At 41.1% G+C, this 57,671-nt stretch carries 55 protein-coding genes and 1 pseudogene (1 of these 56 running past the window's edge); 6 read left to right on the forward strand and 50 right to left on the reverse strand.

What is annotated here, in order from left to right; translation table 11 throughout:
* The 13 genes and pseudogenes from AC4BHP_RS13580 to AC4BHP_RS13640 form a co-directional block, all read right to left on the reverse strand.
* Positions 1-421: pseudogene (locus tag AC4BHP_RS13580) on the reverse strand (NADH-quinone oxidoreductase subunit C); the annotation flags it as partial.
* Positions 422-934 carry a NuoB/complex I 20 kDa subunit family protein gene (locus AC4BHP_RS13585; RefSeq protein WP_066109280.1) on the reverse strand — a complete coding sequence of 171 codons (513 nt, stop codon included), beginning with the start codon at positions 932-934 and terminating at the stop codon, positions 422-424.
* Positions 925-1,299 (reverse strand): NADH-quinone oxidoreductase subunit A, encoded by a 375-nt coding sequence (locus tag AC4BHP_RS13590; protein WP_175354321.1) that lies wholly within the window; start codon positions 1,297-1,299, stop codon positions 925-927. Before AC4BHP_RS13590 ends, AC4BHP_RS13585 begins: the two co-directional genes overlap by 10 nt.
* 649 nt (positions 1,300-1,948) lie before the next feature.
* A complete protein-coding gene (locus AC4BHP_RS13595; RefSeq protein WP_066109289.1) occupies positions 1,949-2,356 on the reverse strand; it encodes a F0F1 ATP synthase subunit epsilon in 408 nt (135 codons plus the stop codon).
* Positions 2,357-2,384: 28 nt separating this feature from the next.
* The gene (atpD, locus tag AC4BHP_RS13600; RefSeq protein ID WP_066109291.1) at positions 2,385-3,806 is read right to left on the reverse strand and encodes a F0F1 ATP synthase subunit beta; all 1,422 of its coding nucleotides are present in this window, start codon (positions 3,804-3,806) and stop codon (positions 2,385-2,387) included.
* A gap of 60 nt (positions 3,807-3,866) precedes the next feature.
* Positions 3,867-4,724: an ATP synthase F1 subunit gamma gene (gene atpG, locus AC4BHP_RS13605; RefSeq protein ID WP_066109294.1), complete on the reverse strand. Its 858-nt coding sequence runs from the start codon at positions 4,722-4,724 to the stop codon at positions 3,867-3,869.
* Positions 4,725-4,759: 35 nt separating this feature from the next.
* Positions 4,760-6,268 carry a F0F1 ATP synthase subunit alpha gene (atpA, locus tag AC4BHP_RS13610; RefSeq protein WP_066109298.1) on the reverse strand — a complete coding sequence of 503 codons (1,509 nt, stop codon included), beginning with the start codon at positions 6,266-6,268 and terminating at the stop codon, positions 4,760-4,762.
* 24 nt (positions 6,269-6,292) lie between these two features.
* Entirely contained in the window at positions 6,293-6,829 is a 537-nt protein-coding gene (locus tag AC4BHP_RS13615) for a F0F1 ATP synthase subunit delta (protein WP_066109301.1), read from the reverse strand.
* Positions 6,826-7,350 carry a F0F1 ATP synthase subunit B gene (atpF, locus tag AC4BHP_RS13620; RefSeq protein WP_139892082.1) on the reverse strand — a complete coding sequence of 175 codons (525 nt, stop codon included), beginning with the start codon at positions 7,348-7,350 and terminating at the stop codon, positions 6,826-6,828. Before atpF ends, AC4BHP_RS13615 begins: the two co-directional genes overlap by 4 nt.
* Before the next feature lie 143 nt (positions 7,351-7,493).
* Complete coding sequence (gene atpE, locus AC4BHP_RS13625; protein ID WP_066109752.1) at positions 7,494-7,700, reverse strand: F0F1 ATP synthase subunit C; 207 nt, start codon at positions 7,698-7,700, stop codon at positions 7,494-7,496.
* A 57-nt stretch (positions 7,701-7,757) separates the two neighbouring features.
* A complete protein-coding gene (atpB, locus tag AC4BHP_RS13630; RefSeq protein WP_066109305.1) occupies positions 7,758-8,468 on the reverse strand; it encodes a F0F1 ATP synthase subunit A in 711 nt (236 codons plus the stop codon).
* Between the two features lie 7 nt (positions 8,469-8,475).
* Positions 8,476-8,856 (reverse strand): ATP synthase subunit I, encoded by a 381-nt coding sequence (locus AC4BHP_RS13635; protein WP_066109306.1) that lies wholly within the window; start codon positions 8,854-8,856, stop codon positions 8,476-8,478.
* A 426-nt stretch (positions 8,857-9,282) separates the two neighbouring features.
* On the reverse strand, positions 9,283-11,472 hold the full coding sequence (locus AC4BHP_RS13640) for a S8 family serine peptidase (protein ID WP_140461891.1): 2,190 nt from the start codon (positions 11,470-11,472) through the stop codon (positions 9,283-9,285).
* Positions 11,473-11,688: 216 nt separating this feature from the next.
* Here AC4BHP_RS13640 and AC4BHP_RS13645 point away from each other — a divergent pair, with 216 nt between their 5' ends.
* Positions 11,689-12,276, forward strand: coding sequence for a hypothetical protein (locus tag AC4BHP_RS13645; RefSeq protein WP_066109314.1), 588 nt, complete (start codon positions 11,689-11,691; stop codon positions 12,274-12,276).
* A 191-nt stretch (positions 12,277-12,467) separates the two neighbouring features.
* Here the strand turns inward: AC4BHP_RS13645 and upp are convergent, their stop codons facing one another.
* The 10 genes from upp to spoIIR form a co-directional block, all read right to left on the reverse strand.
* Positions 12,468-13,097 carry a uracil phosphoribosyltransferase gene (upp, locus tag AC4BHP_RS13650; protein ID WP_066109318.1) on the reverse strand — a complete coding sequence of 210 codons (630 nt, stop codon included), beginning with the start codon at positions 13,095-13,097 and terminating at the stop codon, positions 12,468-12,470.
* Between the two features lie 499 nt (positions 13,098-13,596).
* On the reverse strand, positions 13,597-13,746 hold the full coding sequence (locus AC4BHP_RS13655; protein ID WP_180349970.1) for a hypothetical protein: 150 nt from the start codon (positions 13,744-13,746) through the stop codon (positions 13,597-13,599).
* A gap of 141 nt (positions 13,747-13,887) precedes the next feature.
* Positions 13,888-15,129, reverse strand: coding sequence for a serine hydroxymethyltransferase (gene glyA, locus AC4BHP_RS13660; protein WP_066109321.1), 1,242 nt, complete (start codon positions 15,127-15,129; stop codon positions 13,888-13,890).
* Positions 15,130-15,236: 107 nt separating this feature from the next.
* Positions 15,237-15,806, reverse strand: a complete 570-nt coding sequence (locus AC4BHP_RS13665; protein WP_066109323.1) for a TIGR01440 family protein — start codon at positions 15,804-15,806, stop codon at positions 15,237-15,239.
* A 22-nt stretch (positions 15,807-15,828) separates the two neighbouring features.
* Positions 15,829-16,266, reverse strand: a complete 438-nt coding sequence (gene rpiB, locus AC4BHP_RS13670) for a ribose 5-phosphate isomerase B (RefSeq protein ID WP_066109324.1) — start codon at positions 16,264-16,266, stop codon at positions 15,829-15,831.
* A gap of 48 nt (positions 16,267-16,314) precedes the next feature.
* On the reverse strand, positions 16,315-16,758 hold the full coding sequence (locus AC4BHP_RS13675; protein WP_490552827.1) for a low molecular weight protein arginine phosphatase: 444 nt from the start codon (positions 16,756-16,758) through the stop codon (positions 16,315-16,317).
* A gap of 78 nt (positions 16,759-16,836) precedes the next feature.
* Positions 16,837-17,397 carry a manganese efflux pump MntP gene (locus AC4BHP_RS13680; RefSeq protein WP_066109327.1) on the reverse strand — a complete coding sequence of 187 codons (561 nt, stop codon included), beginning with the start codon at positions 17,395-17,397 and terminating at the stop codon, positions 16,837-16,839.
* Positions 17,398-17,450: 53 nt separating this feature from the next.
* Complete coding sequence (locus AC4BHP_RS13685) at positions 17,451-18,503, reverse strand: L-threonylcarbamoyladenylate synthase (protein WP_066109328.1); 1,053 nt, start codon at positions 18,501-18,503, stop codon at positions 17,451-17,453.
* Between the two features lie 171 nt (positions 18,504-18,674).
* A complete protein-coding gene (locus tag AC4BHP_RS13690; RefSeq protein WP_066109331.1) occupies positions 18,675-19,109 on the reverse strand; it encodes a GNAT family N-acetyltransferase in 435 nt (144 codons plus the stop codon).
* 262 nt (positions 19,110-19,371) lie between these two features.
* Positions 19,372-20,184: a stage II sporulation protein R gene (gene spoIIR, locus AC4BHP_RS13695; protein ID WP_306821554.1), complete on the reverse strand. Its 813-nt coding sequence runs from the start codon at positions 20,182-20,184 to the stop codon at positions 19,372-19,374.
* Between the two features lie 133 nt (positions 20,185-20,317).
* On the opposite strand from spoIIR, the gene AC4BHP_RS13700 reads away from it, so the two are divergent.
* Positions 20,318-20,689, forward strand: a complete 372-nt coding sequence (locus AC4BHP_RS13700) for a DUF2500 domain-containing protein (RefSeq protein WP_066109332.1) — start codon at positions 20,318-20,320, stop codon at positions 20,687-20,689.
* 477 nt (positions 20,690-21,166) lie between these two features.
* Here the strand turns inward: AC4BHP_RS13700 and prmC are convergent, their stop codons facing one another.
* The 9 genes from prmC to AC4BHP_RS13745 all read right to left on the reverse strand — a co-directional run bounded on the left by prmC (position 21,167) and on the right by AC4BHP_RS13745 (position 29,880).
* Positions 21,167-22,027: a peptide chain release factor N(5)-glutamine methyltransferase gene (gene prmC, locus AC4BHP_RS13705; protein ID WP_139892342.1), complete on the reverse strand. Its 861-nt coding sequence runs from the start codon at positions 22,025-22,027 to the stop codon at positions 21,167-21,169.
* 5 nt (positions 22,028-22,032) lie between these two features.
* The gene (prfA, locus tag AC4BHP_RS13710) at positions 22,033-23,103 is read right to left on the reverse strand and encodes a peptide chain release factor 1 (protein ID WP_066109335.1); all 1,071 of its coding nucleotides are present in this window, start codon (positions 23,101-23,103) and stop codon (positions 22,033-22,035) included.
* A gap of 200 nt (positions 23,104-23,303) precedes the next feature.
* Positions 23,304-23,942: a thymidine kinase gene (locus tag AC4BHP_RS13715; protein WP_066109338.1), complete on the reverse strand. Its 639-nt coding sequence runs from the start codon at positions 23,940-23,942 to the stop codon at positions 23,304-23,306.
* Between the two features lie 283 nt (positions 23,943-24,225).
* Positions 24,226-24,444, reverse strand: a complete 219-nt coding sequence (gene rpmE, locus AC4BHP_RS13720; protein ID WP_066109340.1) for a 50S ribosomal protein L31 — start codon at positions 24,442-24,444, stop codon at positions 24,226-24,228.
* Positions 24,445-24,567: 123 nt separating this feature from the next.
* Positions 24,568-25,851 (reverse strand): transcription termination factor Rho, encoded by a 1,284-nt coding sequence (gene rho, locus AC4BHP_RS13725; RefSeq protein ID WP_066109343.1) that lies wholly within the window; start codon positions 25,849-25,851, stop codon positions 24,568-24,570.
* 386 nt (positions 25,852-26,237) lie between these two features.
* Positions 26,238-27,524 carry a UDP-N-acetylglucosamine 1-carboxyvinyltransferase gene (gene murA / locus AC4BHP_RS13730; RefSeq protein WP_066109346.1) on the reverse strand — a complete coding sequence of 429 codons (1,287 nt, stop codon included), beginning with the start codon at positions 27,522-27,524 and terminating at the stop codon, positions 26,238-26,240.
* 142 nt (positions 27,525-27,666) lie between these two features.
* On the reverse strand, positions 27,667-28,317 hold the full coding sequence (gene fsa / locus AC4BHP_RS13735; protein ID WP_066109349.1) for a fructose-6-phosphate aldolase: 651 nt from the start codon (positions 28,315-28,317) through the stop codon (positions 27,667-27,669).
* Positions 28,318-28,479: 162 nt separating this feature from the next.
* Complete coding sequence (locus AC4BHP_RS13740; RefSeq protein WP_066109352.1) at positions 28,480-29,337, reverse strand: class II fructose-bisphosphate aldolase; 858 nt, start codon at positions 29,335-29,337, stop codon at positions 28,480-28,482.
* A 165-nt stretch (positions 29,338-29,502) separates the two neighbouring features.
* Positions 29,503-29,880, reverse strand: a complete 378-nt coding sequence (locus AC4BHP_RS13745) for a response regulator (RefSeq protein ID WP_066109355.1) — start codon at positions 29,878-29,880, stop codon at positions 29,503-29,505.
* Positions 29,881-30,095: 215 nt separating this feature from the next.
* Here AC4BHP_RS13745 and AC4BHP_RS13750 point away from each other — a divergent pair, with 215 nt between their 5' ends.
* The gene (locus tag AC4BHP_RS13750; RefSeq protein ID WP_066109358.1) at positions 30,096-30,641 is read left to right on the forward strand and encodes a DUF2529 family protein; all 546 of its coding nucleotides are present in this window, start codon (positions 30,096-30,098) and stop codon (positions 30,639-30,641) included.
* A gap of 341 nt (positions 30,642-30,982) precedes the next feature.
* Here AC4BHP_RS13750 and pyrG read toward each other — a convergent pair whose 3' ends face one another.
* From pyrG to AC4BHP_RS13795, 9 genes are all read right to left on the reverse strand, one after another.
* The gene (gene pyrG / locus AC4BHP_RS13755) at positions 30,983-32,581 is read right to left on the reverse strand and encodes a CTP synthase (RefSeq protein WP_066109361.1); all 1,599 of its coding nucleotides are present in this window, start codon (positions 32,579-32,581) and stop codon (positions 30,983-30,985) included.
* A 222-nt stretch (positions 32,582-32,803) separates the two neighbouring features.
* Positions 32,804-33,379, reverse strand: a complete 576-nt coding sequence (gene rpoE, locus AC4BHP_RS13760) for a DNA-directed RNA polymerase subunit delta (RefSeq protein WP_066109364.1) — start codon at positions 33,377-33,379, stop codon at positions 32,804-32,806.
* Positions 33,380-33,777: 398 nt separating this feature from the next.
* Positions 33,778-37,035 carry a fused isobutyryl-CoA mutase/GTPase IcmF gene (gene icmF, locus AC4BHP_RS13765; RefSeq protein ID WP_490552838.1) on the reverse strand — a complete coding sequence of 1,086 codons (3,258 nt, stop codon included), beginning with the start codon at positions 37,033-37,035 and terminating at the stop codon, positions 33,778-33,780.
* A gap of 20 nt (positions 37,036-37,055) precedes the next feature.
* A complete protein-coding gene (locus AC4BHP_RS13770; RefSeq protein WP_066109370.1) occupies positions 37,056-37,688 on the reverse strand; it encodes a TetR/AcrR family transcriptional regulator in 633 nt (210 codons plus the stop codon).
* A 90-nt stretch (positions 37,689-37,778) separates the two neighbouring features.
* Positions 37,779-38,921, reverse strand: coding sequence for an acyl-CoA dehydrogenase (locus AC4BHP_RS13775; RefSeq protein WP_139892074.1), 1,143 nt, complete (start codon positions 38,919-38,921; stop codon positions 37,779-37,781).
* A gap of 20 nt (positions 38,922-38,941) precedes the next feature.
* Positions 38,942-40,078, reverse strand: a complete 1,137-nt coding sequence (locus AC4BHP_RS13780) for an acyl-CoA dehydrogenase (protein ID WP_140461895.1) — start codon at positions 40,076-40,078, stop codon at positions 38,942-38,944.
* A 26-nt stretch (positions 40,079-40,104) separates the two neighbouring features.
* On the reverse strand, positions 40,105-40,956 hold the full coding sequence (locus tag AC4BHP_RS13785) for a 3-hydroxybutyryl-CoA dehydrogenase (protein ID WP_066109378.1): 852 nt from the start codon (positions 40,954-40,956) through the stop codon (positions 40,105-40,107).
* 18 nt (positions 40,957-40,974) lie between these two features.
* A complete protein-coding gene (locus AC4BHP_RS13790) occupies positions 40,975-42,168 on the reverse strand; it encodes an acetyl-CoA C-acetyltransferase (protein ID WP_066109381.1) in 1,194 nt (397 codons plus the stop codon).
* 224 nt (positions 42,169-42,392) lie between these two features.
* Positions 42,393-44,504: a (Fe-S)-binding protein gene (locus tag AC4BHP_RS13795; RefSeq protein ID WP_490553016.1), complete on the reverse strand. Its 2,112-nt coding sequence runs from the start codon at positions 44,502-44,504 to the stop codon at positions 42,393-42,395.
* Between the two features lie 387 nt (positions 44,505-44,891).
* Between AC4BHP_RS13795 and uvsE the strand changes: the two genes are divergently transcribed.
* Positions 44,892-45,851 (forward strand): UV DNA damage repair endonuclease UvsE, encoded by a 960-nt coding sequence (uvsE, locus tag AC4BHP_RS13800; RefSeq protein WP_139892073.1) that lies wholly within the window; start codon positions 44,892-44,894, stop codon positions 45,849-45,851.
* Between the two features lie 79 nt (positions 45,852-45,930).
* On the opposite strand, the gene argS is transcribed toward uvsE, so the two are convergent.
* The 4 genes from argS to speE all read right to left on the reverse strand — a co-directional run bounded on the left by argS (position 45,931) and on the right by speE (position 49,952).
* Entirely contained in the window at positions 45,931-47,601 is a 1,671-nt protein-coding gene (gene argS, locus AC4BHP_RS13805; RefSeq protein ID WP_490552841.1) for an arginine--tRNA ligase, read from the reverse strand.
* Entirely contained in the window at positions 47,598-48,050 is a 453-nt protein-coding gene (locus tag AC4BHP_RS13810; protein WP_066109390.1) for a YwiB family protein, read from the reverse strand. Before AC4BHP_RS13810 ends, argS begins: the two co-directional genes overlap by 4 nt.
* A gap of 150 nt (positions 48,051-48,200) precedes the next feature.
* On the reverse strand, positions 48,201-49,082 hold the full coding sequence (gene speB / locus AC4BHP_RS13815; RefSeq protein ID WP_490552844.1) for an agmatinase: 882 nt from the start codon (positions 49,080-49,082) through the stop codon (positions 48,201-48,203).
* 42 nt (positions 49,083-49,124) lie between these two features.
* A complete protein-coding gene (gene speE / locus AC4BHP_RS13820; RefSeq protein ID WP_490552846.1) occupies positions 49,125-49,952 on the reverse strand; it encodes a polyamine aminopropyltransferase in 828 nt (275 codons plus the stop codon).
* A 212-nt stretch (positions 49,953-50,164) separates the two neighbouring features.
* On the opposite strand from speE, the gene AC4BHP_RS13825 reads away from it, so the two are divergent.
* Positions 50,165-52,246: a transglycosylase domain-containing protein gene (locus AC4BHP_RS13825; RefSeq protein ID WP_490552848.1), complete on the forward strand. Its 2,082-nt coding sequence runs from the start codon at positions 50,165-50,167 to the stop codon at positions 52,244-52,246.
* Positions 52,247-52,428: 182 nt separating this feature from the next.
* Here AC4BHP_RS13825 and AC4BHP_RS13830 read toward each other — a convergent pair whose 3' ends face one another.
* Positions 52,429-52,938, reverse strand: coding sequence for a YwhD family protein (locus AC4BHP_RS13830; RefSeq protein WP_066109401.1), 510 nt, complete (start codon positions 52,936-52,938; stop codon positions 52,429-52,431).
* A gap of 20 nt (positions 52,939-52,958) precedes the next feature.
* Positions 52,959-53,594 (reverse strand): site-2 protease family protein, encoded by a 636-nt coding sequence (locus tag AC4BHP_RS13835; protein WP_066109403.1) that lies wholly within the window; start codon positions 53,592-53,594, stop codon positions 52,959-52,961.
* A gap of 141 nt (positions 53,595-53,735) precedes the next feature.
* Between AC4BHP_RS13835 and thmT the strand changes: the two genes are divergently transcribed.
* Positions 53,736-53,921 (forward strand): 2-hydroxymuconate tautomerase, encoded by a 186-nt coding sequence (gene thmT / locus AC4BHP_RS13840; protein WP_490552851.1) that lies wholly within the window; start codon positions 53,736-53,738, stop codon positions 53,919-53,921.
* Positions 53,922-54,065: 144 nt separating this feature from the next.
* Here the strand turns inward: thmT and AC4BHP_RS13845 are convergent, their stop codons facing one another.
* From AC4BHP_RS13845 to AC4BHP_RS13855, 3 genes are all read right to left on the reverse strand, one after another.
* The gene (locus AC4BHP_RS13845; RefSeq protein WP_066109764.1) at positions 54,066-54,590 is read right to left on the reverse strand and encodes a YwgA family protein; all 525 of its coding nucleotides are present in this window, start codon (positions 54,588-54,590) and stop codon (positions 54,066-54,068) included.
* 24 nt (positions 54,591-54,614) lie between these two features.
* Positions 54,615-55,925, reverse strand: coding sequence for an HD domain-containing protein (locus AC4BHP_RS13850; RefSeq protein ID WP_490552852.1), 1,311 nt, complete (start codon positions 55,923-55,925; stop codon positions 54,615-54,617).
* Between the two features lie 139 nt (positions 55,926-56,064).
* Positions 56,065-57,671: the end of a lamin tail domain-containing metallophosphoesterase family protein gene (locus AC4BHP_RS13855; RefSeq protein WP_490552854.1), read on the reverse strand. The gene runs 1,861 nt beyond the window's last position; only the last 1,607 of its 3,468 coding nucleotides appear in the window; the start codon falls outside the window, past its right edge — the gene reads right to left on this strand; its stop codon occupies positions 56,065-56,067.

Genomic DNA, 57,671 nt, shown 5'->3' on the forward strand with positions numbered 1-57,671 from the left:
CTTTCGCGAGGGCGATGGCTTTTTCTTTTTCTGTTTCCTCTGGCGGTGTGGCGTTCTCGGAGTTTGCTTCTCCCTCTATTCGTTTTTGCTTCGCTATTGCGGCTGCTTTTGCCTTGGCTGCGGCTGCTGCTTTTGCTTTCGCGAGGGCGATGGCTTTTTCTTTTTCTGTTTCCTCTGGCGGTGTGGTGGACTCAGAGTTTACTTCTCCCTCTGTCCGTTTTTGCTTCGCTATTGCAGCTGCCTTTGCCTTGGCCGCGGCTGCCGCTTTTGCTTTCGCGAGAGCGATATCATCTTTATCTTGATGAGGATCTGCTTTAGGTGATTGCTCGGAGGATTGCTTTTCAGCAAGCTTTTGTTTGGCTGCTTCCTTCGCCTTTTCTGCTGCCTCTTTCTTTTGCTGGGATAAGTCTTTTTCGCTCAACTACAACACCTTCTTCCCAGTTTTCGCCTCATATTTAATCTTTTCCTTCAATTTATTGATTCCATATATGAGAGCTGCAGGATTGGGAGGACATCCTGGTATATAGACATCAACCGGCACTATTTGGTCGACTCCCTTCACTACACTATAGGAGCGCACATATGGACCTCCTGCGGTAGCACAGGAACCCATCGCGATGACCCACTTCGGTTCAGGCATTTGGTCATACAGTCTTCTTAAAATAGGAGCCATTTTCTTTGTCACAGTCCCTGAAACAATCATGACGTCTGATTGACGTGGAGATGTACGAAAAAAGGAACCAAATCGATCAACATCATAATGCGAGGAACCAACAGCCATCATTTCAATAGCACAGCATGCCAGTCCAAATGTAAGTGGCCATAGGGAATTTCCTCTCGCCCATCCCTTTACCTGTTCCAGTGTTGCCAAAAATATCGTACGTTGCAGTTCATCCTTCTCCCTTGGAGAGAGCTCTTCCAATTTTAATTCCATTTCAGCACCTTCTTTTTCCAGGCATAAAGTAATCCAAGTACAAGCATCAACACAAAAATCAGCATTTCAATTAATGCAAATACGCCTAATTTTTCATAGGCTACCGCCCATGGATAAAGAAATACGGTCTCTACATCAAATAAAACAAACAGCAAGGCAAAGATATAATAACGTACATTAAATTGAACCCTTGAATCATGAAAGGGCTCCAAGCCACTTTCGTAGGTTGTACCTTTTGCGTCGGTAGGTTTGTGAGGTCTTAATAACTTCCCTAAAGACAATGCTACAATTGGAAGCAATATTCCAAGGCATAAAAAAACCAGAACGATTATATAATTGTTCTGATACCAATGTAGTGATGCCAATCTCATCCCCCCATTTTCCCCACTAAAATTTTCTAAATATTCAATATGTAACCGTATACATTATAACATTCTGATATATACGTGTCGATATGATATGGTGATTTTGGTCATACCACTTTTATCTCAATTTTATTGGATAGGTGGGGATGATAGGTGACTCATAGGTAGTTGATAGCAGAGCTTTCTACGACCTTTCACACACCTTTGACCGACCTTTACCCCGGTATAGGTGGGGTATAGGTGCCTGATAGGTACCCCAGAGCTCCTTTCCCCCACCTTTCACATACCTTTGACCGACCTTTACCCCGGTATAGGTGGGGCATAGGTGCCTGATAGGTACCCCAGAGCTCCTTTCCCCCACCTTTCACACACCTATGACCGGCCTTTACCCCAGTATAGGTAGGGCATAGGTGCCTGATAGGTACCCCAGAGCTCCTTTCCCCCACCTTCCGCATACCTATCACCGATCTTTCACCCATCTACCACCGACCTATGACCGACCTCCCACCGACCCAACAGCAAGAGACAAAGTCCTCTCATCCCACTTGTTCCATTCTTCCTTCCTCATATCCTATATATATTTCTCATTTGCCAAGTTATGTACAAAAAAACTCCAGGGGCCCCTCTCCCCTGGAGTTTATTCAACAGTTTAACGTTGTCTTTGTTCAGCAATATCTAGACGGTTTAAAGCACGCTTAAGTGCCAATTCAGCACGATGTGCATCAATTTCAACTTGTCTGTCTTGAAGTCGTCTTTCAGCACGTGCTTTAGCCTGTTTGGCGCGAGCAGTATCAATATCTTCAGCACGTTCAGCTGACTGTGCGAGTATGGTTACTTCTTCACCGTTGACTTCCATGAATCCACCGGATACAGCAACCCATTCTGTATTGTTACCCGTTTTTAAACGAACGGAACCGATATCAAGTGGAGCTACCATTGGAATATGTCCGGCAAGAATACCAAGTTCCCCCGTTTTTGCTTTCGTACTGACCATTTCTACTTCTTCATCCAACACAGGACCGCCAGGAGTAACTACAGAAACTTTAATCGTTCTCATATATGCGCCCTCCTATAAGATCCTTCGGTTAAGCCTCAACGCCCATTTGCTTAGCTTTTTCTACAACATCTTCAATGCGTCCAACTAGGCGGAATGCATCTTCAGGAAGGTTGTCGTATTTACCATCAAGGATTTCTTTGAAGCCTCTAACAGTTTCTTTAACTGGTACATAAGAACCTTTTTGACCAGTAAACTGTTCAGCTACGTGGAAGTTTTGAGATAAGAAGTTTTGAATACGTCGTGCACGGGCAACAACTAATTTATCTTCTTCTCCCAATTCATCCATACCTAGAATGGCAATAATATCTTGCAACTCTCTGTAACGTTGTAATGTAGATTGAACGCTACGGGCAACTTCATAGTGTTCTTCTCCAACGATTTCAGGAGAAAGCGCACGGGAAGTAGATGCCAACGGATCCACCGCTGGGTAAATACCCATTTCAGAAAGTTTACGCTCAAGGTTTGTTGTTGCATCTAAGTGGGCAAATGTTGTAGCCGGAGCCGGATCCGTGTAGTCATCGGCTGGTACGTAAATTGCTTGAATAGATGTAACAGAACCCACGTTAGTGGATGTAATACGTTCTTGTAATTGACCCATTTCTGTAGCCAATGTTGGTTGGTAACCAACGGCAGATGGCATACGTCCAAGCAGGGCAGAAACCTCTGAACCGGCTTGTGTGAAACGGAAGATGTTATCGATGAAGAAAAGTACGTCCTGACCTTGTGCATCACGGAAATACTCAGCCATTGTCAAACCTGTCAAGGCAACACGCATACGTGCACCAGGCGGTTCATTCATTTGTCCGAAGACCATGGCTGTTTTCTTGATAACACCGGAGTCAGTCATTTCGTGGTAAAGGTCATTTCCTTCACGAGTACGTTCTCCAACGCCTGCGAATACGGAGATACCACCGTGTTCTTGGGCGATATTGTTGATTAATTCTTGGATTAATACAGTTTTACCTACACCGGCACCACCGAACAATCCGATTTTTCCACCTTTGATGTAAGGTGCAAGTAAGTCTACTACTTTGATACCTGTTTCAAGGATCTCAACTTCAGTAGATAACTCTTCAAATTTTGGAGCTTCTCTGTGGATTGGATCTTTTTGATAGTTGCCTTCTAAAGGAGCATCTAAATCAATTTTTTCACCCAATACGTTGAATACACGACCAAGTGTTATGTCTCCAACCGGTACAGAAATTGGTGCTCCTGTATCGATTACTTCTGCATTACGGACTAATCCGTCTGTAGAAGCCATTGCAATCGTACGAACCGTATCATCGCCTAAGTGAAGAGCAACTTCCAAAGTAAGGTATTCTGCCTCATCAGCAGGCGCTCCTTTGGAAATGTTGATCTTCAGAGCGTTATAGATCTCAGGTAGTTTGCCGTTTTCAAATCTAACGTCGACAACCGGACCCATGACTTGAGTAACGCGTCCTATGTTCATTCCATTCCCTCCTATTTACTCTATGCCGTGTGAATGTTCGAATCTATATTTCCATTTTATCTATTCGAGTGCAGCGGCTCCGCCGACAATCTCGGTAATTTCTTGTGTAATTGCAGCTTGGCGTGCACGGTTGTATGTCAATGTTAGAGAGCCGATAAGCTCAGAAGCATTATCAGTTGCACTCTTCATTGCTGTCATCCGTGATGCGTGTTCGCTTGCCTTACCATCCAACAATGCGCCATATATTAAACTCTCAGCATATTGTGGCAGTAACACTTCAAGAATCTCTTCCTGGTTTGGTTCGAATTCGTAAAGTGTAGCTACAGCATCGCTTTCTACACTTCCAAGAGGTAAAAGTTTAGTTTCCGTTACTTCTTGGGAAATAGCACTAATAAAGTGGTTGTAGTACATATAGATTTCGTCAACAGTTTCGTCTGCGAATAACTTTACCGTACTGGCGGTTATTTCTTTAATGTCATCAAAGCTTGGCTGATCAGACAATCCGACCATTTCCTGGATAACGTTCATACCGCGGATACGGAAGAATTCACTTCCCACCCGCCCAAGAACGATAATACCGTATTCATCCGGGGATTTATGGCGTTCATTGATTGTCTGATAAACTTTTCTTAAGACACTACTATTATATGGTCCAGCTAATCCGCGATCGGAAGTGATAACCAGATATCCGGTTCTTTTCACAGGACGAGTGACCAGCATCGGATGAGATGCATCCGAGCTTCCATTCGCAATGCTCGCTACGACCTCTTGGATTTTCTCCATGTACGGTACAAAAGCTTTCGCGTTTGCTTCGGCACGATTCAATTTGGAGGCGGAAACCATTTGCATGGCTTTTGTGATTTGGCTCGTCTTTTTCGTTGATTTTATACGCGCATCTATATCACGTAATGATGCCATTTCTTCTCACCATCCTTTATTAAATGCCTATCCTGTTATTCCGATACAACAAATTGTTTTTTAAATTCAGCGATTGCTGCTTTCATATCCTCTTCTTTTGGCAGATCGCCAGTAGTGCGGATATGTTCAAATAATTCGTTGTGGTTACGTGCAGTCCATTCAATGATTTCAGCTTCAAAACGCCTGATATCAGCCAATGGAATATCATCTAAGAATCCACGAGTCAAGCAGTATAGAATTAATACTTGTTGTTCTACACGCAATGGCTTATGAAGATCTTGTTTTAATACTTCAACTGTACGTTGACCTCGATTTAATTTCGCTTGAGTTGCTTTATCCAAGTCAGATCCGAATTGGGAGAATGCTTCAAGCTCACGGAATGATGCCAAGTCCAAACGTAGAGTACCGGCAACTTTTTTCATTGCTTTAATTTGCGCTGATCCACCTACACGGGATACGGATAGACCCGCATTAATCGCAGGACGTACGCCGGAGAAGAATAAATCAGATTGCAAGAAGATTTGTCCATCTGTGATGGAGATAACGTTTGTTGGGATATAAGCGGAGATATCTCCAGCTTGTGTTTCAACGAACGGTAATGCTGTGATTGAACCCGCACCAAGTGTGTCGTTCAATTTAGCAGCACGCTCCAATAGACGGGAGTGCAAGTAGAATACATCCCCTGGGAATGCTTCACGGCCTGGAGGACGACGAAGCAACAAGGAAAGCTCACGATATGCTGCTGCTTGCTTAGATAAATCATCATATACAACAAGGACATGCTTGCCTTGGCGCATGAAATATTCACCCATTGTTACCCCACTGTAAGGAGCCAAGTATAGCAATGGAGCTGGTTGAGATGCAGATGCTGAAACAACGATTGTGTAATCCAATGCACCATGCTTACGGAAAGTTTCAACTGTTCCACGAACTGTTGATTCTTTTTGACCGATTGCTACATAGATACAAATCATGTTTTCATCTTTTTGATTCAAAATGGTGTCAATCGCTACAGATGTTTTACCTGTTTGACGGTCACCAATGATTAATTCACGTTGTCCACGTCCGATAGGAACAAGGGCATCGATCGCTTTAAGACCTGTTTGTAAAGGCTCGTGTACAGACTTACGATCCATTACACCCGGTGCATTGTTTTCGATCGGTAATGTTGCAGTTGTAGCGATTGGACCCATACCATCAAGTGGTTGTCCAAGAGGGTTAACGACACGTCCGATAATAGCCTCACCTACTGGTACTTCCATGATGCGGCCTGTACGGCGTACTTCGTCTCCTTCTTTAATGTCGCGGAAAGGACCGAGGATAATAACACCGACGTTATTTTCTTCCAAGTTTTGCGCCATACCAACTACACCGTTTGAGAACTCAAGCAGCTCTCCGGACATGACGTTGTCCAATCCATGAACACGCGCGATACCGTCACCAACAACGATTACGGTGCCGACTTCACTCATTTCTATATCAGATTGATAGCCTTCAATTTGTTTCTTAATCAGCGCGCTGATTTCTTCAGCTCTGATGCTCATGAATTTCACCCCTAACTTCTAATATTAACCCAGCAAACGACGTTCCAAGCGTTCTAGCTTACCTGAGACCGTACCATCAAAAATACGGTTACCGATTCGCAGCTTGATTCCACCCAGAAGACTGCTGTCTACGATATTTTCAATGCGCAGTGCCTGTTTTCCAATTTTTTGGGCAAAAACCTTTGAAATGCCTTCTTGTTCCTGCTTCGTTAAAGGACGGACAGAATAAACTTTAGCATCGACTACACCTGTGTATTCGTTTACTAATAAAATAAACTCATCTGCCAAAGTCGCCACAATATCCTCGCGATGACGGTCTACAAGAATCATTAACAGGTTTTGAATAGATGGAGACATAGTAGCAAAAGCCGTTCTTATGGCGTCTTTTTTGCTCTCCATAGATACCTTTGGATGCTCAAGGAATAAAGTAAGCTCCTTGTTTGATAGAAATACTTCCTTCAAAGTCCGCATTTCGCCTTCCAAACGGTCTATTTGATTATCTTCCTTGGCAATTTGGAAAAGAGCATCTGCATAGCGTTTTGCTACAACTGTATTACTCATCGCTCTTCTCCTGCCTCTTGAATGTAATCGTTAATCAATTTTTGTTGATCAGCTTCACTAAGTTCTTTTTCAATCACTTTAGACGCAATTAGAACAGACAAGGATGCAACTTGCTCACGAAGTTGAACCATAGCTTGTTCTTTTTGCTGTTCAATTTCACGTTTCGCTGACTCTTTCACACGTTCAGCTTCCTGACGGGCAACAACGATGATTTCTTCGCGTTGTTTTTCACCATGTTTCTTAGCCTCTTCAATAAGAGATAAAGATTCCTGGCGCGCTTCTTTCAGCATAGTACGTTGTTCTTCTAACAAAGCGGCTGCTTCTGCACGATTCTTTTCTGCTACTTCAATTTCACTCGCAACGTGTTGTTCACGTTCTTTCATAATGCCCATAAGAGGACCAAATGCGAATTTTTTCAGTAAAAGCATCAAGATGATGAAAGAGACTAATTGGAAGATGATATCTCCTGTATTAAGTCCGCTATGTGCTGCAGCTCCAAGTACCAAATTATTAAATAACACCCCTATTTCACTCCCTTCAGAAGTCTTTACGGCTTGCTTTTTTATTGCATATACGTTTAAACCGTGAACTCACGGCCGGATTTTAGTAAACATAAAGGAATGGCGAAGATAATCCCTAGATTCTCCGCCATCAGTATTGTCAATTACATTACCATGAACGCGATAACAACCGCGATGATAGGAATCGCCTCAACTAAAGCTACCCCGATGAACATTGTAGTTTGAAGCATACCACGTGCTTCTGGTTGACGTGCAATTCCCTCTACTGTACGAGATACGATCAAACCATTACCAATACCTGCTCCAAGAGCTGCTAAACCGATTGCGATTGCTGCTGCTATAACACCCAAATCCATTATGAAGTTCCTCCTTTAATTTGTATAACTATAGTTAAATTTTTTATATTATTAATGGTCTTCGCTGACTTTGTGGGCCATGTAAACCATTGTTAACATCGTAAAGATAAATGCCTGGATTGCTCCGATAAATATACTGAAACCTTGCCATACAATGGTTGGACCAATAGCAAGGGCACTGCTCCAGAAATCTGTTGCAAGAGATCCCGCCAGTAGGCTGAGTAAGATTTCACCCGCATAAATATTACCGAATAGACGCAAGCCCAGTGTGAGGGTATTCGCGAACTCCTCAATAATCTTAAGCGGAAATAAGAACGGCATAGGTGATACAAAGTTTTTACTGTACCCTTTAAAGCCTCGCATTTTGATACCATAGAAGTTTGTAAGGACTACGATCATTACTGCAAGGGTTAAAGCGACTACTGGATCGGCTGTTGGCGACTTCCACCATAGGTCTCCGTTATAAGTAACTGAGAATGGAAGACCAAGCATATTTGAAACAAATATGTACATGATAAGCGTCGTTCCAAGAACTAAAAAGCGCCCGCCAGTGTTCCAGTCCATATTGCTATTAATAATGTTTCTGACGAAGTCAATGACCCACTCCATAAAGTTCTGCATACCAGATGGCTTAACTGCCAATTTTCTTGTCGACAGTACGGCGATTAAAAATACAATCACACTTGCGACCGTAATCATCAGAACGTTACCAAGATTAAAAGTAAGGCCCATTAATTCGACTGTAGGTGCTCCATGATTCAATCTAAATTCACCTCTTTTCCCCCCGCCTTATGTTATGGATTGTTAAATCTATCATAATGACAAGGTAACCCGTCATTAATCCCAATACGACAAAAAATACATTAAATTGATCAGGATATCGCATAGCAATGGCGACAGCTAAAACTGCAGCTGCCATTCTTGAGATTGTCCCAAGTGATTTCATGCTGCTTCCCTCAAGCACTTTCTCACCTAATTGAGCAGTTTTTCTTGATAAAAGCCAAATATTATAAATACCAATTATACTGCCAAGTGTCATTCCCAAGGCTTCTGTTTTATAAGGGGTTACTCCCCATAGGATAACATAAATGGATAATAAGGTGAACGTGTACCTCAGATAGCGTCTGAAAACAATGTGGACTTCTAGCATTTGAATAGGTTTCTCCATTAAGAGTTATTTGAACGGATAGCATATACACCTTTCACTAACTAATCCGATCAGGAGACAATAAGGGGTTCCAATTGTTAGCGATTATGATTATAGCCACCTACCAATAAAATTCCGATAGTATTGGGCCGATCAATTATAATAAACCGGCAGACATTGTAAATCGTTGCAGAAAAACACTGCGATTATTATTTTGTATCGAATCAACTCAGATATGTATATTAGAGGTGTATAATCAACACAATTGACAATATAAATGGAAAATTGTCTGTCAATTTGAAAACCCTACCATTTATACCCTATGTAAGAATACAATAGGCAAAAATGATTGTCAATTCAGATAGGTGTGAAATCCATTACCTATACTAGAATAAATTATCAATTATGTTAAAAATAAGTGTATAAATTTCATTCTAACTGAAATTTCAAGTAATTTGTATTCTTAAGCACTACTTTTTGATGGTCTTTTTCAACTTCTGTCACAATTTCGTAATAATTTGAGAGGATATTTTCCGGTAAGTCGACTTTTTGTTTAAGTACCCCTCTTTTAACACCTTTCACTTCTACTAGATCTTTTATGTAAAGAAGTGAATCTGCATTATACAAGGTAAATCTTACAGAATCGGCACCAAACGGTAAATAAACACTTATTTCCATCTTGCGATCGCCTTTCTCTTGAACAACCTCTACCCCTTCAGCAATTGGGTAATCAGGTTTCGTCATTGCAAAAATGTAAGGGATCTTGCGCACCTTATTTCTTCCCGCTTCATTGAGGTATAGATAACCATCATCTAGTTCACTTTTCTCTTTCCAATTATCCAATTCAAGCTGAACTTCCAGTTTCTTCTTTTGGCCTCCTTCAAGTACAAAAGCTAACGGCAGTTTCCATGTCATAAATCTTTCCTTACGTGGAATAGAAAAATAATATCGCTTTTTTCTACTACTTCTATTTTCTACTACTATATTCGCTTTATACATTCGACCATTGGTTGCCATGCCAAAAGTTACAGATGACGGAGCTAAAAATGTATCCTCTTGCAGTGCATCCTTCACATTTACCCGACCAGCTCCCTGTTCAAATGTATGATATATTTCATCCTTATCATTTTTCAACGATATAGCACTGGTCATTAAAGCCGATTTGATTTTTTCTGGGCTCCAATCAGGATGAACCTCTTTAATCAATGCACACACACCCGCCACATAAGGAGCAGCCATACTCGTTCCTTGCAAAGAAAGATACGTTCCGCCCGGTATCGTACTTTCAATTCTCACACCCGGTGCTACTACATCCGGCTTTATCGCTATGCTATGAATAACCGGACCTCTTGAACTAAAGGAGGCTAATTTCTCTTTTTCTTCTATATCAATTGTCCTACAGGTGAGTTGTCCATTTTCCAGAGCCTTTTTCATTTTTCGCCCATCTTTTTGCGAAACGGTGATTACGGGAATTTTTGAATTCATTTCGAGAGAAGCGCTTAATTCACCAGGTTCATTATTAAAAATAATTACACCCAGAGCTTCGGCATTCACTGCATTTTTTACTTTATCTTTAAATGATATTACTCCCCGCTCCACTAACACAATTTTATTTTTCGCATTGATATTTTCGTAATTCTCCCTTTTACCAAGGCCTGCATAAGTCATGATCATAGAATGTGAAAAATCCCACTCGGGGGAGCCTGCTGTTAATTGAAAATCAATGTCCGCCCATGGTTTCGTAAAATTCAACCTCTTCGATTTACCTGCATCTGAACTTGCCCCTACACTGATCGCTCCCCCTGATGTCCCAGGCGTACCTACCGTCCAAATACCCGGTCCATCATTTCCATTTGCTACAACAGCCACTATTCCCTTTTTAACTACCTTATCGAGCGCTTTACTTGTAGGAAGATCCGGACCATTCATCGTATCTCCCAAGGACAGATTGATAATATCCATCTTGTCCTTTACCGCTCTTTCTATTGAAGCAATGACTTGATCAGTTGTTCCGTATCCTCCCGGCCCTAGTGCTCTGTATGCATAAATGCTTGCTTCAGGAGCTATCCCTTTCATTTTTCCATTAGCCGCAATAATTCCAGCCACATGCGTCCCATGAATGGTTGCTTTTTTAGAGCTCCCCATCGTCTCCATTGGGTCCTCATCTTGATCCACTAAATCATAGCCGCCTTTATAGTTTGCTTTAAGATCAGGGTGCCTATAATCAATTCCCGTATCAATCACTCCGACCTTTACACCTTTGCCCGTAGCCTGAATTGGCTGGTTGAATTGAAGTTGCGGCTGACCTTTTGGCAGAGAATTCTTTTTAATAGTAGCTTTAATTGGACCCGATAGAAAAATAGCTGAAACTGATTCTTCCTTTTTTAATCTCGGTATTAATATAGAAGGTACGCTAGCAGAAAAGCCGTTGCACACTAAATTGAAATAATAGCGCGGTTTGATTGCTGGATACTTTTCTATCAGCTCTTTCGCCACTCGATGAGCTGATGTGTCTTTTACTGTTTCAATCATCACCACCTCTATATCCTCAGCAGAACTATGTGGAGCATATACTATTAATTGAATAAATATGAAAGCTCCAATTAAAATTTGCTTCAATGATTATCACATCCTTGTTTTTAGAATGGATTAACGGCAGTCTCTTATGCATGTAAAAATAAATAGTGGTTGTTCTGTGTTCTCCATTTTCGGGTAATGGATTGATTCTCCTGATTACAAAAAAATGAATGTCCACATTCTTCCTGTTTGTATGTTAAATAGGTCTGGGTATGAGTGTCAGGTATATGAGTAATTTAAGTTAGGATGTGTAGAGTTATGTTTGGTCTGGCCGATCTTACGTCATTAGTGATTTCTGCCTTTATCATCTTGCCTGTCGTTGTTTTTCTTCGGGAGACAGGCTATCTGTTAGTCAGCTGGTTATTTGGCGTAATCAATCCGAGACTTACGATTGGTTCCGGCCCCCGTATCAAAAAAATTGGAATGATCGATATTCGCAAATACTACCACTTATATAGCTGGTTTTCGTATGATGAATTAAAGCGCAAGAGTAAGTTTGCTTACATCTGCATCTATCTAGGTCCGATTTTAATGAACCTATCCATCGCCCTCCTCATCAACTTTTTAATTGCCAACCATTTTATTGAGGAGTTCAAGACATTTTGGGATCGCTTTGCTTTCTATGCGATTTATTATGTTCTGTTTGACGTTATACCAATGCATACAATTAACGGAAAACCTAATAATGGTATGATCATTTATGAAATGATCCGTTACGGAAAAAGGGTTGATTATAATAATGAATCCTTCCTTCCGGCCACATCAGAAGTCGAGGAACAATATCAGGAAGAAATAAAGAGAATTCAAGAAATCAAAAAAGAGCGCGATGAACATTTAAAATCTTAGGCTTTTAATGAAATCAGTTCTGCTATCACAGCATATTTTTATGCCTGAATAGCATATGCTGGAATCCTTAAAGCGGTGTAGTTGAGGTATCGCCCAGAGAACTTACTTGATCTAAGACGAGTCAATTATCCGCAAAAAAAAGAGGTATTCATCAGTCAGAAACGGCTGATGAACACCTCTATAAATTATCTTTATTTTGTTCCGAACAATCTGTCGCCCGCGTCACCTAGACCTGGAACGATATAGCCGTGATCATTCAATTTTTCATCAAGTGCAGCGATGAAAATATCGACATCCGGATGGACTTCTTCCACTGCTTTAACGCCTTCAGGCGCAGCAACTAGACAAACGAATTTAATATTTTTTGCCCCGCGCTTTTTGATTGCGCTAATGGCATCGACAGCAGATCCACCTGTCGCAAGCATTGGATCAACTACAATAAATTCTCTTTCCTCTACGTCAGCAGGAAGTTTTACATAATACTCAACTGGTTTCAATGTTTCTGGATCTCTGTATAAACCTACATGTCCAACTTTTGCTGCCGGAATAATTTTAATCATGCCGTCAACCATACCAAGACCAGCACGTAAAATAGGGATAATGGCTACTTTTTTACCCGCAATTGTTTTAGATGTTGATTTGCTGACTGGCGTTTCAATTTCCACTTCTTCTAACGGGAGATCTCGGGTGATTTCAAAAGCCATTAAAGTAGATACTTCATCTACCAATTCTCTGAATTCTTTTGTACCCGTATTTTTATCACGGATAAATGTTAACTTATGCTGTATTAACGGATGGTCAAACACATAAACTTTTCCCATATGGATCTCTCCTCACTTTTATGTTCCTATTTTTGCACTCGTTTTATTGTACAGAAAATTCTCCATTAGTTCAATTAAGTTTCTGTATGCCAAAATCTACCGCATTCAAGGTTTATTTAATCTAGCTTCAACAGCTAGAAGCTCAGGACATAAGCATGACCTCTGCAGGAGGGAAGTACACCTCCTTCCGAGATCCTGTCTTATACTCCTCGCGGGCCTACAGGATGTAGGTCATGAAGACGTTGCCACAGGACGTGGCGATTTTAGTCTTCGTTCCCTAAATCAGTTTCAGCTTTTTATTCAATCTAGCTTCGGCTCCTAGCTCCTCGAGGTCATAAGTGTAGCCACTACGGGAGGAAAGAGCGCCTCCCTACGTGCCTCCTCTTATGCTTGTCGGAGCTGGGCAGTCGCCTCAGCTTTTTAGTCTTCATTAGTTTTTTAATAAAACATGATTCTATACCTTCTTCTCTATTATCCACTTTTTAAAGTGTTAAAATCGTTAAAGAAACGTAAATGGATGTGAAATTTCCGTGAATTGAGCGGAAATGAGAATTAATTGAGCCAATGCGGCAATTATTCCAGCCAATTTTAATATTAATTCAGCCGAACCACGGATTTTACCAGCCAAAACACTCCTCATTCCAGCCATTCCTAAATTTCCAGGCTCATTGATCCCCATTCAGCATCGTTTTGCCCAAACCATATAAAACGACATGTTATACTGCCAAACATCATAAAAAGAGGTGTCAATAAGTCCTATCAGACTCACCAACACCTCTTCTATTCACCCTTAATACTCAGGGTATAATTCATATTTTCCAGATAGCTTAGTCACTCGCTCTGCAGCTTCTTTCAGTTTCTCTTCGTCCTCATGGTTCTTGAGGGCGAGACTGATGATTGCCGCGATTTCATCCATATCCTCCAATTTGAATCCACGGCTTGTAACAGCCGCTGTTCCAATACGAACCCCACTCGTTACAAATGGGCTTTCTGGGTCAAATGGAATCGTATTTTTGTTCACTGTAATACCAATATCGTCCAGTACCTTTTCTGCTACTTTACCAGTTAAGTTGATGGAGCGGACATCGATTAATAATAAGTGATTATCTGTACCGCCTGAAACGAGCGTAAGTCCTTCCTTCTGCAGACTTTCACCAAGGCGTTTTGCATTCTCTATAATTTCCTTTGCATAATCTGTAAAGGAATCCTGAAGTGCCTCGCCAAATGCCACTGCTTTTGCAGCAATTACATGCATTAGAGGTCCTCCCTGAATACCAGGGAAAATGGACTTGTCTATTTTCTTGGCAAACTCTTCTCTGCAAAGGATCATTCCTCCGCGTGGTCCGCGCAATGTCTTGTGAGTTGTCGTCGTGACGAATTCCGCATAAGGAACTGGACTTGGGTGCAAACCGGCTGCAACAAGCCCTGCAATATGAGCCATGTCCACCATTAAATAGGCGCCTACTTCATCTGCAATTTCACGGAATTTCTTGAAATCAATTGAACGTGGATACGCACTCGCACCGGCAACAATCAATTTAGGCTTACATTGGATTGCTTTCTCTCTAACATCCTCGTAATTTATAAGATGGGTTTTTTCATCAACACCGTATTCAACAAAATTGTATTGGATTCCGCTGAAGTTTACAGGGCTTCCGTGAGTTAAGTGGCCTCCGTGGGATAGGTTCATTCCAAGTACCGTATCTCCTGGATTCAAAATCGTAAAGTAAACAGCCATATTTGCTTGAGCGCCTGAATGTGGCTGTACGTTTGCATGCTCCGCGCCAAATATCTTTTTGGCACGTTCCCTAGCCAAATCCTCAACTACGTCCACATATTCACAGCCGCCGTAATAGCGTCTGCCTGGATATCCTTCCGCATACTTATTCGTAAGCACGGATCCTTGAGCTTCCATTACTGCTTCGCTGACAAAGTTTTCTGAAGCAATCAGCTCAATCTTACCGCGTTGTCTGTCCAATTCTTGTTGAATTGCATCAAATACTTGCGAGTCTTGCTTTTGCAAATGCCTCATCTTATAGCTTCCTCCCTTTTCGTCAAAACGGACAAATCTTCAATTTAATCCCTTCAATTCTAGCACGAAAAAGGACAATAGTCATTTATTCCATTGACGTATAATTCTTACATTTCTCTAATATTTACTCTATCATATTGAGCTCTCGGCCCACCTATCAGTTTCGGCCGGGTCATAGCAAATGTTACATGCGCCTTCCCAATCTCTCTAATCGCTGAACGCAACGGGACTGCAACATGCTTCAGATGCATTCCAATCATTGTATCCCCAATATCGATGCCTGCATCAGCACAAATATGCTCAACCACAACTGCATTCTCGAAATTAGCAAATGCACAAGCGGCCAATGCTCCACCCGCATTCCGGGCAGGCACAACTGATACTTCATCCAGATTATATTGAATAGCCGTCTTTCGTTCAATAATCAGAGCCCTATTAATATGTTCACAACCCTGAAAAGCCAAGTAGACTCCCTTTTGTTTAGAAAAATCATATATGGCCTCAAAGATTGCTTGTGCCACTTCCATCGTCCCGCTTGTACCAATTCGCTTTCCGATTACTTCACTTGTACTGCAGCCAATTACCAACAAACGGCCATTCATCGGAAAATGAGCTTCCAAATCTTCGAGAATGGCAGTCACCTGAGTTTTTATTTCTTTTAAATTAATCTCACTCATTCTTCTACTGCCCTTCTAAGATTTATTTTTCTGCCTCAGCTATTTTTCCAATCCGTGTTTCATGGCGGCCGCCTTCAAATTCCGTTGTCAGCCAAACGCGGGCAATTTCTCTGGCTAAACCAGGACCAATTACACGCTCTCCCATTGTTAGTACGTTACTGTTATTATGAGCTCTTGTAGCTTGGGCACTAAACATATCATGTACCAATGCTGCACGAATTCCTTTTACTTTATTCGCCGCGATGCTCATTCCGATTCCAGTACCGCAGATCAAAATCCCTCTGTCAAATTCTCCTTTTGCCACTCTTTCAGCAACAGGCAACGCATAATCCGGATAATCAACAGATGTTTCACAATCGCATCCAAAATCCTCATATTGGATCTCAAGCTCTTCCATTAGGTTCATAATTTCTTTTCTTATATTTATTCCACCGTGATCTGATGCAATGATAACTTTCATGGTAACATGGCTCCCTTCAATTTGAACTGCACAGTTTCTATCCTAAATCTAGTCTTTTAATTTTTCCACAAGCTTTTTAATCCATTTAGATAATTCATGGAAAGTTTGCTCATATACTTGTTCATTACCCCCGAATGGATCTGAAATATCTCTGTTCCCAGGATCGTCACTTACAAATTCCTTTAATGTAAACGTCTTTTCAATCGCCTGAGGGTAATGCGAAGCAATTAACTGCTTATGGCCTTCTGTCATCGTTAATACATAGGTTGCCCACTCGATGTCTTCTCCTTTTAATGGAGATGAGGCATGGTCCTGCGCAATTTTGTGTTTATCAAGTACCGTAACCGTATACTCAGATGCCATTTGACCCCCATAGGCATAAACCCCTGCTGATTTTACTTCTATATCAGACAGATTATAATTTCGCAAAATAGCTTCTGCCATAGGACTTCGACATGTATTTCCTGTACAAACGAATAAAATATTCTTCAACGTATTTTCCCTCCTGTCCCCATTATAGAATATTTACGGACAATAAAAAAATGTATCAGATTAATCTGATACACATCTTTATCCATGCAGGTGCAGGATGATCTTTAACCCAACCGCAAACATGATGCTCCCCCCAAAAACAAGGCTGTATTTGCCGAGATATGTATGTACTCTTCTCCCTAACAACAACCCTGACACCGTCAAGAAAAAGGCGGCAAAGCCAAAGCACAGGATGGTCATCAGCGCTCGGGATCCCAGCATTCCGAGGCTCAGTCCAACTGAGAAACTATCCAAACTGACACTTATCGCAAATAGAATCAATCCTGTTCCAACTGGAGCCACAACCGTTTCACCTTTACCCTGAATTCCAGTGAGCAGCATTTGCAAGCCAAGAAATAGTAATAAACCAGCACCGGCGTATGAGGCAAACAATCCAAACTGAGCGGATAATAACTTTCCTGAAAAGATACCCAAGAGCGGCATCCACACATGAAAAATACCAACAGTAAAACCAATGATGAGTACTTGCTTAAGCCTCAGCTTGTACGATCCCATTCCCAATCCAATTGAGAAGGCATCCATTCCGAGTGCGAAAGCCATAAAAAGCAGGCCAAAAAATTCAACCATCGTTTGTTCCATCCAAGTAACCTCCCGGGACCAGCCTAAATAAACATATGCCTGTCCCGGATCAATTAGAACTTGTCTTGTGTGATGATTCTTCCTCCTGCCGCTTTCTTCAAGCGATTCATGATTGCAATCCCAATCCCATCCTCCGGATACACTTCTCCGAAAATTAGATCTGGCTGCTCTTTATCAAATTGGCGCAGCACTCCATACATTTTTTCAGCCACAGTGTCCAGCTGCTCACGGCTTCCGCCAGTAATAATAACATCAGCTTCATACAAATGGGCATGTTCGTCAACCGTGTACACACCCACTCGCTTACCTAAGTCCCGCTCTTCATTTATTAATGTTTGGATAAACTGAGGGGTACCCTCAACCAAGGTCAATGGGGCTTTCGGTGCGTAATGTGTATATTTCATACCGGGAGCTTTCGGTGCATCACTGTCCTTCACCAAGCCAGGGTCCACAGACACTTCACCGACTACCTTCTCCAGTTGTTCACGCGTAATACCACCAGGTCTAAGTATTTGCGGAATACTGCCAGTCACATCAAGTACTGTTGATTCCAAGCCAACCCCAGTTGGACCTCCATCCACGATCCCAGCAATTTTACCATCTAAATCCTCGCGAACATGCTCTGCTGTTGTCGGACTTGGTTTACCAGACAGATTTGCACTTGGCGCGGCTGTGGGACAGCCCGCCTTTTTCAGTAAATCCAATGCCACCGGATGATCCGGCATTCGGATCGCTACTGATGAAAGACCTGCTGTTACAACATCCGGGAACACGCCCTCTTTCTTTTGGAAAATTAGCGTCAACGGACCTGGCCAAAATTGTTCCATTAGTTTATCTGCGACTGCAGGAATTTCTCCCACCAATCCATGAACCTGTTCCTTTTCTCCAATATGGACGATTAAAGGATTATCACTCGGTCTTCCCTTCGCCTCATAAATAGCTGCTACAGACCCTCCAAGTAAAGCATTTGCTCCAAGTCCATAAACCGTTTCAGTCGGAAAAGCAATCAGCTCTCCGGCTTTCAATTTTTGGGCCGCATCCATCAATTGTGGATAACCCTCTTCTTTATCCACAATTTTATCCACTGTCCACATTTTTGTTTCCACTATTATCACCTGCCACCAATCTACAACATTCTCTATAAATTACTTATTAAATAAGGATTCCTCGACATTTTTCACAAAATCACCTTGCAAGTATAAAAGAATTTATACAATAAAACAAGCTTTATCCACAGTCTGTGAATAAAGCCAATAAAATCGTGGATAATTTCATCCTTATAGGGCTCTTTCCATGATATATGTTTCGTTTATTGTCCACACCTTTTCCACAACCGAGGAATCTCTTACGTCTTTAGGAATCTCCCCGTTTTTCACTCTTTCAAATTGAAGAGCCTCAAAAAATCCTAACGCTTGCAGTTTATTCGATATCAGAAATATCTTTTTCAACCCTTTTTCCTTTGCTAAAGCCAAGATCGTTTCAAACAGGGCAGGTACTTGCACCTGAGCCTCCTCTTTAAACAGAAAAGACCTAAGCACCCCATAATCTCCACATGGCTCCAGACCAATCATTCCTTTAATAGAGCCTTCTTCTTTTAATAAAACAAATTTTCCTGAACTAATGTCTTCATGATGCAGCTCAACTCCTTGAGGTGCCGCAAACCGCTCAATTCCTTCAATATCGGTACTTTTTGATATAGATAAATAATACACCTTCTATTCTCCCTTCACTATCAAATCACAACTACTATATGGATATGAATTAATAGGGAAAATAGAACCGGATCAGGCTGATTATCCGGTTGGCTGCTATTTTGGCAAATTCAGCTGAATTCTATGCCAGTTCGGCTGAATTCTGTTCAACTTCGGCTGGTATTTCCCAGTTTCCCGCTCTATTCTGAAACCACTTCGGCTCCAGCACAACACTTCCTATTTGTACTTTTAACTTGATTTGCTCCGAGTACTATTCTGTTTCTCAAAACAAATCCTTCAAGATCTCTTTTAAAAAGAATTTCACCTTAACCGGCTCTTCATCCTGATTTTCATAAACAGGAGGGGCGATATCTTGTCCGGCTTCTTCAGACTGGTTCTCGTAATCCATTTGCGTTTCTTGATCTTCTGCCTTTTCAATCGATTTATCCGTTTGGGCGGCAGTCTTAATCGGTTGTATTTTTTGATCATCCGTTTGCGTTTGTTCTGCAGTTTCCTCGTTCATACTATTATTAACTGGCTCAACTTCTTCAGCTGACTCTTCATACGCTGAATCATTTGCTACAGCTGTTCCGCTGTTGAAATCCAGAAAGCATAGCGGCGGGAAAAGGACGCACCACCAGTTCTCACCTTGACCCTCACCCAATGTGATTTTAATAGCTTCATACTTGCCTGCCGGATATAAATATTGTCCATATAGCTTAGTTGGAAAAACAGTTTCACCAAAATCAACCTGTATCTTTTGTACATTACCTTCTTTGACCATAACATCTTCAGCTATAGCTTCTATATCAGACAAACGGGAACCAATCACTTTTCTGGCTTCCTCAATTGAAGTTAATTCTGCTACCCATTTGTTAATTTCTTTATTGACCTCATCCCTGATGGATCGTTTCAATTCCTGGTCAGCTTCTTTATTACTGTTTGCTAAGATCCGTAAGCGGATCGCTTCATTCGGGATTACTTGAACCTCTGTTTCTGTCGCAGAAGAACTGTTTTTCGGTGTAATCATTCCAGTCATTGTTGCCGCACAAAGTAATACAATATATATTAAAGGCAAATATTTTTTTGCCATCATCGTAAACACCGTCCCTTCACTTACAAACAGTGTGGACAGTTTTTTTCTATCTTAAACTATAATTATCTGAATTTTATTTCTACTGCGTTTTATTTACCGCATTCTTGAAATTAAGGGAAGGGAGAGTATAAAAATGGATAATTTTTTGATGGATGATGGTGGGTTCTTTGGCATTTTTTTAACTGGATTTCCAATCATCTTTGGTATTATTTTTATTTTAGTCATTGGCACTTTTCTATTTATTATCATCAAAAGCCTATCTAAATGGAGTCATAATAATAAACAGCCCAGGCTGAATGTAGTTGCTAAGGTTGTCACCAAACGATCAGAGAGCAGAGGAAGTGACAATTCGTCCAGTACCTGGTATTATGCGACGTTTGAGATGGAAAGCGGCGACCGAATGGAATTGACTTTAAGTGGAAAAGACTACGGGATGTTAGCAGAAGGAGATATTGGGAATCTATCTTTTCAGGGCACACGGTATCTCGGATTTTTGAGAATCTAGCTTCGACTCCTAGCTCCTCGAGGTCATAAGGATAGCCACTACGGAGGTCAACAGGAAGTTGATCACAAAGACGTTGCCACACGATGTGGCGTTCTTAGTCTTTGTTCCTTAATAGCCTCCCTTCATGCCTCTCCTTATGCTTGTCGGAGCTGGGCAGTCGCCTCCTCAGCTTTTTATGTAATCCAGCTTCTGGGCCTAGGAGCTCGAGTCATAAGCAAATACTCTACAGGAGGGAAGAACGCCTCCCTCCGAGTATTCATCTTATGCTCGTCGCGGGCCTACAGGATGTTGGTCATGAAGACATTGCCACAGGACGTGGCGTTCTTAGTCTTCGTTCATCGATACAGGCTCTTCAGCTTTTTATGTAATCTAGCTTCAACGGCTAGAAGCTCAGGACATAAGCATGACCTCTGCGGGAGGGAAGAGCACCTCCCTCCGAGCCCCTGTCTTATGCTCCTCGCTTCTGATCAAGCCGTTTCAGCTTTTTATTTCGCCAAAGACCATTCGATCTTTTCCGTTGATATCGAACAGGACTTCTACATGGGCTTCAGGGTAAACAGCTTGCATTAGTTCTGCTACTTGCTCTCCCTGACCGGCGCCTACTTCAAATCCAACCAATGCTTTGTCTGTAAGTACATTGGGCAGATCTGATGTAATTTGGCGGTAACAATCCAAACCATCATTTCCAGCAAACAAGGCGAGATGAGGTTCATGGTTTTTAACCACATCCGAAAGGATTGCATGATCTGATTCAGGAATATAAGGAGGATTAGAAAGAAGAACATTCACCCTTTTACCAGCATCTATTAATGGTTTGAGCAAATCCCCCTGCAAGAACGCCACCTCAGCCTGAAGGCGTTGAGCATTTTCAGCTGCCTGTTTCAATGCTTTCTCTGACAAATCGACAGCCGTCACTTTCATATCAGGACATTCCAATGCCATCGTAATCGCAATAATCCCGCTACCTGTCCCAATATCAGCCATGTCCAGCTTCTCTTCAGGACTAAAAAGCTTTTTTAGTTTAGCTAAGGCATGAAATATCAGCTCTTCCGTTTCAGGACGCGGAATCAATACATCTCCATTCACCAGAAATGTCCTGCCATAAAACTCCTCGCTGCCAATTATATGCTGCACAGGTACTGCTTCGATTCCATGCTTTTTTACATCCTTTATAAAGATAGCTTCTTCCTCTTCCGTTAACTCATCATGCATATTCGCAAGCATTTGAGCACGGGATAGACCCAGCTGATTCATCAACAGCCATTCTCCAGCATTTTCATCACGGCCATTCTCCCTTAAAAAAGAAGAAGCCCATCGAAGAGCTTCATACACTTTCATCATTCTTAATCCTCCGCATTTTGAAGACGGCTAGCCTGGTCCTCAACAATCAATGCATCAATCACTTCATCCAATTTGCCTTCCATGATTTGATCCAGCTTTTGAATGGTTAATCCAATGCGGTGATCTGTAACACGGTTTTGCGGATAATTATACGTACGGATACGTTCTGAGCGATCCCCTGTTCCGACTGCAGATTTACGAGCACTGTCATACTCAGCCTGTGCTTCCTGCTGGAATTTATCATAAATACGAGCACGCAATACTTTCATTGCTTTCTCTTTGTTTTTAATCTGGGATTTTTCATCCTGGCAGGATACAACAATCCCCGTAGGAACGTGAGTAAGACGTACAGCTGACATGGTAGTGTTAACACTTTGTCCGCCCGGTCCGCTGGATGCAAACGTATCTACACGGATATCTTTGTCATGAACTTCAACCTCAACCTCTTCTGCCTCCGGTAAGCAAGCCACAGTCGCTGTTGATGTGTGAATACGACCGCCTGATTCTGTTTCAGGGACACGTTGTACACGATGGGCACCGTTTTCGAATTTCATCTTGGAGTATGCGCCATTTCCATTAATCATAAAGATGATTTCTTTATAACCGCCAAGCCCCGTTGGATTTGAATCCATTACATCAATCTTCCATCCTTGTGCCTCAGCATAACGGCTGTACATTCTATAAAGACTTCCTGCGAATAGGGCCGCTTCATCACCGCCGGCTGCTCCGCGAATTTCCATAATAACGTTTTTATCATCATTAGGATCTTTGGGAATTAGCAATACTTTAAGCTTTTCTTCCAACTCTTTCATTTGTCCGGAAAGTTCATCTACTTCTTCCTTCACCATTTCACGCATTTCAGCATCCAGCTTCTCTTCAAGCATTGCTTTCGCATCAACAAATTGGGAACGTACATCTTTATATTCTCGATACGCAAAGACAGTCTCCTGAATATCTGATTGTTCCTTGGAATATTCGCGAAGCTTTTTAGTGTCATTTACGATTTCCGGGTCACTCAAAAGCTCATTTAATTTGTCATATCGGTCTTCTACCGCTTGTAAACGATCGATCAATTTCTTCACCTCATTAACAGGTTTTTAAAAGAGGTTTTTACCTCAGTATTTGATTTGTTTATTGTACCACAATCAGACGGAAACGAAAAAAAGAGACGGCAAAGATGAACATACATCCTTTAATCTGCCATACCCTTTTATTTCTGACATACAAAAACACCCCCAAATTCCACTTATTCCTCCGGAGGTGTTCATTCCTTTTAAAGCCTGTTTGTTTTTATGTTTTCGATACCACCGTTAATCGGTGTATGTACCGTTTCTTGTTTGCCTGGTACTTCATGATGATGACGGCATCTTGGCTCATAGGATTCCGATGCACCCACTAAAATAACAGGGTCCTCATAGCCTGCAGGCTTCTTATCAATCAAACGCTGCGTCCGGCTTGCAGGGGATCCGCATACGGAACAAACTGCCTGTAGTTTTGTTACCTGTTCTGCCAGGCACATTAACTCCGGCATCGGCCCGAATGGCTCTCCTCTAAAATCCTGATCAAGGCCAGCCAGGATTACTCGATAGCCGCTGTCTGCCAAATGCTGAGCAACCTGTACAATTTCTTCGTCAAAAAACTGCACTTCATCAATGGCAATTAAATCTGTATCTAAATCTATATGATCGAAGATATGGGATGAATGCGTAATGCCTTTGGCAATAACAGAAGTTCCATTGTGGGAAACCACCGCTTCCTCACTGTATCGATTATCAATAGCCGGTTTGAAAACAGCAATGGATTGCTTAGCAAAGACCGCTCTCCTTACCCTGCGAATCAGTTCTTCAGATTTTCCGGAAAACATGCTGCCACAAATTAATTCTATCCAGCCAAATTGTTTCGTTTCGTACATGTGTTGGGGTCTCCCTTCCTGTCTTTACTAGGTTCATTAGGATTTTGCTTGTAACATTCCTGCATTTACTATACCAATAGATAATTATACATCATAAACTGCTCAAGAAAAGATTTTTTATCATTTGTTAATAGAGACCTTTGTTGTTAAAAAATTGATATAACTCCTCTAAAAACATACAAACACAGACCAACATGTTTTTCTCAGTACATTAGCCTGTGTCTGCCTTAAAGCAAAAAAACAGGCAAGCGGCTTACCCGCTGCCTGTTTCCGAAAATCAAAATTATTGTTCTTGTTGTTGGGATTTGAAACCATACTTCTTGTTGAAACGCTCAACACGTCCATCAGCAGAAGCAAACTTTTGACGTCCAGTGTAGAATGGGTGGCATTCATTGCAAACCTCTACGCGCACCTCTTCTTTAACAGAGCCAGTTACAAATTCATTACCACAAGCACATTTAACAGTTGCTGTTTTGTAATTAGGGTGAATTCCTGTTTTCATCTTTTCCACTCCTTCCGCCCTGAGTCTTTCGAAACAGAGTTATCAAGCGTGCTCTTTTTAGTATAAGCACACTCAAGATATTATAACAGACGTGTTATTTTAAATCAACAGCTACTGCTACTATTACAAGATTCTTTTCGATCCGCCCGTTGACTTTTTCATCTCGTCATCGAGGTATTGAAAGAATTCTTGGTTGGTTTTAGTTTGTTTAAGTTTTCGTAACAGACGCTCAGCAAAATCAGGCATATCTGACATCGTTTTGCGAATAGCCCATAATTTTTCCAAATGGTCTTTCGGAATAATAAGCTCCTCTTTCCTTGTCCCAGATCGGCGAATATCAATAGCAGGGAATATTCTTCTTTCTGCTAGTGAGCGATCCAGGTGAAGCTCCATATTACCCGTTCCTTTAAATTCTTCGTAAATAACGTCATCCATTCTTGAACCTGTATCCACAAGAGCTGTTGCTAAAATGGTTAAGCTACCGCCTTCTTCAATATTACGTGCAGCTCCAAAGAAACGCTTCGGACGGTGAAATGCCGCCGGGTCAATCCCACCTGACAATGTTCTGCCGCTTGGAGGGATTACTAGGTTATAAGCACGTGCCAATCTTGTTATACTATCCATTAAAATAATAACATCTCGTTTATGCTCAACCAGACGCATAGCACGCTCTAATACAAGCTCTGCTACTTTGATATGGTTTTCAGGAACCTCATCAAATGTTGAGCTCACTACATCTGCCTGTACAGATCGCTCGATATCTGTTACTTCCTCAGGACGCTCGTCAATTAAAAGGACGATTAATTCCGCATCCGGGTGATTCGTTGTAATGGCATTGGCAATTTCTTTAAGAAGCATCGTTTTACCAGCCTTTGGAGGTGCGACAATCAATCCACGTTGCCCAAAACCAACAGGTGCTACGATATCCATTACACGTGTAGATACATTGCGGGGAGTTGTTTCAAGTACAACCTGACGATCAGGATACAGCGGAGTTAATGCAGGGAAATGCACCCTCTCCTTAGCTGATTCAGGATTATCCCCATTCACTGCTTCAACATGCAATAATCCATAATACCGTTCATTTTCTTTTGGAGGACGTACCTTACCGGATACTTTATCACCGTTTCTTAGATCAAATCGGCGAATCTGAGATGCCGAAATATAGATATCCTCTGAACTTGGTGAGTAATTGATCGGTCTTAGGAATCCAAACCCTTCAGATGGAATGATTTCTAAAACACCTTCCATGAATAGGTACCCATCTCGCTCCGCCTGAGCTTTTAAGATGGCAAAGATCAATTCTTTCTTTGTCAGCTTACTATAATAGGACACTTTATACTTTTTAGCTTGTTCATAAAGCTCTTTTAGCTTTAAATTCTCTAAATCGGAAATTGTTAATTCCATTATGACACCACACTTCAGTAAATTAATTAGATTGATTTTAGTGATTTGTTTATTACTACATGGATAGGGTTATCAAGAAGAAAATATTTAGGAAGGTAAAAGGATGAGTTGCGGTTTAAATCCACGTAAACCATTTGTTGCTTTCATTAGCAATTATATTCTATTCTATTTTTTTCTCAAAAACAAATCCATTTTACTCGCTTTTGATTCAGACTTCAACTATTAACATCACATAGAGGTTTTTAAAACTATTGCAACATTCTCAATATATCACAATTTCATAATTTTTATAATAAAGTCCTCCAGATTTTCACCTGGAGGAACTACTATTTTTATCTAAATTACGTTTTCATAACCAAATTTGGTTTCTTATTTAGATTGTTACATTAAGAATTCTTAAGCTGCTCAATCTCTCTCGGCGATAATTGTTCTCTCCATATGGTCGCTCCCAGTCCTGAAAGCTTGTCCACTATAAAGCTGTATCCCCGATCGATATGCTCGACACCGGTTATTTCGGTAACTCCCTCTGCTAATAGACCAGCAATAATTAAAGCAGCTCCGGCGCGCAAATCACTTGCCTTCACTTTTGCTCCATTAAGCTGAACAGGTCCATTAATAATTGCAGAACGGCCTTCTACCTTAATATCGGCGTTCATCCTGCTTAATTCATCTATATGTTTAAATCGAGATCCATATATGGTATCCGTAACAACGGAAGATCCAGTAGCCTTCGTCAATAATGCTGTTAAGGGCTGCTGTAAATCCGTAGGGAAACCAGGATATACAAGGGTTTTTATATCTACTGCTTTTAATTTTTCAGCCTTCGGTATATAAATCTGGTCGTCCCGCTCTTCAATATCAATTCCCATTTCTCTTAGCTTTGCAATCAGGGATTCAAGATGCTGCGGTATTACATTATCAATCAATATACCTTCTCCAACTGCTGCGGCAACAATCATATAGGTTCCTGCCTCGATACGGTCAGGAATAATGGTATGTCTGCAACCATGAAGTTTTTCGACACCCTCGATACGAATGACATCCGTACCTGCACCTTTGATACGGGCTCCCATATTCGTTAACAATGTTGCAACATCGATAATTTCCGGCTCTTTCGCAGCATTTTCAATAATGGTTTTGCCTTTAGCTAATACAGCTGCGAGCATGATATTAATCGTTGCTCCTACGCTGACAACATCCAGGTAGATTCGGGCTCCACGTAATTCTTCAGCACGCAAATAGATTGCCCCCTGCTCATTTGTTACCTGAGCACCGAGAGCTTCAAATCCTTTGATATGCTGATCAATTGGGCGAGGTCCCAAATAGCATCCCCCCGGCAAGCCAATAACTGCTTTCTTAAATTTACCGAGCATCGCTCCCATTAAATAATAGGAGGCACGTAATTGTTTGACCCTTCCGTTTGGAAGAGGCATTGATATCATCTTACTCGGATCAACAGTCATTTCAGTTGAGTCAAGTGTTACCTGACCGCCGATTTCTTCAAGTAATCCTTTAAGCATTTCTACGTCAGAGATATTTGGAAGCCCCTCAATTGTTACAGATGAGTCAGCAAGAATAGTTGCTGGTATTAAAGCAACTGCACTATTCTTTGCACCACTTATGCGAACTTCCCCTTTTAGCGGATACCCACCCGCTATTTTAAGCTTTTCCATAATAACTCCCTTCTGCGCCCTTGATGTGATTTTATCCGTCCGGCGAGAATAAGGTAAATATTACCACAAAAATCACCTGAATTAAAGCTAGTCTGTCAAATTATTTCACAAGCTCGGATCATTCATACATATTTTACCACGATTATTTTTCTGTTCTTGTTTCCCAATCCTTAAGGAATGCTTCAATTCCTTTGTCTGTTAGCGGATGCTTACAAATTTGAAGAATTACGTTATAAGGAACCGTTGCAATATGTGCGCCGCGAAGTGCTGCTTGCGTCACATGCTGTGGATGACGGATACTTGCTGCAATAATCTCTGAATCGATATCATGGATTGCAAAGATTTCTGCAATTTCAGCTATTAAATCAAGTCCATTTTGTCCAATATCATCTAATCTTCCGATAAAAGGAGAAACATATGTTGCACCTGCTCTAGCAGCTAATAAAGCCTGATTGGCATTAAAAATTAAAGTTACGTTTGTTTTGATTCCTGCTTCAGTCAATGCATGAACTGCTTTTAATCCGTCTGGAGTCATTGGTACTTTTACTGTGATGTTCGGAGCAATCTCAGCTAATTCTTTACCCTCACGAATCATACCTTCCGCATCCAGTGCAATAACCTCTGCACTTACAGAACCAGGTACCAACGCTGTTATTTCACGCAGACGATCATGGAAAGAAACATCTTTTTCCTTCGCAACTAATGATGGGTTCGTTGTTACACCTGCCAAAATACCAAGTGCATGGGCCTCTTTAATTTCATTTAAGTTTGCTGTATCTATAAAAAACTTCATTTAAATTCCTCCTTGAATGAATTTCTATGTCTTTTATATTGTGTCATTGTTCTCCATTTTGAGCAAATAATTTCACCTTTAAAAACGTATGATTTAACCAAAATTATGTATAGTAAAAAAGAGGATCCCATGATGAGTGGCATCCTCTCGTAAAGATATCTTTTATGCTTTGTTATTAGAACCGAATTCACGAATTTTACCGATAACCGTTTCTTTAATTGCTTCACGAGCTGGTCCAAGGTATTTACGTGGATCGTATACTTCTTTGTCCGCAGCCAATACTTCACGTACCGCTTTAGCAGAAGTGATTTGGTTTTCAGTATTTACATTAATTTTAGCTGTTCCAAGAGAAATAGCTTTTTGGATATCGTGTAAAGGAATACCGGATCCACCGTGAAGTACTAATGGCATACCAGTTTCTTTTCCGATTTCTTCCATCTCTTTGAAACCTAATTTCGGTTCACCTTTGTAAGGTCCGTGAACAGAGCCTAACGCTGGAGCAAGACAGTCGATATTTGTACGTTTTACAAGATCTTTACACTCTTCAACGTCAGCATAGATAACGCCATCAGCTACTACGTCATCTTCTTGTCCGCCAACTGTTCCAAGTTCTGCTTCAACAGAAACACCATTTGCATGAGCATATTCAACCACTTTAGAAGTAATTTCAATATTCTCTTCGTATGGGTGATGAGAAGCATCAATCATAACGGAAGTGAATCCTGCATCAACAGCTTCTTTACATTTTTCAAAGCTGGAACCGTGGTCTAAGTGAATAGCAACTGGAACTGTTGTCTTGTATTCTTCCATTAAGGCTTTTGTCATTGCTACACACACTTTAAAACCGCCCATGTAACGAGCTGCCCCTTCAGAAACCCCTAAGATTACTGGAGATTTTTCTTCCTCAGCAGCTTGAAGAATAGCTTGGGTATACTCTAGATTATTGATATTAAATTGTCCAACTGCATATCCTTCTTCTTTTGCTTTGTTCAGCATTTCAGTCATTGATACTAAAGGCATTTTTCTTCCTCCTTGTTAATAATAAGCTCGAGCCAAACGGCTTCCCTTATCATTTTCCCTAATGGATCGATATGTATTCCCCCTTCTGCAAAAAGCGTCAGAGGGAAGTTATCTCTAGCATATCAACTTGTCCTCAAACTATCAACAAGTGTGCAAAATGTACATTTAACTGTCAATTTTAGCAACCGGTAAATGATCCTTTACCGCTTTCCTAATATCATCAATATCAAATGGTTTTGCAAAATGAGTCAAGGCTCCCAGGTTCATCGCTTCCTGAATCATATCTAATTCTCCATACGCTGTCATAATTAATACACGAATGCCCTGATCTTCTTCTTTCATTCTTTTTAAAATCTCAATTCCGTCCATACCGGGAATTTTCATATCCAGCAACACTAAATCTGGTGATTCACTTTTCTGGAGCGCCAATGCCTGCTCTCCATTTGCCGCCAGAAATGTTTGATATCCTTCCTGCTGCAGTACTTCATTCAGCAAAATACGGATGCCAAATTGATCATCAACAATTAAAATTTTTTCATTCATTTTACACAGCTCCTTCTTTCCGTTAGCCTGTATAAATAAGACACTTAAATCTATAAGTTCTACTAATAGGTAAATAATACCTTTATTCAAACGAAATTGTCTTTCGACAATTTACGTTCAAGCATTTATACTTTGACAGGAACTTATCATTTTAATGCTGTAAAAACAGTAAAAATGAAAGCATCTATTACTATTAAAATCAGGAGTTGACCCAAATGCTGAAAATATATTTAACTCAATTAACTGGTATTTATAAAAAAATTGAACAAGATGAACAGGAAAATATGGAGGACGCAGCGAGATTATTAGCTCAGGCTTTAGTCAGCCATGGTATTGTTTATCTTCATGGTTTTAAAGAAATGGATGGGATTATCAGCCAGGCAATCGATGGACCTGAACCGATCAAAGGCGTGAAGCGATTGTATAACGGCCAATATATGGCTCAAATCGAGCAACGAGACCGCGCCATCATTTTTGCACGAACTGCAACCGAACCGGAAGCAGTTGCTTTAGCTGAATCCTTAAACGGACAGCGTATCCCTTTTGTTGCCGTTTCCCTGGCTCCTGCTGCAGATGATATCAATACGCCGAACCTTGCCAATCTGGCAGATATCCATATTGATTTAAAAGCAACACGAGGTCTTATTCCAAATGAGGATGGAACAAGAAGCGGGATTCCCACCCTTGCAGCCGCCCTCTTCGTTTATCAGGGAATCACTCTGTCAATCGATGAAATCATTAAGGAATATGAAGAAGAATAATTATCCTGCTTGGCCAAAAAATAACTTTACATTACGTAAGCGCATACCAGCAAGTTTCTTGTCTGTTTTTGTTTGATAAAAGTTTTCTGATAATGATTTCGTTTACTATATAAAGTTGTAAGTTTGGACGATTGAGGTTAGTTGAAATTTTATAATTTCAACTAATTGAATAGCCTTTTCAGATGAGCGTTTTCCAATTTATTGAACCTTTATAGGACGAATTGTATATTTAATCGCCCTTATGAGTACAAATATCACTTTTGAGTAAAAAATCACTCGAAAATAAAAAAGGTGTACAGAGCTATCAGTAGTAACTGATTTTCTGTACACCTTTATTTTTATTATTTTTCGCCTAGTGATGCATGAATGAATTCACGGAACAATGGCTGCGGACGCTGTGGTCTTGATTTGAATTCTGGATGGAATTGAGAAGCAATGAACCAAGGATGATCCTTCAATTCAATAATTTCTACCAGACGTCCATCCGGGCTGGTACCTGAGAAGATAAAGCCTTGTTTCTCCATATCTTCGCGGTAATGGTTGTTGAACTCATAACGATGGCGGTGGCGCTCATATACCACTTCATCTTGATAAGCTTCAAATGTTTTCGTTCCAGGAACAATTTTACATGGATATAAACCAAGTCTAAGCGTCCCGCCAAGGTCCTCGATATCAATTTGTTCAGGAAGTAAGTCAATGATTGGGTTTGTCGTTTCCGGATTAAGCTCAGAAGAATGAGCATCTTTTAACCCAAGAACGTTACGTGCAAATTCAATGGATGCTAACTGCATACCAAGACAGATTCCAAAGAACGGCTTTTTGTTAGTGCGGGCATATTCGGTTGCCAGGATTTTTCCTTCAACACCACGGTCTCCAAATCCGCCCGGCACCAAAATACCATCCACATCATCAAGCATTTCATTTACATTCTCTTTATTTACATGCTCTGCGTTAATCCATTTAATCTTCACATCTGCATCAAATGCATAGCCGGCATGTTTTAATGCTTCTACTACAGAAATATAGGCATCTTGAAGCTCTACATATTTTCCAACAAGACCGATTTTCACTTCTTTGGTCAGATTCGTTACTTTATGTAGCAACTCTTTCCATTCTGTCATATCTGCATCGTTTGTTTGCAATTTCAAATGGTTACAAACAATTTCGTCCATTCCTTGTGCCTGAAGATCCAATGGAATGGAATATAAAGTTTCTGCATCACGGCACTCGATGACAGAATTTTTATCAATGTCACAGAACAGAGCAAGTTTGTCTTTCATATCCTGAGAGATTGGTAATTCTGTACGCACGACGATAATATTTGGCTGAATACCTAAGCTGCGCAATTCTTTAACACTGTGCTGTGTAGGCTTTGTTTTCATTTCACCAGCAGCTTTAAGGTAAGGAATCAATGTACAGTGAATGTATAGAACGTTATCGCTGCCAATATCACTCTTAATTTGACGAATCGCTTCCAGGAATGGCAAGGATTCAATATCCCCTACTGTTCCGCCAATTTCGGTAATAACGACATCCGCATTTGTATCATGGCCAGCTTTCAAAATCCGCTCTTTAATCTCATTCGTAATATGCGGGATTACTTGCACCGTTCCGCCTAAATAGTCTCCGCGGCGCTCTTTCTTTAACACGTGAGAGTAAACTTTACCTGTTGTTACATTGGAAAGCTTAGATAAATTGATATCAATAAAACGCTCATAATGGCCTAAGTCTAAATCTGTTTCTGCACCATCATCTGTTACGAAAACTTCACCATGTTGATAAGGACTCATCGTTCCCGGGTCCACATTGATGTATGGGTCAAATTTTTGGATTGTCACTTTCAAGCCTCTGTTTTTCAATAAGCGGCCAAGTGAAGCAGCTGTAATCCCTTTTCCTAAAGAAGATACAACTCCGCCTGTAACAAAAATATATTTTGTCATCTATAAAAACCTCCTAAAAGATCGTATTGATTTCATTTGGTAAGCACAAATCTATTAATAGTGATTAGTTTTTGTTTTTTCATCGGGCCTATCCCCTAAAAAAAATAAAAAAGCCCCCTTGCAAGCAAGGGAGCTTAAAATCGCTTAATAGTGTTTCCTTTATTTTAAAGGAGCCCAATGAATATTCTACAAAGATTGACACTTTAAGTCAAGGTTAAAGGATTAGCGATTGTCGTCCTCTTCTTCTTCGTCAATCACAAGATCTTCTTCCTCTTCTTCTTCGTCGTCAAGATCATAATCATCCTCAACGATAACTTCGTCCTCGATTAGATCCTCATCATCATCATCCTCATCATCATCGATGTCATCGATATCGTCGAAATCATCAATTAAAGAATCATCCTCATCATCGTCGTCATCGAAGTCATCAAGATCATCAAAATCAAGAACTTCATCCTCATCATCAAAGTCATCAACGAGTGCTTTTTTGCCTTTTTTCTTCTTCTTCACTTTAGAAGCTGGAACTGTTTCTTCTTCAACTTGTTCAACAGGGTACCATCCTTTTAGTCCCCAGCGATTGTCTCCAATACTGATAAAACGGCCGTCTACATTTAGATCTGTATAGAATTGGCCCATTTTTGCACTAACTTCTTCATCTGTCAAACCAAGTAATTTTTGGATTTTATCCATCATTACCTTAAAATCTATTGCTTCTTTCTTTTCTATAAGTAACACGTTCGCAATTTCAATGTAAGCCATTTCACTTACTTCTTCCTTAGACAGGTTGGCTAGTTTCATTGTTCGCACTTCCTTTCTATCAAATCAACATGAATGCCCAATTATGCATATCCCATTATAACCAAACGATTCATCTTTTTGCCACTTTATTTTATCCGTTCTATCCTTTTTCCTCTTGCGGCTTTATAAGAATATAAATAAAAAGCCATCACAAGGACTTAAAGGGGCACTGATCGGTCTTTGTTCAACCCGTTTCCAGTATCCTCTCGTTTCTCCATTATAACCTGCTTTTATGTATCTTATAATAAAAAGCTTCTACTTTTTTATCCTACCATACAACCAGCTATTAATGTTCAATCCCATACACAAATATTGAGCAAATGATCAATCCTTTGAATGTCATCCTAAAAAATCAGAGTACAGACATTAATTAGTCTGTACTCTGGTAGCACAGAAACTTACATATTTCTGCGATATTGCCCTCCAACTTCATATAATGCATGGGTGATTTGGCCAAGACTGGCTGTTTTAACAGTTTCCATCAGCTGTTCAAATATGTTCTCTCCATTAATGGCAGCCTCTTTGAGTTGAGTTAGAGCATTTTCTGCAGCCATTCCATGAATCTCCTTAAATTTATCTAGATTAGCAATTTGTAAATCCTTTTCAGCCTTTGTGGCACGGGCCAATTCCATATTGTTTACTTCATCTTCACTCGGCGGATTAGGATTTAAATAGGTGTTCACACCAATAATCGGAAGCTCACCCGAATGCTTTTTCATTTCATAAACAAGAGATTCATCCTGAATTTTGCCACGTTGATACTGCATTTCCATTGCTCCAAGGACTCCACCTCTGTCGTTGATTCGTTCAAATTCGCGGAGAACCGCTTCTTCTACTAAATCCGTTAATTCCTCAACAATGAAGGAACCCTGAAGAGAATTTTCATTCTTCATCCAGCCAAATTCTTTCGTAACAATCATCTGAATGGCCATGGCCCTTCGTACGGATTCCTCCGTTGGTGTAGTGATTGCTTCGTCATAGGCATTGGTATGCAGGGAGTTACAATTATCCTGCAAAGCAAGCAAAGCCTGCAGAGTCGTACGGATATCATTAAAATCAATTTCCTGAGCATGCAGGGAACGTCCCGAGGTTTGGATATGATATTTCAGCTTTTGGCTTCGTTCATTCGCACCGTATTTATCTCTCATAACAATTGCCCATATTCGCCTTGCCACACGTCCGAGAACAGTATATTCTGGGTCCAGTCCATTTGAGAAAAAGAACGAGAGATTCGGTGCAAACGAATCAATGTCCATACCTCGGCTTAAATAATATTCTACATACGTAAAGCCATTCGACAGTGTAAATGCTAATTGTGAAATGGGATTTGCTCCTGCCTCAGCGATGTGATAACCGGATATGGAGACAGAATAATAATTTCTCACCCGATTTTTTACGAAGTACTCCTGGATATCGCCCATCAGTTTTAATGCGAACTCAGTAGAAAAGATACATGTATTCTGTCCCTGATCTTCCTTTAAAATATCTGCCTGAACGGTTCCTCTGACAATCTCCAGGGTCTCTTTTTTTACAGTTTCCTTTTCCTCAGAAGTAAGAGTTCTTTTAAGCTCTGCTTGCTTTTTCTCTATTTGTTGATCAATGGCGGTATTCATAAACATAGCAAGAATGATGGGAGCAGGGCCATTGATTGTCATAGAAACGGAAGTACTTGGTGAACATAAATCAAACCCATCATAGAGTTTTTTCATATCCTCAAGGGTACAGACACTTACACCGCTTTCCCCAACCTTCCCATAAATATCTGGGCGTATATGCGGATCCTCGCCATATAGTGTGACCGAATCAAAAGCCGTGCTCAGCCGTTTGGCCGTATCATCCTTTGATAAATAATGAAAACGGCGGTTCGTTCTCTCCGGTGATCCTTCTCCGGCAAATTGCCGCTTCGGATCCTCTTCCTGTCTTTTAAACGGAAACACACCTGCAGTGAACGGAAATTTCCCGGGAACATTCTCTTTCTGTACCCAGCGCAGGATTTCTCCATAATCCTGAAACTTAGGTAAAGCTACTTTCGGTATGGTCAGACCACTTAATGTACTAGTCCTCAATTCTGTCTTAATTTCCTTATTTCGTACTTTCGTAATCAGTTCTGTTTTTGAATATAATTCCTTCTGATTATTCCAGCCATCAAGAATGGCTTTTGACTCATTGGTTAGATTTTGCCTGTATCCCTTTTGAAGCTCGCTCAGCGGCTCTGTTCCATCCGCTGAATATCCCTCTTCCTCTAACGCCAATATGGTACCTTCTATTTGAAATAATCGCCTGGCAATCTGTTGTTGCTCAAGTGAGGCGGTATGATATTGCTTTACTGTTTCAGCGATTTCCCGTAAGTAATATTGACGGTCGGGAGGGATGATGACATTTTGCTTTTCTGAACGCATAGATGTATTAAAACGGCTTTTGTATTCCTGACCTGTTTTCTTCTCAATGACTTCAAGCAACGCAGCAAAAAGTGCGTTTGTACCCACATCATTAAACTGGCTCGCAATCGTTCCGTACACCGGCATTTCAGCCAGATCCTTATCAAATAGATTGCGGCTGCGCTGGTATTGTTTTTGAACCTGGCGCAATGCATCCTCTGATCCTTTTCTTTCAAATTTATTAATAACAATTAAATCAGCAAAATCAATCATATCTATTTTCTCAAGCTGTGAAGGGGCTCCAAACTCACTTGTCATGACATACATGGATATATCACATACTTCCGTTATTGCCGCATCTCCCTGGCCAATTCCGCTTGTTTCAATAATTACAGCATCAAATCCGGCTGCTTTTACGACAGCTATTGCATCTTTTATCGAATTGGAAAGCTCAGAGTGTGAGTTCCGCGTCGCCAAGCTCCTCATATACACACGCGGATGAAAAATGGCATTCATTCGTATTCTGTCTCCAAGCAACGCTCCGCCTGTTTTTTGCTTCGTTGGGTCAATCGAAAGAATTGCTATGTTTTGTTCAGGGATTTCATTAATGAATCGCCTTATTAATTCATCTGTAAGCGAGCTCTTTCCCGCTCCCCCAGTACCGGTTATCCCAATTACCGGAATATGGTTAACCTGTTTATCATCTATTTTTTGCAGTTCATCTGACAAAGCAACGGCTTCCTGCCCAGCCAGCAAGCGATTTTCCACCATCGTAATCGCGCGTGCTACAGTTAATGGGGCCGATACGGATAGATTCCCCTCATTCAACTCTTCAAGCGGGGGCAGTGGATAATCACATTCACGTATTAGCAATTCCATCATGCCCTCAAGGCCCATTTCTCTTCCATCATCCGGTGAAAAAATCTTTGCAATCCCATATTCATGCAGCTCTTTAATCTCCCTTGGTATGATGACTCCTCCGCCGCCCCCATAAATACGAATATGGCCGGCTCCTCTTTCCTTGAGCAAATCGTACATATACTTAAAAAATTCTACGTGACCACCCTGATAGGAAGAAACAGCAATCCCCTGAACATCCTCCTGAATAGCTGCATTAACAATTTCCTCAACAGAACGATTATGACCGAGGTGAATCACCTCCGCTCCTTTTGCCTGAAGAATTCTTCTCATAATATTGACACTGACATCGTGCCCATCAAATAAACTCGAAGCCGTCACAAAACGAATAGGGTGTTTCGGTTTATATCCTTTATTCATCTTTTTTCATTCCCCTTTGCTTATCTGTTTTCCCCATTGGCTAAACCGCTTAAAAGAAGATGCGATTGCATTTCAATATATTGATCGATTGTATAGCTTTTTCTAAGTCCCCATCTCCTGAATGCCCACATTTGTCCATGAACAATAATGTTATGTGCAAGCAGGTGAATTTGTATCGGGCTTAAATCAATTTCCTCATGCTGTACACATGTCTGAATAAGTTCCTCAAACATTTTCGTCATTTCATTTTCTTTATTTAATACATATGGCAATGCTGCCCTGCTCAATGATTTTGCTTCCTGGTACATCACCAATACTTCATCCTGCATTTCATCACAAATTTTAAAATAATAGGCGATACCTAAGCGCAGCCCGGCAAATGTTCCCTCGCTTTCTTCAAGCGCCTTTTGAAGCCGGTCCTTCACCTCATCGTAAATATTGTCACAAACGAGATATAAAATATCATCCTTTGATCTGATATATTCATAGAGCGTTCCAATACTGAATCCTGCTGCCTTTGCTATTTCCCTTGTTGTTGTTCGGTGGTAGCCCTTCTCTATGAATAAAGAGACCGCCCCTTTAATCATCTCGTCCCGGCGTTTTTTCACAAGCCTCTCATCCTTTACCGAGGCATGGACTACGATTCTCTTCACCCTTTCACCCACCTACCTACAAGTATTTCTTTTAAAAATCAATTCTCCCCGGATAAAGATAGCCGGGAAGAACCCTATAAAAATTTGAAATTAGTTTTTGGTGAGCATTCTTGAGATAACAAGTCTTTGGATTTCCTGTGTTCCTTCATAAATCTGTGTTATTTTCGCATCGCGCATATAGCGCTCAACCGGATAATCCTTTGTATATCCATACCCGCCAAATACCTGTACCGCTTCTGTTGTGACCTTCATTGCTGTATCGCCGGCAAATAATTTGGACATAGCCGACTCTTTTCCATATGGAAGTCCCTCGGATTCCAGCCAAGCAGCCTGATAGGTTAAAAGTCTTGAAGCCTCTATACTGGTTGCCATATCTGCAAGCTTAAAGCCAACTCCCTGCTGGGCAGAAATTGGTTTGCCGAACTGAACTCGCTCCCTCGCATAATCCACTGCAGCGTCGAGCGCTCCCTGAGCGATTCCAACAGCCTGCGCAGCAATGCCATTTCTTCCTCCATCAAGGGTCATCATGGCGATTTTAAATCCTTCTCCCTCTGTACCTAATAGGTTCTCCTTCGGTACTTTACACTCTTCAAAAATAATCTCTGTTGTTGGAGATGAACGAATCCCGAGTTTCTTTTCCTTTTTTCCAACACTAAAGCCAGGGAAATCTTTCTCCACAATGAATGCGCTTGTACCTTTATGTTTAGAGGACGGATCTGTCAATGCAAAGACCACATATGTATCCGCCACGCCCCCATTTGTAATGAATATTTTAGAGCCATTTAAAACATAATGATCTTCTTCCAGACGGGCAGTTGTTTTCATAGCTCCCGAATCCGAGCCCGATCCCGGCTCCGTCAGCCCATACGCTCCAATTTTCTCTCCCTGCGCCATAGGTCTTAAATATTTTTGCTTTTGTTCTTCATTGCCAAATTTATAAATTGGCCAGCCAGCCAATGATGTATGAGCAGATAGCGTAACACCTGTTGAAGCACAGACACGCGAAAGTTCTTCAATGGCAATGCAATAGGCTACATAATCACTGCCGATTCCACCATACTCCTCTGGCCAAGGAATACCTGTAAGCCCGAGCTCCGCCATTTTGTTAAAGATTTCCCTGTCAAAACGCTCTTCCTCATCCCGTTCGGCCGCAGTCGGTGCGACTTCATTCCGGGCAAAGTCCCTAACCATTTTGCGAATCATTTCATGTTCCTCTGATAATTTAAAATTCATTCCTATTTCCCCCTGTTCTATTAGCCCATCAAATGCTTACTGATTACTATTCGTTGGATTTCGCTTGTACCTTCGTATATTTCTGTCACCTTTGCATCCCTGAAATAACGTTCTACTGGGTATTCCTCGGTATAGCCATAGCCTCCAAAAACCTGGATTGCTTCGGTCGCCACTTCAACTGCCGTACGCGAGGCAAACAGCTTTGCCATGGATGCCTCCTTTGTACAAGGCTGATTCGAACTTTTTAAAGCAGCTGCCTGATAAACCAGTAATTTTGAAGCCTCAACCATTGTCCCCATATCGGCGAGCTTAAAGCCTATTCCCTGCTGAGCAGAGATTGGTTTCCCAAATTGGCTGCGATTCTTTGCATATTGGACAGCATGCTGAAAAGCCCCTTCCGCTATTCCAAGTGCCTGTGCTGCAATCCCAATCCGCCCTGTATTCAGGTTATTCAGCGCGATGGACATTCCCTGTCCTTCTTCCCCTAGCAGATTCTCGGCCGGTACTCTCATATCCTCAAAAATGAGCTGAACTGTTCTTGATCCATGCAAGCCCATTTTATTTTCATCCTTGCCGATGATAAGTCCGGGCGTGTCTTTGTCTACAATAAAAGCGCTGATTCCCTTATTTCTCTTAGAAGGATCCGTAGAGGCAAAAACAATATAGACATCTGCCTCACCGCCATTCGTGATAAATATTTTTGAACCATTGACGATATACTCCCCATTTTTTCTTACAGCTCTTGATTTCAGGGAGCCTGCATCTGATCCGGCACTTGGTTCAGTTAGACAGAAAGCACCCAGATATTCGCCACTTGCAAGCTTCGGTATATACGCCTTTTTTTGTTCTTCATTACCAAAATTCAAAATCGGGTAGGTTCCAACAGATGTATGGACGGATAAAATCACGCCGACTGTCGGACTTATTTTCGATATTTCATGTATCGCTGTAATGTAGGAGATATAATCCATTCCGGCCCCGCCATATGACTCCGGTATCGGAATCCCCATCAGTCCAAGCTCCGCCATTTTGGATACAATCTCCCTCGGAAACAATCCAGCTTCCATCTTTGGTACAAATGGCTCGATTTCCTTGACGGCAAATTCACGAACCATTTTTCTCATCATTTGCTGCTCATCCGTAAACGTGAATTCCATTGCAGCCAGCCTCCTTTTTGACAAACTTAGTTGTATTGGTAAAATCCTCTGCCGGATTTCTTGCCGAGCCAACCGGCACTTACATATTTACGTAGCAGCGGACATGGCCGATATTTGTCATCTCCAAGACCTTCATGCAAGGTTTCCATAATGTACAAACATGTATCAAGCCCAATAAAATCAGCGAGCTGCAGCGGACCCATTGGATGATTCATCCCCAGCTTCATCACTTCATCAATGGCTTCCTTGGAAGCAACCCCTTCATATAGGGTGAATATGGCTTCGTTGATCATCGGCATGAGTATGCGGTTTGAAACAAAGCCAGGAAAATCATTTACTTCTACCGGAATCTTTCCGAGCTCTTTAGCGGTCTCTTCAATTTTTTTATATACTTCTTCAGAAGTTGCGAGACCGCGAATGATCTCCACAAGCTTCATGACAGGCACAGGATTCATAAAATGCATACCGATTACCTGCTCCGGACGTTTTGTTGCTGCTGCAATTTCCGTAATTGGTAAGGAAGAGGTATTCGTAGCGAGAATTGTGTGAACCGACGCAACCTCATCAAGCTCTTTAAATATTTTCTTTTTGATATCCATATTTTCTGTAGCTGCTTCAATTATGAGGTCGACATGACCTGCATTTTTCATTTCAGTTGAGGGTGTTAATCTTTCCAGGATCTCTACTTTTTCCTGTTCACTTAAACGCCCCTTCTCCACTTGCCTTAACAAATTATTTTCGATGGTAACCAGACCCTTTTTTACAAACTCTTCAGTTAAATCGTGCAGAAACACCTCGAACCCTGATACCGCACAAACCTGTGCAATTCCAGACCCCATTTGCCCTGCACCGATGACCATTATTTTTTTAATCTCCATCCCACTTCACCCCGTTTTTTATTCTTTTGCCTTTGGCACTTCGATCATAATGGCATCTCCCTGTCCGCCGCCGCTGCAGATAGACGCGATCCCTATGCCGCCGCCACGTCTCTTCAGTTCATACATGAGGGTGAGAATGATTCGCGCCCCACTAGCTCCGATTGGATGGCCAAGGGCAACCGCTCCACCATTTACATTCACTTTTTCAGCATCAAGATTGGCAAGCTTGCCACTCGCAAGGGCAACCGCTGCAAATGCCTCATTCACTTCAAATAAATCAATATCATCCAGTGATTTTTCTGTTTTCTTAAGCAGCTCATTAATGACTAAGCCGGGAGTTTTTGGGAAATCCTTTGCTTCCACAGCAATTTCGGCATGGCCGATAATTCTTGCACCAATCTTGTATCCTTCATCAATTGCTTTATCCTCACTCATTAAAACAAGTGCTCCAGCCCCGTCATTAATCCCCGGTGCGTTTCCAGCCGTTATTGTTCCATCCCGGTCAAATGCCGGTTTCAAGGAACTCAGCTTCTCCACTGTCGTATCTTTTCGCGGCGCTTCATCGATTTCCACAACAACCGGCTCACCTTTACGCTGTTTGACCGATACTGGAACGATTTCTTCCTGCAGAAGGCCGGATTCAATTGCTCGAATTGCCTTTTGATGGCTCTGATAAGCCCAGTTATCCTGATCACTTCTTGATAATTCCAGGTCCTCAGATGTGCTGTTACCGTAAGACCCCATATGTACACCGGTAAAGCTGCATGTCAAACCATCATGGACCATCATATCGACCAGCGGCGTATCTCCCATACGAGCTCCCCACCTTGCTTTCGGAAGAATATATGGAGCATTGCTCATTGATTCCATCCCGCCGGCCACGATAACTTCTTCTTCACCAAGCCGAATGATCTGGTCTCCGAGCGTGACGCTTCGTAAACCCGATGCACATACTTTATTAATCGTCTCTGTCTTTACTGACCATGGAAGCCCTGCATGTCTTGAGGCCTGACGAGAAACAATTTGCCCTTGGCCACCCTGTAATACACATCCCATAATGACTTCATTCACATCTGCCGCATTTACACCTGCACGTTCTATAGCCTCTTTGATTGCTATTCCGCCTAACTCCGAAGCTGTTAAACTGCTTAATGCTCCTCCAAATTTTCCAAAAGGCGTCCTAGCTCCATCAATAATTACGGTTTTCCCCATCGTTATCCCTCCGCTTTCAAATTTCATACTTTGGTTAATTGACTGAACGCTCGCTCGTCGTTGGCAGAAAATATGTAAGCGCTTTAATTTGGTATATTTGTATTTTACTGTAAATAAGAAAGAAACGGAAATATTTACACAATATTTCGAAAACAAATAGTTGTGTAAATTTCCGTTTCTGTCTCATCTATTACTATATGAACCCCTTCATATATCGGTGAAAATTAAGATGCAAGCTCCCTATGTTCCCCAAATACCGCTTTTTCAAGCAGTTCTGCCACATCGTATGTTTTAACTTCTTCTTCAACTTCCTTCGCCTTTGTGCCGTCACTTAACATAGTTAAGCAATATGGACAGCCTGAGCTGATAACTGTCGGATTGACCTCAAGAGCTTGTTCCGTACGGGCAACATTGATACGGTGGCCTGTTTCCTCTTCCATCCACATCAAGCCCCCACCCGCTCCACAGCACATTCCATTTTCGCGATTTCTTTCTATTTCTACAAATGAGGCTCCCGGAATTGCTTTTAAAATATCCCTCGGTGCATCATAGACATCGTTGTACCTTCCCAAGTAACAAGAATCATGGAACGTAATTTTTTCATTAACGGCATAAGTTGGTTTTAATCTGCCTTCCTTCACTAGATCAGCCAGCACCTGTGTATGGTGATAAACCTCTGCCTGTAAGCCGAAGTCCGGATATTCATTTTTGAAGATATTGAAAGCATGCGGATCGATTGTAACAATCTTTTTGACCTCATTTTTTTCGAACTCTTCAATATTCTTTGTAGCCAGCTCCTGGAACAGGAATTCGTTCCCAAGACGTCGCGGTGTATCTCCGGAGTTTTTCTCCTTATTACCGAGAATCGCAAATTTAACGCCGGCTTCATTTAAAAGTTTCGCAAATGATAAAGCAATTTTTTGTGAACGGTTGTCATAGGATCCCATTGAGCCGACCCAGAATAAGTATTCAAACTCTTCACCAGACTTCTTCATTTCCTTCACAGTCGGTACAACTACATCCTCACGAGCTTCACGCCAATCTTCACGCTCTTTACGGTTTAATCCCCAAGGGTTTCCCTGACGTTCGATATTTTGCATCGCACGCTGAGCATCAGCAGGTACTTTACCTTCCGTTAATACAAGAAAGCGACGCATATCAATAATGGTTCCAACATGCTCATTCATAACCGGACACTGATCCTCACAGTTGCGGCATGTAGTACATGCCCAAAGCTCTTCCTCTGTAATAACCTCACCCACCAAAGCTGGATTGTACAATTCAGCTGCTGCCGCAGACTCCGCAGCACCCGCACCCTGTGCAGCCACCGCGATTTGATTGCCTTTCGTATTACTGAATACAAATCCCGGAACCCATGGCTCTTTCCTTGTAACTGCAGCTCCCGTAAACGTTAAATGGTCACGCATTTTAATTAGAACGTCCATTGGCGACAGCATTTTTCCTGTCCCGGTTGCCGGACACATATTGGTGCAACGGCCGCACTCCACGCATGCGTATAAATCGACGAGCTGCAGATCCGTAAAGTCCTGAATCTTACCTGCTCCATACGTTTCCTGTGTTTCATCCTCAAAATCAATTTTCTTTAATTTTGGCGGAGTTAATCTGTGCAAATAAACATTGGCTGGTCCGGCAATTAAATGTGCGTGCTTCGATTGCGGAATATATACCAAGAACGTCAAAATGAATAGTAAATGTATCCACCAGGCCACATAGAATACAGCTATGGCAGCTGTCTCATTCATCCAGCCAAGCGCCATCGCAATCGTAGAAGCAACAGGCTCTGACCAATGAAGCTCACCGCCATGCCATACAATAGCAGCCCCGTTCGCTACAAGCGTTGCTAGCATTAATCCTCCGATAAAGATCAGAACTAGACCGGCTTTAAATCCCCTCTTTAGCCGAACAAGCTTCTCAATATAACGGCGATAGAATGCCCAAACAACAGCCACCAGTACCAGGAATACAACTATCTCCTGGAAAAAAGTAAAAATCGGATATATAGGTCCCAATGGCAAATGAGATCCCGGTTTAATCCCTTTCCAAATTAGATCAATCGCTCCAAATTGGACAAGGATAAACCCGTAAAAGAAGAGCACATGCATCGTTCCGCTTTTCTTATCCTTCAGTAATTTTTTCTGCCCAAATACAAATACCCAAATCTTTTCCAGCCTCTTCTTTACGTCATTATCAAACTCAGTTTTCTTGCCAAGTTTAATATAGGCAATCCTTGTTCTGATCAGATACGTGAACAGCCAAACTGCGTAAGCGGTTACAAGAACAGCTGCAACTAAGTTGATCCATAGAAGACCATTCATCTCCATCCCCGTCTTCCCCCTTTTGCTACCGAAAGCATGATTTAAAAGTTACCTACAACATAAAACGACACTAAACCCAATATAGTATAACTATATTTTATATAATGAATGAGCATTCAGTCAATCAATAATTTACATATTTTAGATTAATTATTAAAACATGGTAAATATAATCTAGTTTGTCGAATAGATCATTTGAGATTTATTTTTATATTTTTAGTCATACTAAGATGAGTACATATTGGTTAGAGGAACTACTTTGAGGTATACATTGATTCAGTTTCAATCCATATCCAGGAAGTATTTTACAGTTTAATACCAATACCCTGCCGCATAGCTTAATAAACGGCTACTACTTAAAAACATGGAAAGGAGAGGCCTTTATTTATGGATATTCGATTTGGATATGTATCCACTGCATTAAATCTTTGGAATTCAACCCCCTCCAAAACCATCACCTATACACGATGGAGCGGACTATCTCAAGAAGAGCAAATCGAACGATTACTCGCAATTACTAAACAAAATATCGAAACCACCAAACGAATTCTCCATTATAATATTGCACATGAAATACCGATCTATCGTTTCTCAAGCTCGATTGTACCGCTTGCAACTCACCCTGATGTTAAGTGGGATTTTATTACACCTTTCAAAAAAGATTGGGCTGAAATTGGCAAACTGGTACGGAAACACAAGCTTCGTGTCAGCTTCCACCCGAATGCCTTTACACTTTTTACCTCTCCTAATCATGATGTGACAGATAAAGCGGTTGAAGATATGGTTTACCATTATAAAATGCTGGAGGCTATGGGAATGCCAGACCAAGCACTCATTAATATCCATGTCGGCGGATCATATGGAAATAAACAAACGGCTATTCAACGGTTTTATGCCAATAGCCAAAAAATCCCTGAATCCATTAAGCAGCTCATGACACTCGAAAATGATGATAAGACTTATACAACTGAAGAGACTCTGCAGGTTTGTGAGCATGAGGATATCCCGCTTTTATTTGATTACCATCATCACGTGGCAAATCCTTCTATGACTCCATTGGAAAAATTGTTGCCCCGTATTCTTCTGACATGGGAATTGAGAGGCTGGAAGCCTAAAATCCATATATCTTCTCCCCGTTCGGAAAATGAAATTCGCGCACACGCAGCCAACGTCGACGTTGACTTTATCATGCCATTTATCCAAATGCTGAAACAAATAGGGATTCCTGAAATTGATTTCATAATCGAGGCAAAAAATAAGGATATTGCGATGATGAAGCTGATTGAGGATTTGGCTTCATTAAGAGGAATCAATCGAATAAGCGGCGGAAGCATCAGGATTAGATAATATTTGATAGCATTCTGTTACTAGCTTAAAAAAACAACCCACACCTCTCTTAAGGTGTGGGCATTTTATTAATATGAGATTACATTTTTTCTGGAGCAGATACACCAATTAGTTTTAATGCATTTGCCAGTGTAATTTTTGTTGCCTGAACAAGAGCAAGTCTAGCTTTACTTCTTTCAGGCTCTTCCTGATCTAATACTTTATCAGCATTATAGAAGCTATGGAATGTGGAAGCCAGATCAAAGATATAATTCGTGATTCTGTGCGGCATACGTTTTTGAGCCGCTTCTGCAACCGCTTGTGGGAATTCACCAAGTTTCTTCAGAAGGTCAATTTCTTTTTCAGAACCTAATCGGCTAAGCTCTGCGTCCCCTTCCAATATAATACCCACTTCAGCTCCCTGACGAAGGATACTGCAAATACGAGCATGTGCATATTGAGCGTAGTACACTGGATTATCATTGGATTCGGATACAGCAAGATCAAGGTCAAAGTCCATATGCGTGTCCGCACTTCTCATCGCAAAGAAATAACGCACGGCATCTAAACCAACTTCCTCCATCAAGTCTCTCATTGTGACAGCTTTTCCTGTACGCTTGGACATTTTCATTTTCTCACCATTTTTAAACAGGTGAACAAGCTGAATGATTTCTACCTCCAACGTGTCTTTTCCGTAACCCATCGCCTGAATCGCAGCTTGCATACGAGGAATATACCCATGATGGTCTGCTCCCCAAATGTTGATTAATTTTTCAAATCCGCGTTCCAGCTTATTTTTATGGTATGCGATGTCTGGTAGGAGATAAGTGTATGAACCATCATTCTTAATTAATACACGGTCTTTATCATCGCCAAAATCAGTAGATTTGAACCAGGTAGCTCCATCCATCTCATAGATATATCCTTTTTCTCTTAACAGCTCCAATGCAGGCATAATTTTGCCATCCTCATAAAGAGATGTTTCAGAGAACCATACATCAAATGGGACACGGAAGCTCTCAAGGTCTTTTTTCAATTTTTCCATTTCATATTTTAACCCGTACTCACGGAAAAATTTAAAGCGCTCTTCTTCATCGGCATTTACATATTTATCGCCAAATTCTTCAGCCATACGTTTACCGATATTGATAATGTCTTCTCCATGATAGCCATCTGCAGGCATTTCTTTCTCCATTCCAAGCGCCTGTAAATAGCGAGCTTCAACGGAATATGCCAGATTATTGATTTGGTTACCCGCATCATTAATATAGTATTCACGAGATACATCCCAGCCAGCTTTAGCCAGGATATTGGATAAAGAATCCCCAACTGCCGCACCGCGGGCATGACCCAAGTGAAGATCTCCTGTTGGATTCGCAGAAACAAACTCAACCTGAATTTTTTCTCCTCCGCCTACATTTGATTCCCCATAAGCTTCACCTGACTCCAAAATAGCAGGAATCAGATTTGTTAGGTATCCATTGTTTAAATAAAAATTGATAAATCCCGGTCCGGCAATTTCAATTTTTTCAATTGATGCCTTTGAAGTATCAAAATGATTAATGATTTCCTCTGCTATTGTCCGAGGTGCCTTCTTAGCAATACGGGCAAGCTGCATAGCCATATTAGTAGAATAATCTCCATGTGTTTTATCCTTTGGCAATTCAAGAATTACACCTGGAATCACCGCTTCTTCCGCTAATCCAGCCTTAATTACTGCCTGCTTAATCTCTTCTTTAATCTGATCCTGAATCTCTGTTACGATGTTCATCTTGTCTTTTCCTCCTTGACCGTCAATGTAAGTGAGTAGTTGCCCACATTCTCTTGTTGTAAAAATAGGTTGTAGGAAACATGGAAAATCTCTTCCTTCGTTTCCGGATGGACGGTATGCTCCAGCTTATTTGTACGTGTCGTTAAATCCAGTGTACCATGAATGCTTTCATAAGAGCCGCTGGTTTCTGTGCCAATTTTGTAAAGCTGTCTCATTTTAACCGCGCCGCTTCTAATAATTAGCATTTCATCCCCGTCATATTTAACAGTTGTATTGATTTTCCCATTGTTTTCAACGTGCTCAATATAGCGGATATATGTGGCATTTGGCATGTGATGCAACGTGCCAAATGTAATTAGCTCGATGTTCTCTTCATCGTCAACATATTGGATATGCGTCTTTAGCCGTACCATGACCTCTATGGGTGCGTTGCTTTTTTCCTCGGTCATTTAATGAATTCCCCCTGGAATTGATTATTTTACTCAATCATACAAGTATAAGGTAAAGAAAAACTCTCTGGCAACTTGTCCGAATCTTTTTTTCTAAAAAAAATCCCCTTGCTCTACTATCATAGACAGGGGATTGCTAGTCTTATTCAATTACAGGCGTTTATTTACCCAACCTAAAAGAATTTCGCGAATAAATTTAGCTGCAGCAATTTGTGTTTGTTCAGAGGAATCATAAGCAGGAGCAACTTCTACAAGATCTGCTCCCACCACATTTACGCCAGAGTTTGATATAGCAGTTATAGCCTCAAGCATTTCTTTAGATGTAATACCGCCTGCTTCAGCAGTTCCCGTACCCGGTGCATGTGCTGGGTCAAGTACATCAATATCAATGGTGACATACACATTTCGGCCGGCAAGGGTGGGCAGTACTTTTTTTAATGGCTCCGCCACATCAAATTTATACATATGCATTCCGGAATCCTTGGCAAATTGAAACTCTTCCCTCATACCTGAACGAATGCCGAAAGAATAGACATTCTCTGCACCAATCAAATTACAAATCTTCCGAATGGGAGTTGAATGGGAAAGCGGCTCGCCTTCATATTCTTCTCTCAAATCTGCATGAGCATCAAAATGGATAATAGCCAAATCCTCATACTTCTTATGAATTGCTTTTATAATCGGCCATGTAACGAGATGCTCGCCGCCCATACCAAGCGGGAATTTCCCTTCTGCCAAAAGGGTTTCAATGTACGCCTCTATCATATCAATGCTTTTTTGCGGATTTCCAAAAGGGAGCGGAATATCACCCGCATCAAAAAATTTAACAGCCTCTAAATGTCGTTCGATATAAGGGCTGTATTCTTCCAAACCAAGGGATACTTCTCGTATACGCGCTGGACCAAACCTGGATCCAGGACGGAAGCTAACTGTCCAATCCATTGGCATTCCGTAGAGAACCGCCTCTGAATCTTTAAAATTGGGATGACTTCCTATAAAAACATTACCGGAATAGGCTTCATCAAATCTCATAATCTGCACTCCTTTAATCCTCATCTATATGTTCATTTCTGTTTATTTTAAAAGATCAGCTACAAATTTAGGCAGCACAAAGGCAGCCTTATGAAGCTCCTTTGTATAATACTTTGTTTCCATTTCAATGAATCTATCATCACAAATCTCTAAAGGATGGTGTTTTTTTGAACCAATTGTAAAGGTCCATAAACCGCTCGGATAGGTTGGGATATTAGCCGTATATAGGCCGGTAATCGGAAAAATCTCTTTTACATCTTTAAAGACCGATTGAATTAAATCCGCTTTAAACCAAGGGTTATCCGTTTGTGCAACAAAGATGCCCTCTTCCTTTAATGCCTGATAGATTCCTGCATAGAAGCCCTTCGTAAACAAATTTATGGCCGGTCCAACCGGCTCTGTAGAATCTACGATAATTACATCATATTTATTTTCGCTTTTGGCAATATGCATAAATCCGTCATCAACCAGTACTTCAACCCGATGGTCAGTCAGGCTTCCTGCAACTTCTGGTAAAAACTGTTTTGAGTACTCAATGACTCTGCCATCAATCTCTACCAAAGTAGCTTTTTTTACATTCTCATGCTTAAGCACTTCACGGATTACGCCACCATCCCCGCCTCCTACAACGAGGACATGCTCTGGACAAGGGTGCGTATGTAGGGGAACGTGGGCTACCATCTCATGATAGACAAATTCATCCTTCACAGATGTCATCACCATATCATCCAGCAACAGCATCTTACCCCACTCTACTGTCTCTACAATATCCAGTTTTTGAAAGTCTGTTTGTTCCGTATGCAAGGTACGACTTATCTTCATGGTGATTCCAAAATGATTTGTTTGCTTCTCCGTGAACCAAATACCCATGATGAACCTCTTTTCTTGTTTCAGTTTCAGCGGCCCAATTATCATTCACTATCTATTAAACTTAGAAGAGTATAGTGCATTCTTATAAAAAAGTAAAGATTTTCCGATATTTCCAATATTATCGTTTCTATGTCTGTTTTACGTTTAAAAATGTTGGTTTGTTTTCATACTACTAATATGAATAATTTCACAACAGATCAGGGGGAAGACATGTGTCTCCAAGCAGACTTAGAAGAAGGAAATTACTTGCCTATAAGAGATCCCTTATACTTTTCGGATCACTGATTGCTACATTTGGAGTGATTGGGTTTGTTACCGTCCTACTTATTGTAAAGCTTGCCGGACCTCCAGCCATATCCGTCCCGCAAACCACTCAATATTTAGCTGATGATTTAAGTACATTTACGGAAAGCCACGGGGCCGAGAGGCGGTATTGGGTACCTCTCAGTGAGATATCGCCTTATTTAATACAATCTACTCTGGCAGTTGAGGATCGAAATTTTTATCATCATAACGGGTTTGATACAAAGAGAATTATAGGAGCAATTGTATCTGACACGATTGCCATGGCCAAGGTGCAGGGAGCCAGTACAATCACTCAGCAGTATGCCAAGAACCTCTTCCTTGATTCAGAAAAAACCTGGTCACGAAAGGCTAAGGAAGCTCTCTACACTCTTCGGATTGAAGACCATTTCAGTAAGGATGAGATTCTCGAAGGTTATTTAAATACGATTTATTACGGGCATGGAATGTATGGTATACAGGCTGCGAGCCACTATTATTTTCATAAGGATGCCAAAGATCTATCCTTGGCTGAAGCAAGCCTGCTTGCTGGCATTCCAAAGGGACCAGGCATTTATTCACCACTTGTTTCGAAAAAGAACGCAAAGGAACGGCAGGCTATTGTCCTCAACTCTTTAAAGGAAACCAGTCAGCTGAGTGCAGAACAGGCAAAAGAAACATTGGCATTAGCCGACCGCTTGCCCATATACGGTTCCCTGATTACAGAGAAAAAACAGGAGGCACCCTATTTTCTGGATGCAGTCAATCATGAGTTACGTCATGTCTTAAAGGGGAATGAGGAGCTGATCAGGCAAGGGGGATTAAAGGTGTATACAACCTTCAATTCCAAGCAGCAGGCCATTGCTGAAGAGGCTATTGCCAAGCATGTGCAGCCGGAAGGTGATTTTCAGGCAGCTTTAATTGCGATGAATCCCCATAACGGTATGGTTAAAGCATTGATTGGTGGAACCAATTATGAGCATAGCTCATTCAATCGTGCGACCCAAGCACTTAGACAGCCCGGTTCCACGATTAAGCCGCTGCTATATTACACAGCTTTAGAAAAAGGGTTCACACCATCGACGACCTTGCGAAGTGAAGTGACCACCTTTGCATTTGAAGGAGGAAAAGAAAAATATACACCCCATAATTTTAATAACCGATATGCCAATGAATCGATTACACTGGCTCAGGCCCTGGCTGTATCAGACAATATATTTGCCGTCAAAACACATCTGTTCCTTGGAGAGGATGAACTGGTTAAGGCTGTAAAGCGATTTGGATTAACCACTCCTATGACCAAGGTTCCCTCACTGGCGCTTGGAACGTCCGGAGTTAAGCCTTTGGAAATGACAAATGCCTATAACTTATTTGCCAACGGAGGAAAAAAGGTTAAACCTTACTTTATCACTAAGGTTACAGGGCGTGACGGAGAGGTTTTATATCAGAAAAAATTAGAACGGACAGCCATACTGAAGCAAGAGGATGCCTATGTCATGACACAAATGCTGACAGGTGTGTTCGATAAAAAGCTAAATGGTTACGCATCTGTGACAGGCGCCTCAATCGCACCTAAGCTTTCAAGGCCCTATGCTGGAAAGTCAGGCTCAACTGAGTATGATAGCTGGATGATTGGCTATACTCCACAGCTTACGACAGGTGTTTGGACCGGATATGATCGCTCTCAGAAAATCGAAACTAAACAAGATAAAATTGCAGCCAAAGAAATTTGGGCGAGCTTTATGGAGCAATCCCTAGAGGATGAGCCTGTTAAAGAGTTTAAACAGCCGAAAAATATTGTTGCGGTAGAAATTGACCCCGAAAGCGGCTTGCTTGCACACGGAGCCTGCCCGGTTAAACGCCTTACTTACTATAAAAAAGGAACCGAGCCGAAACAGTATTGCCATAATCATATAAACAAGGGAAACGATCTAAGCCCTTCTGATGAAAAGAATAAAGAAAAGTCACATGATCCGTGGTACAAGAGAGTATGGCCATTTGGAAAGCTTTAAACAATCCGACCCATAGCATAAGAAAACAAAAATCCCCAAACCATTAACGGTTTGGGGATTTTTGCGTCCTAGCTCTACGTGCTTGCACACTGTTTTTAGTGTACTTTTTTTACTGAAAACCGACAAGTAATATGCTGAATTACTTTACAAAAAAATCCATAATTTTCACGTTTTTGTCAATATTAGTTAGCGTTTAGCTTTTCCTTCAATTCATCAGGGGAGTTTTTCCAAAGCTCTTCATTATGTTTTTTCAGGAAGTTAGCTAAGATGATTTTTGAAGGTTCATCCATATGCTCAACGATAATATGTCTTTTCAATGATTTATCCATGCGATTCACATGCTCTGGCAATGATTTATAGCCGCGGCGAATCTCTTCATCAACCGTCATTTCGCATGCCGTCACACCAGCATAATAGGCTCCCTGTTTCGTCTGTTCGATTGTAACCCAAACAAGCCAGTATGGCTTTCCGTTTGGTACTTCATCTTTATTTGGTAAAAATTTGATTCGTCTTTCGATAGCACTTCTTGCATGCATAGCACCAATATCGACAAACGCTTCACCTGCTTCCACATCAATAATGACAGGTGAAACATTTTCCAGGCTCAACGCCCCCATTCCAAAGCCTTTATGGCCATCAGTAGGGTCGTTTTTGATGATATTAAAAGTTGGTTTTTTCTTCTCTTGACTCATGGATATGTACAAGCCTCCCTTTAAATAAATATTGAAACTAAGAATCGCTCAATCGCTGGTACTAACTTATAAATGATTGGATCGATTGTGTAATTACCAAGCGGTGTAATCACCAGGATAAGGAAAATCAACGCTCCATATTGTTCATACTGTGTCATTTTTGGACGTATATCAGCCGGAACGAGGTCCTCAATAATACGATACCCATCAAGTGGAGGAAATGGCAATAAATTAAATACAAACAGTACAACATTCAAGCGGATAAAAATATTAAAAAACGTGTAGATAAACTCAGGTAAATTAAATCCTGCGATGCTTATAATATATATCAATAGGACACCAATAAAAGCCAGCACAAGATTACTCAAAGGGCCTACCACTGAAACAACAATACTGTTCATCCGTGGATTTTTAAAGAAGAAGCGATTGACCGGTACAGGTTTCGCCCAGCCAAACCCGACCAATATAATAAATATCGCACCTAATGGATCAATGTGCCGAATCGGATTTAACGTCAGCCGTCCCTGATTTTTTGCAGTCATATCTCCAAATTTATAGGCCGCATAGGCATGTGCATATTCATGAACAGTAAACGCAATGGCGAGAGTTACAAGTGTATATGGTAAATTGACCAATATGCTTTGAAAATCAAACATCAAAACATCCCCCTTTTCCTTAATATAAAACCTTTCAGTTAGGTTCAACCTTCCATTCTGCTTTTCACCACTTGCTTTCCGCCGGCGATTATGAAAAACTATCAACATAATCACTTGTTTTACAAATGAGGAGGACATTATATGCCGTATGTAACCGTTAAAATGTTGGAGGGCCGCACTGAAGAACAAAAAAAGGCCTTATGTGAAAAAGTCACTGAAGCAGTTTCTGAAACAACAGGAGCACCAAAAGAAAGAATTACGGTGTTCATTGAAGAAATGACTAAATCTCATTATGCGGTTGGCGGTGTACGCGCCGGCGATCAATAAACTTTGTTCGGATTGCGTGTCTTTCATCCACACCGAACATTATTAATCCAATTACATATTATTGGACCCGACTTTCGTTTTTAAGTGGGAGCCGAATGGAGCAAATACGCTCCATTCTTTTTATTTCTCCAGTATTAAAAAGAACTAATTCGCGTACATTGGTTTATTTTCCTTAATAAGCTGTGCTGCATAATTGAAGGCTTCCTCTATTTCCTCAGGCAAATACTGTTGCTCCGCCTTTAGTTCCTGGATTTTCTTAATAATCTCATCCTTGGATAAATGGTCGAAATAAAAAACCGTAGAAACCAATTCAAGAAAACGTGCATTATGATTGTTCAATCCCTTCACACATGCAGACAGCTCGTCGTTTTCATTGTCTTTGCTGTATAAAGAAAGAAATTCTTTGCCTGCCTCTGTTAAAGAGTAGTCATAATGAACATAGCCATTTTCCTTATCTTTTATTTCAGATAAAAGCCCTAAATTGCAAAGCTCTTCTATCTTTAACGTTAATTCCTCTGAATAGGGTCCATAAAAATGAAATTCAAATCTCTCCTGAAAAGGATATTCGAGTTTTTTTGAGATAAACACCATCTTTTGAAGCTTTTTTCTTCCCCCAATATGCCCGGCCGCATCTATGGCTGAAAGAATTCTGGCATGCTCCTTCAACACCATTCTTCACTCCTTCAATATCAATTAATCCCAATCAAGCAATTCTTTTATTTTTTCCTTTATTTCTTTATGATTCGCTTCATCTTCTAAAATATCAGCAGGAAAGTACAGTTTATGATCCGTGCGTCGTTTACCGGAAATCGCGTCTACGATATCCGATTGTCTGGAAAGCTCTTTAAGTTCTCTCGTTTTGGATAACAGATAAATCGGTACCCTTTCTCCTTCTTCTCCAGGCCGATAAAAATCATACGGTAAATCCGATGAAGAATCTAGCACCAAATAATACTCTGGATCGAGACCGGCTGATGCGAACAATTGAGTGAGCTCCATCACTTTTTTCATTTCCGCACTGGATGACGGAAGGAATTCTACATACTGGAACAAATTCCGGTTCATGAACCTCGTGCATAAATCACTCAGTATGCTATCCTCTTCTTCTCCCCATAACTGAAAATAGTACAGCATTATACTATCGTCTAATTTCAAATAATCATATAGGGTAACAGACTGGGTAAATAAAGACGAAAAATGATGAGGTTCCTGTTTAAATTGATAATTCTTCTTATATAAATCTTTAGCGCGGTGCAAGATTTTTGTCAAAATCACTTCTGCGCTTCGAGATACTGGATGGAAATAAACCTGCCAGTACATTTGATAGCGGCTCATAATGTAATCTTCTACAGCATGCATACCGCTTTGCTTGAAAACTACCTGATCCTCCGTCGGTCTCATCACTCGGAGAATCCGCTCCATATCAAACTGGCCGTAGCTCACCCCAGTAAAATAAGCATCCCGTAACAAGTAGTCCATCCGGTCTGCATCAAGCTGACTCGAGATTAAGCTGACAACCAATTTATTGGCATGTGTTTTGGCAATGACTTCAGCTACCTCTTTCGGAAAGCTGGCATCTACCTTTTTTAAAATTGCATTAACCTCAGTATCCCCTAAAATAATCTTCCTTGTGAATTCCTCATGGTCCAAATCAAAGACTTTTTCGAAGGCATGTGAAAAAGGACCATGCCCGAGGTCATGGAGCAAAGCTGCACATAAAGAAAGAAGACGATCTTTCGGGTTCCATTCCGGCCTATTAGCAAATACCCCATCCACAATTCTTCTCACAATCTCATATACTCCAAGAGAGTGATTAAAACGGCTGTGTTCAGCCCCATGAAATGTTAAATAGGTCGTTCCAAGCTGTTTAATTCGCCTTAAACGCTGGAATTCCTTTGTATCAATTAAATCCCAAATGACCCGGTCATTCACATGCACATAGCGATGCACCGGATCCTTAAATACTTTTTCTTCGTTTAATTTTTCCAGAGAATATTCTATCATTCTATTCCCTCTTCCTAATCGGTCATGGTTTTATTATAGCTTGTTTAATCTAAAAAAACATAATCATCTTCTTCCACAATAATACACAACAAAAAACCCTTTGAATAGAAATCGATTCTGTTCAAAGGGCACTTTATCTTTATTTAGTCGTAAATTTCCAGACCGGAGAACGCGATCGCCCTCCATAGCTGTCGCTCACTTCTACATACCAGAAATAATCCTGCTTGTTTTTTAGATCCTTTAGGCGGATTTGTACTTTTTCCCGATTCCTTCCGTCCTTATCTTCACCCAATAAGGTATTCGAGTACACATTTACGCCAATATAGTCTGTTGCCACCTGTTTCTGAATCGGGTTCAGCTCCAGTTGGTCAATTGTAAATTCATCGACTTCCGGCTCAAAATAATTATAATCATCCAAGTAAGGCGAGTACGTTTTGACTGATAACTGCTTTGCCTCCGGATTGAAATGGAGCATCCGCATATACCCCTCGCCGCCTTCCGGACCACTCTGATAATCGGCCAGCATTTCATACACTTTACGGAATTTCGATGGTTTTCCTTTTAGAGGAATGGTCGCAACATTACGGCTTGCCCCTGAAATATGCCCTGCAAGAACCAATTTAATATTCTCGTATTTCCGGACAATTTCTTTAAAGACCTGATTTCCGTTATACGTCCGTTTTCCTTGATGGTCGAGATAATTATGGACCGCAAGCACCACATTTCTCTCTGAGTATTGGTTTAATACCTTATTAACCCAATCCAGGGTTGCAGTCGTGGTTTCTTTACCCCAGCCCAGATACAGGAAGAGGAAATCGTGCCCGCCAAAGGATGCTAAATCATAGTGATTTGTGTTATTTTCCATCCCGCCACCGTAATGGGATGTATGCTTAAATCTTTTTTCTCCAAAGTATTTACCATAATTGCGATAATCCAGTACCAAGTTTCCCACATCATGATTTCCGGACACTACCCCATAAGGAACATGATGTTCATCCAAAATGCCCATACTCTTATCCGCGATATCCCATTGCTCCAAATCCCATCTGACATTAATAATATCCCCTGTATGAATAACATATTCCGCATTTCCAAGCTGATTTTGGATTCTAATCCAGTTTGTCATTACTGGGAAAATATGTGGGAATGATTCGGAATAATATTGGGTATCTGACATCCAGACCAAATTAAATGGACGATTCACTTCGCCAATAATCTGGTCCTGCACAAGGACCTGCAGCTTTTGATTTTTCAAATAGGCCTCTGTCTCAACCTTTGCTTTCAACGAAAAATCCTTATTTCCGTAGCCATACGCTAATGCATCCCATCTAGATTTTTGTATATTCCAGGCATATAAAGTGACCTTTCTTCCCTGTAAGGAATGCCCGATCCACTTTACTTCAACCTCTTTCATTTCCGCGGGTGTTTCATCCAGTGAAATTTCGAATCGCTGATACGGAAATCCTTTATTTGAGGCAGTCACCCAATAAGTCTTATCCGCTTTGGCTATCTGATTTACTTGCTTGGCTAAGATACCTGTTTCACGCGGATAAGTTTGATTGGGCGGCGGTTCCTCATCTGCAATGTTGGAAAATGCTTTTAATTGTTTCCTCCCTTTGGAGGTAAAATCATAGCGATTGCCTGAGAAAAACTTAGCCACTATTTGATCATTAGTTGGATCTTCCACCTTCACGCTTAGCTTCGGATGAACAGATACTTTTTTATCATTATCAAGCGGTATGGCTT

This window comes from Pradoshia sp. Z4_20 (assembly GCF_058216035.1).

Excerpts from the sequence above, each read along its gene's own strand:
- uvsE (WP_139892073.1), top strand. The coding sequence starts at position 44,892 with ATGGATATTCGATTTGGATATGTATCCACTGCATTAAATCTTTGGAAT.
- glyA (WP_066109321.1), bottom strand. The coding sequence starts at position 15,129 with ATGAGGCATTTGCAAAAGCAAGACTCGCAAGTATTTGATGCAATTCAA.
- AC4BHP_RS13615 (WP_066109301.1), bottom strand. The coding sequence starts at position 6,829 with ATGAGTAATACAGTTGTAGCAAAACGCTATGCAGATGCTCTTTTCCAA.
- rpmE (WP_066109340.1), bottom strand. The coding sequence starts at position 24,444 with ATGAAAACAGGAATTCACCCTAATTACAAAACAGCAACTGTTAAATGT.
- AC4BHP_RS13740 (WP_066109352.1), bottom strand. The coding sequence starts at position 29,337 with ATGCCTTTAGTATCAATGACTGAAATGCTGAACAAAGCAAAAGAAGAA.
- AC4BHP_RS13585 (WP_066109280.1), bottom strand. The coding sequence starts at position 934 with ATGGAATTAAAATTGGAAGAGCTCTCTCCAAGGGAGAAGGATGAACTG.
- speE (WP_490552846.1), bottom strand. The coding sequence starts at position 49,952 with ATGGGTATTTGGTTCACGGAGAAGCAAACAAATCATTTTGGAATCACC.
- thmT (WP_490552851.1), top strand. The coding sequence starts at position 53,736 with ATGCCGTATGTAACCGTTAAAATGTTGGAGGGCCGCACTGAAGAACAA.
- AC4BHP_RS13745 (WP_066109355.1), bottom strand. The coding sequence starts at position 29,880 with ATGAATGAAAAAATTTTAATTGTTGATGATCAATTTGGCATCCGTATT.
- AC4BHP_RS13780 (WP_140461895.1), bottom strand. The coding sequence starts at position 40,078 with ATGGAATTCACGTTTACGGATGAGCAGCAAATGATGAGAAAAATGGTT.
- prmC (WP_139892342.1), bottom strand. The coding sequence starts at position 22,027 with ATGAAAGTGTATGAAGCTCTTCGATGGGCTTCTTCTTTTTTAAGGGAG.
- rpiB (WP_066109324.1), bottom strand. The coding sequence starts at position 16,266 with ATGAAAGTTATCATTGCATCAGATCACGGTGGAATAAATATAAGAAAA.
- atpA (WP_066109298.1), bottom strand. The coding sequence starts at position 6,268 with ATGAGCATCAGAGCTGAAGAAATCAGCGCGCTGATTAAGAAACAAATT.
- AC4BHP_RS13715 (WP_066109338.1), bottom strand. The coding sequence starts at position 23,942 with ATGTACGAAACGAAACAATTTGGCTGGATAGAATTAATTTGTGGCAGC.
- upp (WP_066109318.1), bottom strand. The coding sequence starts at position 13,097 with ATGGGAAAAGTTTATGTGTTTGACCATCCGTTAATACAGCATAAGTTA.
- AC4BHP_RS13595 (WP_066109289.1), bottom strand. The coding sequence starts at position 2,356 with ATGAGAACGATTAAAGTTTCTGTAGTTACTCCTGGCGGTCCTGTGTTG.
- AC4BHP_RS13790 (WP_066109381.1), bottom strand. The coding sequence starts at position 42,168 with ATGGGGAAAACCGTAATTATTGATGGAGCTAGGACGCCTTTTGGAAAA.
- AC4BHP_RS13795 (WP_490553016.1), bottom strand. The coding sequence starts at position 44,504 with ATGAATGGTCTTCTATGGATCAACTTAGTTGCAGCTGTTCTTGTAACC.
- AC4BHP_RS13850 (WP_490552852.1), bottom strand. The coding sequence starts at position 55,925 with ATGATAGAATATTCTCTGGAAAAATTAAACGAAGAAAAAGTATTTAAG.
- argS (WP_490552841.1), bottom strand. The coding sequence starts at position 47,601 with ATGAACATCGTAACAGAGATTCAGGATCAGATTAAAGAAGAGATTAAG.
- AC4BHP_RS13655 (WP_180349970.1), bottom strand. The coding sequence starts at position 13,746 with ATGGCTGGAATGAGGAGTGTTTTGGCTGGTAAAATCCGTGGTTCGGCT.
- speB (WP_490552844.1), bottom strand. The coding sequence starts at position 49,082 with ATGAGATTTGATGAAGCCTATTCCGGTAATGTTTTTATAGGAAGTCAT.
- rho (WP_066109343.1), bottom strand. The coding sequence starts at position 25,851 with ATGGAATTAACAATTTCCGATTTAGAGAATTTAAAGCTAAAAGAGCTT.
- AC4BHP_RS13785 (WP_066109378.1), bottom strand. The coding sequence starts at position 40,956 with ATGGAGATTAAAAAAATAATGGTCATCGGTGCAGGGCAAATGGGGTCT.
- atpD (WP_066109291.1), bottom strand. The coding sequence starts at position 3,806 with ATGAACATAGGACGCGTTACTCAAGTCATGGGTCCGGTTGTCGACGTT.
- spoIIR (WP_306821554.1), bottom strand. The coding sequence starts at position 20,184 with ATGATGGCAAAAAAATATTTGCCTTTAATATATATTGTATTACTTTGT.
- AC4BHP_RS13645 (WP_066109314.1), top strand. The coding sequence starts at position 11,689 with ATGTTTGGTCTGGCCGATCTTACGTCATTAGTGATTTCTGCCTTTATC.
- AC4BHP_RS13775 (WP_139892074.1), bottom strand. The coding sequence starts at position 38,921 with ATGAATTTTAAATTATCAGAGGAACATGAAATGATTCGCAAAATGGTT.
- AC4BHP_RS13680 (WP_066109327.1), bottom strand. The coding sequence starts at position 17,397 with ATGGAACAAACGATGGTTGAATTTTTTGGCCTGCTTTTTATGGCTTTC.
- AC4BHP_RS13835 (WP_066109403.1), bottom strand. The coding sequence starts at position 53,594 with ATGTTTGATTTTCAAAGCATATTGGTCAATTTACCATATACACTTGTA.
- AC4BHP_RS13750 (WP_066109358.1), top strand. The coding sequence starts at position 30,096 with ATGCTGAAAATATATTTAACTCAATTAACTGGTATTTATAAAAAAATT.
- icmF (WP_490552838.1), bottom strand. The coding sequence starts at position 37,035 with ATGAATAAAGGATATAAACCGAAACACCCTATTCGTTTTGTGACGGCT.
- rpoE (WP_066109364.1), bottom strand. The coding sequence starts at position 33,379 with ATGAAACTAGCCAACCTGTCTAAGGAAGAAGTAAGTGAAATGGCTTAC.
- atpG (WP_066109294.1), bottom strand. The coding sequence starts at position 4,724 with ATGGCATCATTACGTGATATAGATGCGCGTATAAAATCAACGAAAAAG.
- AC4BHP_RS13635 (WP_066109306.1), bottom strand. The coding sequence starts at position 8,856 with ATGCTAGAAGTCCACATTGTTTTCAGACGCTATCTGAGGTACACGTTC.
- pyrG (WP_066109361.1), bottom strand. The coding sequence starts at position 32,581 with ATGACAAAATATATTTTTGTTACAGGCGGAGTTGTATCTTCTTTAGGA.
- fsa (WP_066109349.1), bottom strand. The coding sequence starts at position 28,317 with ATGAAGTTTTTTATAGATACAGCAAACTTAAATGAAATTAAAGAGGCC.
- murA (WP_066109346.1), bottom strand. The coding sequence starts at position 27,524 with ATGGAAAAGCTTAAAATAGCGGGTGGGTATCCGCTAAAAGGGGAAGTT.
- AC4BHP_RS13810 (WP_066109390.1), bottom strand. The coding sequence starts at position 48,050 with ATGACCGAGGAAAAAAGCAACGCACCCATAGAGGTCATGGTACGGCTA.
- AC4BHP_RS13665 (WP_066109323.1), bottom strand. The coding sequence starts at position 15,806 with ATGAGTGAGATTAATTTAAAAGAAATAAAAACTCAGGTGACTGCCATT.
- AC4BHP_RS13830 (WP_066109401.1), bottom strand. The coding sequence starts at position 52,938 with ATGAGTCAAGAGAAGAAAAAACCAACTTTTAATATCATCAAAAACGAC.
- AC4BHP_RS13700 (WP_066109332.1), top strand. The coding sequence starts at position 20,318 with ATGGATAATTTTTTGATGGATGATGGTGGGTTCTTTGGCATTTTTTTA.